At 70.2% G+C, this 57671-nt stretch carries 43 protein-coding genes and 5 pseudogenes (2 of these 48 cut by a window edge); 28 read left to right on the top strand and 20 right to left on the bottom strand.

What is annotated here, in order from left to right; translation table 11 throughout:
• Window positions 1-50, top strand: the 3' end of a protein-coding gene (locus SGFS_RS18715; RefSeq protein WP_286251742.1) for a ferredoxin. It extends 169 nt beyond the left edge of the window; only the last 50 of its 219 coding nucleotides appear in the window; its start codon lies off the left edge, out of view; the stop codon is at window positions 48-50.
• A gap of 71 nt (window positions 51-121) precedes the next feature.
• On the opposite strand, the gene SGFS_RS18710 is transcribed toward SGFS_RS18715, so the two are convergent.
• From SGFS_RS18710 to SGFS_RS18700, 3 genes are read right to left on the bottom strand one after another with little or no spacing between them, the layout of a single operon-like run.
• Window positions 122-1066, bottom strand: coding sequence for an aminoglycoside phosphotransferase family protein (locus SGFS_RS18710; RefSeq protein WP_286251741.1), 945 nt, complete (start codon window positions 1064-1066; stop codon window positions 122-124).
• A 28-nt stretch (window positions 1067-1094) separates the two neighbouring features.
• The gene (locus SGFS_RS18705) at window positions 1095-1553 is read right to left on the bottom strand and encodes a ferritin-like domain-containing protein (RefSeq protein ID WP_286251739.1); all 459 of its coding nucleotides are present in this window, start codon (window positions 1551-1553) and stop codon (window positions 1095-1097) included.
• Window positions 1550-2071, bottom strand: coding sequence for a hypothetical protein (locus tag SGFS_RS18700; protein ID WP_286251736.1), 522 nt, complete (start codon window positions 2069-2071; stop codon window positions 1550-1552). Before SGFS_RS18700 ends, SGFS_RS18705 begins: the two co-directional genes overlap by 4 nt.
• 198 nt (window positions 2072-2269) lie before the next feature.
• On the opposite strand from SGFS_RS18700, the gene rimP reads away from it, so the two are divergent.
• The 10 genes and pseudogenes from rimP (at window position 2270) to SGFS_RS18645 (ending at window position 15223) form a co-directional block, all read left to right on the top strand.
• Entirely contained in the window at window positions 2270-2788 is a 519-nt protein-coding gene (rimP, locus tag SGFS_RS18695; RefSeq protein WP_286251734.1) for a ribosome maturation factor RimP, read from the top strand.
• A 2-nt stretch (window positions 2789-2790) separates the two neighbouring features.
• The gene (gene nusA, locus SGFS_RS18690) at window positions 2791-3801 is read left to right on the top strand and encodes a transcription termination factor NusA (RefSeq protein ID WP_286251732.1); all 1011 of its coding nucleotides are present in this window, start codon (window positions 2791-2793) and stop codon (window positions 3799-3801) included.
• A gap of 90 nt (window positions 3802-3891) precedes the next feature.
• Entirely contained in the window at window positions 3892-4170 is a 279-nt protein-coding gene (locus tag SGFS_RS18685) for a YlxR family protein (protein WP_286251729.1), read from the top strand.
• 146 nt (window positions 4171-4316) lie between these two features.
• Window positions 4317-7460, top strand: coding sequence for a translation initiation factor IF-2 (infB, locus tag SGFS_RS18680; RefSeq protein WP_286251728.1), 3144 nt, complete (start codon window positions 4317-4319; stop codon window positions 7458-7460).
• Window positions 7461-7682: 222 nt separating this feature from the next.
• Window positions 7683-7976 carry a DUF503 domain-containing protein gene (locus SGFS_RS18675; protein ID WP_286251727.1) on the top strand — a complete coding sequence of 98 codons (294 nt, stop codon included), beginning with the start codon at window positions 7683-7685 and terminating at the stop codon, window positions 7974-7976.
• A 61-nt stretch (window positions 7977-8037) separates the two neighbouring features.
• Window positions 8038-8484 carry a 30S ribosome-binding factor RbfA gene (rbfA, locus tag SGFS_RS18670; RefSeq protein WP_286251725.1) on the top strand — a complete coding sequence of 149 codons (447 nt, stop codon included), beginning with the start codon at window positions 8038-8040 and terminating at the stop codon, window positions 8482-8484.
• Entirely contained in the window at window positions 8481-9395 is a 915-nt protein-coding gene (gene truB, locus SGFS_RS18665) for a tRNA pseudouridine(55) synthase TruB (protein WP_286251722.1), read from the top strand. The genes rbfA and truB overlap by 4 nt, the downstream gene beginning before the upstream one ends.
• Window positions 9396-9644: 249 nt before the next feature.
• Window positions 9645-11756, top strand: a pseudogene (locus SGFS_RS51430) (trypsin-like peptidase domain-containing protein); the annotation flags it as partial.
• Between the two features lie 711 nt (window positions 11757-12467).
• Window positions 12468-14121: pseudogene (locus SGFS_RS18650) on the top strand (serine protease); the annotation flags it as partial.
• 151 nt (window positions 14122-14272) lie between these two features.
• A complete protein-coding gene (locus SGFS_RS18645; protein ID WP_286251720.1) occupies window positions 14273-15223 on the top strand; it encodes a bifunctional riboflavin kinase/FAD synthetase in 951 nt (316 codons plus the stop codon).
• Between the two features lie 173 nt (window positions 15224-15396).
• Here SGFS_RS18645 and SGFS_RS18640 read toward each other — a convergent pair whose 3' ends face one another.
• From SGFS_RS18640 to eccE, 8 genes are all read right to left on the bottom strand, one after another.
• Window positions 15397-16398 (bottom strand): ABC transporter ATP-binding protein, encoded by a 1002-nt coding sequence (locus SGFS_RS18640; protein WP_286251718.1) that lies wholly within the window; start codon window positions 16396-16398, stop codon window positions 15397-15399.
• Window positions 16395-17381, bottom strand: a complete 987-nt coding sequence (locus SGFS_RS18635; RefSeq protein ID WP_286251716.1) for an ABC transporter ATP-binding protein — start codon at window positions 17379-17381, stop codon at window positions 16395-16397. The genes SGFS_RS18640 and SGFS_RS18635 overlap by 4 nt, the downstream gene beginning before the upstream one ends.
• Window positions 17382-17415: 34 nt before the next feature.
• Entirely contained in the window at window positions 17416-18417 is a 1002-nt protein-coding gene (locus SGFS_RS18630) for an ABC transporter permease (RefSeq protein ID WP_286251715.1), read from the bottom strand.
• A gap of 63 nt (window positions 18418-18480) precedes the next feature.
• Window positions 18481-19521, bottom strand: a complete 1041-nt coding sequence (locus tag SGFS_RS18625) for an ABC transporter permease (protein ID WP_434027426.1) — start codon at window positions 19519-19521, stop codon at window positions 18481-18483.
• A gap of 15 nt (window positions 19522-19536) precedes the next feature.
• A complete protein-coding gene (locus tag SGFS_RS18620) occupies window positions 19537-21381 on the bottom strand; it encodes an ABC transporter substrate-binding protein (RefSeq protein WP_286251713.1) in 1845 nt (614 codons plus the stop codon).
• A gap of 312 nt (window positions 21382-21693) precedes the next feature.
• Window positions 21694-25248, bottom strand: a complete 3555-nt coding sequence (locus tag SGFS_RS18615; RefSeq protein WP_286251711.1) for an SCO5717 family growth-regulating ATPase — start codon at window positions 25246-25248, stop codon at window positions 21694-21696.
• A gap of 354 nt (window positions 25249-25602) precedes the next feature.
• Window positions 25603-26430, bottom strand: coding sequence for a hypothetical protein (locus SGFS_RS18610; protein ID WP_286251709.1), 828 nt, complete (start codon window positions 26428-26430; stop codon window positions 25603-25605).
• Window positions 26430-27785 (bottom strand): type VII secretion protein EccE, encoded by a 1356-nt coding sequence (eccE, locus tag SGFS_RS18605; RefSeq protein ID WP_286251708.1) that lies wholly within the window; start codon window positions 27783-27785, stop codon window positions 26430-26432. The genes SGFS_RS18610 and eccE overlap by 1 nt, the downstream gene beginning before the upstream one ends.
• A gap of 186 nt (window positions 27786-27971) precedes the next feature.
• Between eccE and eccB the strand changes: the two genes are divergently transcribed.
• From eccB to SGFS_RS18590, 3 genes are all read left to right on the top strand, one after another.
• Window positions 27972-29513, top strand: coding sequence for a type VII secretion protein EccB (eccB, locus tag SGFS_RS18600; protein WP_286251707.1), 1542 nt, complete (start codon window positions 27972-27974; stop codon window positions 29511-29513).
• Between the two features lie 179 nt (window positions 29514-29692).
• Window positions 29693-30880, top strand: a complete 1188-nt coding sequence (mycP, locus tag SGFS_RS18595; protein ID WP_286259969.1) for a type VII secretion-associated serine protease mycosin — start codon at window positions 29693-29695, stop codon at window positions 30878-30880.
• Window positions 30877-32376 carry an outer membrane protein assembly factor BamB family protein gene (locus SGFS_RS18590; RefSeq protein WP_286251706.1) on the top strand — a complete coding sequence of 500 codons (1500 nt, stop codon included), beginning with the start codon at window positions 30877-30879 and terminating at the stop codon, window positions 32374-32376. Before mycP (SGFS_RS18595) ends, SGFS_RS18590 begins: the two co-directional genes overlap by 4 nt.
• Before the next feature lie 52 nt (window positions 32377-32428).
• Here the strand turns inward: SGFS_RS18590 and SGFS_RS18585 are convergent, their stop codons facing one another.
• Complete coding sequence (locus SGFS_RS18585) at window positions 32429-32743, bottom strand: DUF397 domain-containing protein (protein WP_286251705.1); 315 nt, start codon at window positions 32741-32743, stop codon at window positions 32429-32431.
• A gap of 307 nt (window positions 32744-33050) precedes the next feature.
• Between SGFS_RS18585 and SGFS_RS18580 the strand changes: the two genes are divergently transcribed.
• Together SGFS_RS18580 and SGFS_RS18575 are read left to right on the top strand one after the other, a co-directional pair.
• Window positions 33051-33419: a WXG100 family type VII secretion target gene (locus SGFS_RS18580; RefSeq protein WP_286251702.1), complete on the top strand. Its 369-nt coding sequence runs from the start codon at window positions 33051-33053 to the stop codon at window positions 33417-33419.
• A gap of 34 nt (window positions 33420-33453) precedes the next feature.
• Window positions 33454-33765 (top strand): WXG100 family type VII secretion target, encoded by a 312-nt coding sequence (locus SGFS_RS18575; RefSeq protein ID WP_286251700.1) that lies wholly within the window; start codon window positions 33454-33456, stop codon window positions 33763-33765.
• 50 nt (window positions 33766-33815) lie between these two features.
• On the opposite strand, the gene SGFS_RS18570 is transcribed toward SGFS_RS18575, so the two are convergent.
• Genes SGFS_RS18570 through eccCa form a run of 7 tightly spaced genes read right to left on the bottom strand, consistent with a single transcriptional unit; the run spans window position 33816 to window position 44791 of the window.
• Window positions 33816-34481 (bottom strand): hypothetical protein, encoded by a 666-nt coding sequence (locus SGFS_RS18570; RefSeq protein WP_286251696.1) that lies wholly within the window; start codon window positions 34479-34481, stop codon window positions 33816-33818.
• A 6-nt stretch (window positions 34482-34487) separates the two neighbouring features.
• Window positions 34488-36797, bottom strand: coding sequence for a WXG100 family type VII secretion target (locus SGFS_RS18565; RefSeq protein ID WP_286251694.1), 2310 nt, complete (start codon window positions 36795-36797; stop codon window positions 34488-34490).
• Between the two features lie 23 nt (window positions 36798-36820).
• The gene (locus SGFS_RS18560; RefSeq protein ID WP_286251693.1) at window positions 36821-37240 is read right to left on the bottom strand and encodes a hypothetical protein; all 420 of its coding nucleotides are present in this window, start codon (window positions 37238-37240) and stop codon (window positions 36821-36823) included.
• 33 nt (window positions 37241-37273) lie between these two features.
• The gene (gene mycP / locus SGFS_RS18555; protein ID WP_286251690.1) at window positions 37274-38680 is read right to left on the bottom strand and encodes a type VII secretion-associated serine protease mycosin; all 1407 of its coding nucleotides are present in this window, start codon (window positions 38678-38680) and stop codon (window positions 37274-37276) included.
• Window positions 38681-38709: 29 nt separating this feature from the next.
• Window positions 38710-40230: a WXG100 family type VII secretion target gene (locus SGFS_RS18550; RefSeq protein ID WP_286251689.1), complete on the bottom strand. Its 1521-nt coding sequence runs from the start codon at window positions 40228-40230 to the stop codon at window positions 38710-38712.
• Entirely contained in the window at window positions 40230-40769 is a 540-nt protein-coding gene (locus tag SGFS_RS18545) for a hypothetical protein (protein ID WP_286251687.1), read from the bottom strand. The genes SGFS_RS18550 and SGFS_RS18545 overlap by 1 nt, the downstream gene beginning before the upstream one ends.
• 59 nt (window positions 40770-40828) lie before the next feature.
• Window positions 40829-44791, bottom strand: coding sequence for a type VII secretion protein EccCa (eccCa, locus tag SGFS_RS18540; protein ID WP_286251686.1), 3963 nt, complete (start codon window positions 44789-44791; stop codon window positions 40829-40831).
• Window positions 44792-44952: 161 nt separating this feature from the next.
• On the opposite strand from eccCa, the gene eccD reads away from it, so the two are divergent.
• The 7 genes from eccD to SGFS_RS18505 all read left to right on the top strand — a co-directional run bounded on the left by eccD (window position 44953) and on the right by SGFS_RS18505 (window position 53658).
• Window positions 44953-46425: a type VII secretion integral membrane protein EccD gene (gene eccD / locus SGFS_RS18535; RefSeq protein WP_286251684.1), complete on the top strand. Its 1473-nt coding sequence runs from the start codon at window positions 44953-44955 to the stop codon at window positions 46423-46425.
• A 189-nt stretch (window positions 46426-46614) separates the two neighbouring features.
• Window positions 46615-47937, top strand: coding sequence for an outer membrane protein assembly factor BamB family protein (locus SGFS_RS18530; RefSeq protein WP_286251683.1), 1323 nt, complete (start codon window positions 46615-46617; stop codon window positions 47935-47937).
• A gap of 235 nt (window positions 47938-48172) precedes the next feature.
• The gene (rpsO, locus tag SGFS_RS18525) at window positions 48173-48460 is read left to right on the top strand and encodes a 30S ribosomal protein S15 (RefSeq protein WP_030041128.1); all 288 of its coding nucleotides are present in this window, start codon (window positions 48173-48175) and stop codon (window positions 48458-48460) included.
• A 356-nt stretch (window positions 48461-48816) separates the two neighbouring features.
• On the top strand, window positions 48817-51036 hold the full coding sequence (locus SGFS_RS18520; RefSeq protein WP_286251677.1) for a polyribonucleotide nucleotidyltransferase: 2220 nt from the start codon (window positions 48817-48819) through the stop codon (window positions 51034-51036).
• Window positions 51033-52412, top strand: coding sequence for a M16 family metallopeptidase (locus tag SGFS_RS18515; protein ID WP_286251676.1), 1380 nt, complete (start codon window positions 51033-51035; stop codon window positions 52410-52412). The genes SGFS_RS18520 and SGFS_RS18515 overlap by 4 nt, the downstream gene beginning before the upstream one ends.
• 24 nt (window positions 52413-52436) lie before the next feature.
• Complete coding sequence (gene dapB, locus SGFS_RS18510) at window positions 52437-53189, top strand: 4-hydroxy-tetrahydrodipicolinate reductase (RefSeq protein WP_286251674.1); 753 nt, start codon at window positions 52437-52439, stop codon at window positions 53187-53189.
• 16 nt (window positions 53190-53205) lie between these two features.
• Window positions 53206-53658 carry a tetratricopeptide repeat protein gene (locus SGFS_RS18505; RefSeq protein ID WP_286251672.1) on the top strand — a complete coding sequence of 151 codons (453 nt, stop codon included), beginning with the start codon at window positions 53206-53208 and terminating at the stop codon, window positions 53656-53658.
• 64 nt (window positions 53659-53722) lie between these two features.
• On the opposite strand, the gene SGFS_RS18500 is transcribed toward SGFS_RS18505, so the two are convergent.
• Window positions 53723-54277 (bottom strand): hypothetical protein, encoded by a 555-nt coding sequence (locus SGFS_RS18500; protein WP_286251671.1) that lies wholly within the window; start codon window positions 54275-54277, stop codon window positions 53723-53725.
• Window positions 54278-54465: 188 nt separating this feature from the next.
• Between SGFS_RS18500 and SGFS_RS18495 the strand changes: the two are divergent.
• The 5 genes and pseudogenes from SGFS_RS18495 to SGFS_RS18475 form a co-directional block, all read left to right on the top strand.
• Window positions 54466-54756: pseudogene (locus tag SGFS_RS18495) on the top strand (FAD-dependent thymidylate synthase); the annotation flags it as partial.
• A pseudogene (locus tag SGFS_RS18490) lies at window positions 54736-55662 on the top strand (HNH endonuclease); the annotation flags it as partial. The pseudogenes SGFS_RS18495 and SGFS_RS18490, both read left to right, overlap by 21 nt.
• Window positions 55663-55665: 3 nt before the next feature.
• Window positions 55666-56115, top strand: a pseudogene (thyX, locus tag SGFS_RS18485) (FAD-dependent thymidylate synthase); the annotation flags it as partial.
• A gap of 211 nt (window positions 56116-56326) precedes the next feature.
• The gene (gene dapA, locus SGFS_RS18480; RefSeq protein WP_286251669.1) at window positions 56327-57226 is read left to right on the top strand and encodes a 4-hydroxy-tetrahydrodipicolinate synthase; all 900 of its coding nucleotides are present in this window, start codon (window positions 56327-56329) and stop codon (window positions 57224-57226) included.
• A gap of 128 nt (window positions 57227-57354) precedes the next feature.
• Window positions 57355-57671 carry the start of a ribonuclease J gene (locus SGFS_RS18475; protein ID WP_286251667.1) on the top strand. Its footprint extends 1369 nt past the window's final position, so 317 of the gene's 1686 nt are visible here — the first part of the coding sequence; its start codon is at window positions 57355-57357; its stop codon lies off the right edge, out of view.

Here is a 57671-nt window from a genome sequence, read left to right as displayed (position 1 = left end):
CGGCCGACTGCCCCGTACTGGCTCTCAAGCTGATCGGACACGCCCCGTAAGGGACGGCGCGGGGAACCGCGCGACCAGCAACAGACGGCCCGCAGCCATCAAACGGCCCATCCGCCGGAGGCTAGAGCCACCCCGCGAACTCGAGCAACAACTCCGCATCCCCCGTCCGCCCGACCCTCAGCGCCCGAACCCCCGACTCCACCGCCCGGAACAACGTCCACCCCCGCAACCGCTCCTGATCCACATCCAACGACTCGGCCAACCGCTTCACCCGCCGCCGAGTGATCGCGGCCCCCGACGGCGAGGCGATCAGATCCTCCACCCGGTCCCGCACCAGCCGAGCCAGATCGAACGCGCACTCACCCACCACCGGATCCGGCCCCACGGCCAGCCACGGCATCCGCTCCCCGGCGAGCACCTTGCTCTGCCGGAAGGTGCCGTGCAGCAACCGCTCCTCGGCCGCGGAGCCGAGCAGCTCCGCACGCACGGCGAGGGCGGCGTCGACCAGGCCCCGCACCTCCGCGTCCGTATCGGTGTCCGCGGCGGAGCCGGCACGCATCGCCTCGGCCTGCCGCCCGGTCCGCTCGGCGACGGTCTCGAACACATGGGCCTGGGGCGGCTCGACCCACAGCCGCCGCAGCGTGGCCGTCGCCTCCAGCAGCGCCTTCGCCTCCGGCAGCGACCGCACCGACAGATCGGGGCGCAGCCGCTCCAGCAGCAGCACGCCGTGAGTGTCACCCGGGTTGAGCAGCCGCACCGCGCCCCGCCCGTCCCAGTGCGCGAGCGCCGCCCGCTCGCTCTCCGGCCGGGCCCGCTCGGGCGCCAGCTTCAGTACGGCGGGGACGTCGCCCACCTGCCGTACGAGCAGCACCAGACTGCTGCGACCGCCGGGCGCCTGCACCCGCTCCACGGTCAACTCGCGTAGATCCACGGCCTGTTGAGCCAGCTCGGGCAGCTGCTCCAGCCACTCGCCGACACCGTCGCCGCCGCCCGGTTGCCGTGACTCGGCGAGCGCTCGCACCAGCCGCCGCGGCGGTTCGAAAGATTCGAAAGCCATGCGCGCCATGTGCGAGTCGTTCCCTTCCAGGCCGTGATCAGGTGTGCGGTTCCGCCGTCGGGGTGGCGCTACCGGCCGCCCGCTCGGCGAGACCAGGGAAGGCTACGCTTCCTCCCCGCCACCGCACCGCCCGCACCGCCGCTTCCCGCAGCGCCTCGGCCGCCGCAGCCCGCCGCTCGCCCTCCGCCGCCCGTACGAGGTCGGAGTACACCCCGGCCACCCGCTCCTCGAGCTCGACGGCGAGCCGCACGGCGGAGTCGGTGTCCGTCACCGAGAAGGGGAGCGCGTACCCGGCCGCGGCGGCCGCCGGCTTGCCACCGAGGTCCCGTGCGGCCCGCTCCAGCTGGTCCCGCCGGGCCCGATGGGCGTCGTACGCCGCCCGCGCCTCGCTCTGCCGGGTCTCGCCGATCTTCCCGCCGACGACCCCGTACCCGTACACGGCCGCGTGTTCGGCCCCGAGCGCGGCCTGTACCGCCTTCAGCTCTGCGCTGCTCACTTCGCACCCTCCGCCAACAGAAACGCGTGTCCGGCACCGGCCGCCGCCACGGACGCCATCAGCCGCGCCAGCTCACCGGGCACCTCCAGCAACGCCTTCGCCCGCCGGTCGGCGAGCTTCCGCTCGGCGGTGGCCAGTTCGGCGAGCGCGGACTTCTCGTCGGTGGGAACCCGAACCGGAAGTGGCGAGGGCGAGCCCGAGGCGGACGGTGAAGCCGACTCCGACGGAGCGTCAGCGCCCCCGAACGCCTTCGCGTGACGTACGACCTCGGCCCGCAGCGGTGTCAGCGTCGCGGCCAGCGCGGGATGCGCGGCGATCACCGCGGCGTACCGCTCCGCGAGCACCTCGCTGTCGCGGGCCACGCGCGCGCGTGCCCGCTCGGCGGCGGAGGGGCCGGCGGCGGTGGAGCTGTCGTCCTCGGACGAGCAGCCCACGAGCAGAGCCGCCCCGGCGGCCCCGGCGAGCAGACTCCTTCTGCGCAGCCCCGAACGGGTGTGCGACGGCAGGGTGAACGACACGGCAGACGTCCTCAGGGGGATCGTACGAACACAAGAGCGGCGTGATCACCGTACCCGCGCTTCCCCCTCGCGCGCGTCACCACCGCACCCCTTGACTCCAGGTACGTGCGTGGACGGCAACACCCCCGTGGAGCGGATACCCTTTGACCTGACACGCGCCCTACCCACAACAGCACACGCGGCCGAGGAGTCACCCGGATGAGCACCACCCAGAGCGAGAGGCTGCGAGAACTGCTGGAACCGCTCGTACGCTCCCAGGGCCTCGATCTCGAAGAGATCGCAGTGGACTCGGTCGGACGCAGGCGGGTGCTGCGCGTGGTCGTCGACTCGGACGAGGGTGCGGATCTGGACGCGGTCGCCGACGTCAGCCGCGCCCTGTCGGAGAAGCTCGACGAGTCGGACGCGATGGGCCAGGCGGAGTACACCCTGGAGGTCGGTACGCCGGGCGCCGAGCGCGCCCTCACCGAGTTCCGGCACTATCGCAGAGCCGTGGACCGCCTGGTGAGGTTCCAACTGACCGATGCAGCGGGTGCCGGCGAACTGGTCGCCCGCATCCTGACCCTGGACGACGAGGGCCTCGACCTCGAGGTGCCCGGAGTGAAGGGCCGCAAGGCCACCACCCGCAGGCTCGCCTTCGACGAGATCGACAAGGCCCGCGTCCAGGTCGAGTTCAACCGCAAGGACAAGACGGACATGAAGGAAGAGGAGGAGGCGTAGCCGTGGACATCGACATGAGTGCCCTCAGGGGCTTGGTGCGGGAGAAGGAGATCTCCTTCTCCCTGCTCGTCGAGGCGATCGAGGCGGCCCTCCTCATCGCCTACCACCGCACCGAGGGAAGCCGCCGCCACGCGCGCGTGGAGCTCAACCGGGAGACAGGCCATGTGACCGTGTGGGCGAAGGAGGACCCCGAGGACCTGGAGGAGGGGCAGGAGCCGCGCGAGTTCGACGACACCCCGTCGGACTTCGGCCGGATCGCCGCCACCACCGCCAAGCAGGTCATCCTGCAGCGCCTGCGGGACGCGGAGGACGACGCCACGCTCGGCGAGTACGCCGGCCGCGAGGGCGACATCGTCACCGGTGTCGTCCAGCAGGGCCGCGACCCGAAGAACGTGCTCGTCGACATCGGCAAGCTGGAGGCCATCCTGCCCGTGCAGGAGCAGGTCCCCGGCGAGTCGTACCAGCACGGCCTGCGCCTCCGGTCGTACGTCGTTCGGGTGGCGAAGGGTGTGCGCGGCCCGTCCGTGACCCTCTCGCGCACGCACCCCAATCTGGTGAAGAAGCTCTTCGCCCTCGAGGTGCCGGAGATCGCCGACGGGTCCGTCGAGATCTCCGCCATCGCCCGTGAGGCCGGCCACCGTACGAAGATCGCGGTCCGGTCCACCCGTTCGGGTCTGAACGCCAAGGGCGCCTGCATCGGCCCGATGGGCGGCCGTGTGCGCAATGTCATGGCCGAGCTGAACGGCGAGAAGATCGACATCGTCGACTGGTCGGACGACCCGGCGGAGATGGTGGCCAACGCGCTGTCCCCGGCCCGGGTCTCCAAGGTCGAGGTCGTGGACCTCGCGGCCCGCTCCGCGCGGGTGACGGTGCCCGATTACCAGCTGTCGCTGGCGATCGGCAAGGAGGGCCAGAACGCCCGCCTCGCCGCCCGGCTCACCGGCTGGCGGATCGACATCCGTCCGGACATCGAGCAGCCGTCCGAGGACACCGCCCGGCGGACCGGGGAATAGATCCAAGCCGCAGGTGGCTCAGATCACGACAACAACCGTTCGAGTCCTGCCTCAAAGGGGTGAGGTCGGAACGGGGAGGTAGACTTAAGAGTGTCTGGCCGGACGCGAGCCCGTGCATGCCCTGAGCGCACCTGTGTGGGGTGCAGGCAGCGAGCGGCCAAGACCGAGCTGCTGCGCGTCGTGGCGATCGAGGAGGAATGCGTCCCCGATCATCGCGGTACGCTGCCCGGCCGGGGTGCTTACGTACACCCCGCCCTGGTCTGTTTCGATCTGGCGGTTCGCCGCCGGGCGTTCCCACGGGCACTGCGTGCCCCGGGTCCGCTCGACACGGCGGCGTTGCGCCTCCACGTCGAGCAGGCAACACAGTAAGACGCGTCGCACGGAACCCCCGTGCGGCCCTGGTACCCCGCGAGTTGGAAGTAGGTCGAGATTGCGATGAGCACTCGATGAGCACGCGATGAGTACGCCCATGAAGTAGCGACGGTCCGGACGCAACCGGACCTAAAAGGAGCGAAGTGGCTAAGGTCCGGGTATACGAACTCGCCAAGGAGTTCGGGGTCGAGAGCAAGGTCGTCATGGCCAAGCTCCAAGAGCTCGGTGAATTCGTCCGTTCGGCGTCCTCGACGATCGAGGCGCCCGTTGTACGCAAGCTGACTGACGCCCTCCAGCAGGGCAGCGGCGGCGGCAAGCCCGCCCCGCGCAAGGCCGCACCGGCACGTCCGGCGGCCCCCTCTCCCGCGCAGGCCGCCCGTCCGGCCGCCCCACGTCCGGGTCCGGTCGCGCCCAAGCCGCCGGTGGCGCCCGCCGCGCCCGCGGCTGAGCGTCCCGCCGCCCCGGCCCCGGGTCCGCGCCCGACGCCCGGTCCCAAGCCGCCGACGCCGAAGCCCGCTCCGGTGTCCCCGGCGCCGAGCGTGCCCGAGTTCCAGGCGCCCCCGTCGGCCCCGGCGGCCTCGTCCGCCCCGGCCGGTCCGCGTCCGGGCGCCCGTCCGGGCGCCGGCGCGCCCCGTCCTGGCGGTCAGCGTCCGGGCGGTCCCGGCCAGGACCGCGGTCAGGATCGTGGCCAGGCGCCGCGTCCCGGTGGTCAGCGTCCGGGTGGTCCCGGCGCGCCCAAGCCGGGCGGTGCCCGTCCGTCCGGTCCGCGTCCGGGCAACAACCCCTTCACCTCCGGTGGCTCCACCGGCATGGGCCGTCCCCAGGGCGGTCCCCGTCCCGGCGGCGCGCCCCGACCTGCCGGTGGCCACGGTGGCCCCGGCGGCGCTCAGGGCGGCGGTCCGCGTCCGCAGGCCCCCGGTCAGGCTCCCCGTCCGCAGGGCGGCCCCGGTGGCGCTCCGCGTCCCCAGGGTGGTCCGGGCGGTGCCCGTCCGACTCCGGGTGGCATGCCTCGTCCGCAGGCGCCGCGTCCCGGCGGTGGCCCTGGCGGCAACCGTCCGAACCCGGGCATGATGCCGCAGCGTCCGGCGGCCGGCCCGCGTCCCGGCGGCGGTGGCCCCGGTGGCCGCGGCCCTGGTGGCGGCGGTCGTCCCGGTGGTCCCGGTGGTGGCGGCGGCGGTCGTCCCGGTGGCGGCGGCTTCGCCGGTCGTCCCGGTGGCGGCGGTGGCGGTTTCGCCGGTCGTCCGGGTGCTCCCGGTGGCGCTGGTGGCGGTTTCGCCGGTCGTCCCGGTGGTCCCGGTGGCGGCGGCGGTGGCCGTCCCGGCTTCGGCGGTCGTCCCGGTGGTCCGGGTGCCCGTGGTGGCACGCAGGGCGCCTTCGGTCGTCCCGGCGGTCCCGCGCGTCGTGGTCGCAAGTCGAAGCGGCAGAGGCGCCAGGAGTACGAGGCCATGCAGGCCCCGTCGGTCGGCGGCGTGATGCTGCCTCGCGGCAACGGACAGTCCGTCCGCCTGTCGCGCGGTGCGTCCCTCACCGACTTCGCGGAGAAGATCAACGCCAACCCGGCGTCGCTCGTCGCCGTGATGATGAACCTCGGCGAGATGGTCACTGCCACGCAGTCCGTCTCCGACGAGACCCTCCAGCTGCTCGCCGGCGAGATGAACTACGTCATCGAGATCGTCAGCCCGGAGGAGGAGGACCGCGAGCTGCTCGAGTCCTTCGACATCGAGTTCGGCGAGGACGAGGGTGGCGAGGAGTTCCTCGTCGCGCGTCCGCCGGTCGTGACCGTCATGGGTCACGTCGACCACGGTAAGACCCGACTGCTGGACACCATCCGCAAGACGAACGTCGTCGCGGGCGAGGCCGGCGGAATCACGCAGCACATCGGTGCGTACCAGGTCACCACCCAGGTCAACGACGAACAGCGCAAGATCACCTTCATCGACACCCCGGGTCACGAGGCGTTCACCGCCATGCGTGCCCGTGGTGCGAAGTCGACCGACATCGCGATCCTCGTGGTGGCGGCCAACGACGGTGTGATGCCCCAGACGATCGAGGCGTTGAACCACGCCAAGGCGGCCGGTGTGCCGATCGTGGTCGCGGTCAACAAGATCGACGTCGAGGGCGCCGACCCGACCAAGGTGCGCGGTCAGCTCACCGAGTTCGGTCTGGTGGCCGAGGAGTACGGCGGCGACACGATGTTCGTCGACATCTCCGCCAAGCAGGGGCTCAACATCGAGCAGCTGCTGGAGGCCGTGGTCCTGACCGCGGACGCCTCGCTCGACCTGCGGGCCAACCCGGAGCAGGACGCGCAGGGCATCGCGATCGAGTCCCACCTCGACCGCGGCCGCGGTGCCGTCGCGACCGTCCTGGTCCAGCGAGGCACCCTGCGGGTCGGCGACACCATGGTGGTCGGCGACGCGTACGGCCGAGTCCGCGCGATGCTCGACGACAAGGGCGCGAACGTGGAAGAGGCGGGTCCCTCGACCCCGGTCCTCGTCCTCGGTCTCACCAATGTCCCGGGCGCCGGCGACAACTTCCTGGTGGTCGACGAGGACCGTACGGCCCGTCAGATCGCCGAGAAGCGTGCCGCTCGTGAGCGGAACGCCAACTTCGCCCGCCGGGGTGTCCGGTTCTCCCTGGAGAACCTGGACGAGGCCCTCAAGGCCGGCCTGGTGCAGGAACTCAACCTCATCATCAAGGGCGACGCGTCCGGTTCGGTGGAGGCCCTCGAGTCCTCGCTGCTCCAGCTCGACGTCGGCGAAGAGGTCGACATCCGCGTCCTGCACCGCGGCGTGGGTGCGGTCACCGAGTCGGACATCGACCTGGCGACCGGCTCCGACGCGATCGTCATCGGCTTCAACGTCCGCGCTGCGGGCCGCGCGGCGCAGATGGCGGAGCGCGAGGGCGTCGACGTCCGGTACTACTCGGTGATCTACCAGGCCATCGAGGAGATCGAGTCGGCCCTCAAGGGCATGCTCAAGCCGGAGTACGAGGAGGTCGAGCTCGGCACGGCGGAGATCCGCGAGGTCTTCAAGTCGTCCAAGCTGGGCAACATCGCCGGTGTCCTGGTCCGCTCGGGCGAGGTCAAGCGCAACACCAAGGCGCGCCTCGTCCGCGACGGCAAGGTCATCGCGGAGAACCTCACCATCTCCGGTCTGCGTCGCTTCAAGGACGACGTCACCGAGATCCGCGAAGGGTTCGAGGGCGGTATCAACCTCGGCAACTTCAACGACATCAAGGTGGACGACGTCATCGCGACGTACGAGATGCGGGAGAAGCCGCGGGCGTAAGCCTGATGGTTCATGCCGGCCGGGGGTGACCTGTTCACCGCCGGCCGGTGTGGCCGTTCCTGGGGGCCGCGCCCCCAGACCCCCTTCGCACAGTTCCCCGCGTCCCATCAGGGGCGCCGATATCCCGTCGAGTCGCACCGCCCGGTCGATGTACGGTTCTGATGTTCCCGCCCGGACACGGGTGGGCCATCGATCCCGTACCGGCGGGTGAACCGGATACACATGTACGTGGGGACTCTGTCCTTCGATCTCCTGCTCGGCGACGTACGGTCGCTGAAGGAGAAGCGCTCCGTCGTCCGGCCGATCGTGGCCGAGCTCCAGCGCAAGTTCGCGGTGAGTGCGGCGGAGGTCGACCAGATGGATCTGCACCGCCGGGCCACGATCGGGCTGGCGGTGGTGTCAGGTGACACGGGGCATCTGACCGAGGTGCTGGACCGGTGCGAGCGGCTGGTCGCCGGTCGGCCGGAGGTGGAACTGCTGTCGGTGAGACGGCGCCTCCACGGCGAGGACGACTGACCGGTCGCCATGCACCATTCAAGAAACAGCGGTAACGCAGAACGAGCTAGGAGACGGACCAGTGGCCGACAACGCGCGGGCTAAAAGGCTGGCGGACCTCATCCGAGAGGTGGTGGCCCAGAAGCTGCTGCGCGGGATCAAGGACCCGCGGCTCGGCTCACACGTCACCATCACGGACACCCGGGTGACCGGGGACCTGCGGGAGGCGACCGTCTTCTACACGGTGTACGGGGACGACGAGGAGCGGGCGGCCGCCGCCGCGGGACTGGAGAGCGCCAAGGGCATCCTCCGTTCCGAGGTCGGCCGTGCCGCGGGTGTGAAGTTCACGCCGACCCTCACCTTTGTGGCCGACGCCCTCCCGGACACCGCCAAGACCATCGACGACCTCCTCGACAAGGCGCGGGCCTCGGACGCCCAGGTGCGCGAGAGCGCCTCCGGCGCGAAGTACGCCGGTGACGCCGACCCGTACAAGAAGCCGGGCGACGACGAGGACGACGCCGCCGAATGACCGAGCAGCGCCAGAAGAACACCACGCCCGACGGACTTGTCATCGTCGACAAGCCGTCGGGCTTCACTTCGCACGACGTCGTCGCCAAGATGCGCGGCATCGCGCGGACGCGCAGGGTCGGGCACGCGGGGACGCTCGACCCCATGGCCACCGGTGTGCTCGTCCTCGGGGTGGAGAAGGCGACCAAGATGCTCGGTCACCTCGCCCTCACCGAGAAGGAGTACCTGGGGACCATCAGGCTCGGGCAGACGACGCTCACCGATGACGCCGAGGGCGAGATCACGGCGTCGAGCGACGCGTCGAAGGTCACCCGCGACGCCGTCGACGCCGGGATCGCCAAGCTGAGCGGCGACATCATGCAGGTGCCGTCCAAGGTCAGCGCCATCAAGATCGACGGCGTGCGGTCCTACAAGCGGGCCCGGGACGGCGAGGACTTCGAGATCCCCGCCAGGCCCGTCACCGTCTCCTCCTTCGCGGTGTACGACGTCCGGGACGCCGTCGCCGAGGACGGCACCCCCGTGCTCGACCTGGTGGTGTCGGTGGTGTGCTCATCCGGGACGTACATCCGGGCGCTCGCCCGTGACCTGGGCGCGGACCTCGGGGTCGGCGGGCATCTGACCGCGCTGCGCCGCACCCGCGTCGGGCCGTACAAGCTGGACTCGGCCAGGACGCTGGACCAGCTCCAGGAGGAGCTGACCGTGATGCCGATCGCGGAGGCCGCCGCAGCCGCGTTCCCCCGCTGGGACGTGGACGCCAGGCGGGCCCGGCTGCTGCTGAACGGCGTGCGGCTGGACATGCCCGAGGAGTACGCGGACGCCGGTGCCGTGGCCGTCTTCGATCCGGCCGGGCGGCTGCTGGGGCTCGTGGAGAGCCTGAAGGGCAAGGCCAAGAGCCTGGCCGTCTTCGGCTGACACGGGCCCTCCCGCGTAGGGCTTTCGCCGTGGAGCGGCGGTCACGGGGCTTGCTGTTCCCGCCGCTCCACGGTCCCCCCTCGGTTCCCCCACCCAAGGGTGTATCCATCCGCCCTGCCCTATTCACCCCTTCGTGCAGGCGCTCGGAGTGAACCGAGGGAGCGGAAGGGGGCGCGTTTGCCGGGCGATCTGTTCTGCTGATCTTCGTGTGCCTACCGTCGGAACAGAGGTACGACGGGGAGGTCGGTAATGGCAGTTCGTGGCCGTCGGGCAGCGGACGACGGCCGGGTGGCGCGGGACGAGGTCCTGGTGCGGGTCGGCGATCCGGCGGGCCGCCCGCGCGGCACGGGATTCATGGCCGACCACCACGGCACGGTCGTCACCAGCCACGAGGCGGTGGACGGGCTCGCGCGGATCGTGCTGCACAGCGCGGGGGACCGCACCTGCGTGGTCTCCTCCGACGCGGTGACCCCGCTGCCCGCCCTCGACCTGGCGCTCATCCGCACCGAGGGGCTGTGCGTGGACCCGCTGCCCTTCACCGTGCGGGAGTACGTGGAGACCGGGACGTACGTCCGCATCCCGGCCGGCGGCTGGCGCGAGGCGCGGGTGCTGGGCACGGCGGAGGTGACGTACACCGCGACCGACGGCTTCCATCTGCTGGGCGGCGTCCTGGAGTTGGCGATCGGCACGGCCGGGAGCGATGCGCTGCGACTGGGCGGGGGAGCGGCCGGGGGGCCCGTGCTCGACACGGTCACCGGGACCGTGGTGGGCGTGCTGGGCACGGCGCTGGAGGCCCGGCATCGCACGGCCGGGTTCGCCGTACCCCTGCGGGGGCGGGAGGCCGCGGGGCCGCTCGCGGAGCTGCTCGCGCGCAACGCGGCGACCGTGCCGGCGTACGGGGTGGATCTGAACCTGGCGGGGGTGCTGGAGCTCACGGCCACCTCGGTGGGGTCGGACGGGCCGGGCGGACCGCTCGGGCCGGTGGACGCGGGACCGGGGGCCGGCACGGGCTCGGGGCCCGGTGTTTCCTGTGCTGCCGATCCCGTCGAACGGGCCGGTGTCGTCAGGGAGTTCGCGGCCTTCGGCGAGGGTCCGGCCGTCGTCCTCGGCCTTGTCGGGCCGCCCGGCAGCGGGCGTACGACGGAGCTGGCGGCCCTCGCCGCCCGGCGCGCCCGGGGGCCCGAGCCCGCCCCCACGCTGTGGCTGCGCGGCGCGGACCTGCTGGACGGCGACGAGTCCGTGGCGGACGCGGCGCGGCGGGCGTTGGAGCGGGCGGGGCGGATCCTGGCGGCGTCCGACGTTCCGGGGGCCCAGGCGGCTGCCGAGGCGGTCTCGGAGGAGGGGCCGTCGCTTCCCGGGGGCTACGGCGGAGAGCTGGGTGACATCCGGCCCGAGCGGCTCGCGCGGATCGCGCTCGCGGAGGGTCGGCCGCTGCTCCTCCTCCTCGACGGCCCGGAGGAGATGCCACCCACGCTTGCCCACCGGATGACCGAGTGGACGACCGGCACGGCCGAGTGGCTGCGGACGAACGGGGCCCGGCTCGTGGTGGCGTGCCGCGCCGAGTACTGGGAGCAGGCCGGGGACCGCTTCCCGGCGGAGCTGCTGCACGGGACGGTGTTCGAGGGGGAGGGGCGGCAACTGCCGCCCTGCGTACGGCTGGGGGATCTGTCCGAGGCCGAGGCCCGGCGGGCCCGGCTGCGGTACGGGATTCCGGAAGGCGCGCTCGGCGGCGCCGACGCCCGGCATCCGCTCACACTTCGGCTGCTGTCCGAGGTACGGGCGGCGCTGCCGGAAGGGACCACCGGGCGGCCCGGCGAGGATGGCGCCTTCGCCGGGCCGCCCGGCGGGGACGGGGACCGGTACTCCGGGGGTGAGGGGTTCGGGGGCTTTCGGTCAGGGGCTGCTGGCGTCGGCGTGGGAGCCGGTGTGGGCGTGGGTGTCGGCGGGCCTGCGGCCGCCGGGGGCGGTGGCTGTCCCGGGAGGGACGAGGTTCTCTCCGCCTACCTCGACCTGATGTGCCTGCGCGTCGCCGTACGGCTCGCCGCGGGGAACGGGATGCGTGGTACGGCCGTACGACGGCTCGCGGCGCGGGTCGCCGGGCAGGTGCACGAAGCCGCCCGGCGGTGCCTCGGGCCCGGGCAGGGGGAGTTGGACCGGGCCGGGTTCGAGGCGGTGTTCCCGTGGGGGCCGGTGCCGGGGCAGAGGCTCGCCGGCACCACCGGCTGGGCCTCCGCCGTGCTCACGGAAGGACTGCTGGTTCCGGCGGGCAACGGGTACCGCTTCGCCCACGAGGAGCTGGCCGACTGGATCCAGGGTGCCCATCTGGACCTGGACGCGGCTCTGCACGCCTTGGTGCACCGGGGGTGGGGCACGGCGGCGGCCGCCCGCCGGGACCTGGGCGGGGCCGGGGAGACGGGGCGGGACGCGGGGGCGGAGGCCGGGCAGGACCGGGACACGGCTGCGGAGGCCGGGTGGGACCCGGAGGATTCAGCCGGGGTGCGGCTGGATCCGCGGGGGTCGGCGTCGGACGGGCGGGATGCGAGGGCCTCGGCGAGCATCCGGCGCGATCCGCGGGTGTGGGCGGAAGCTGAGCGGCGCTGGGAAGCGACGACGGATGCTGGGTGGGACCCGGAGGCTTCGGCGGGGGTGCGGCTGGATCCGCGGGGGTCGGCGTCGGACGGGCGGGATGCGAGGGCCTCGGCGAGCATCCGGCGCGATCCGCGGGTGTGGGCGGAAGCTGAGCGGCGCTGGGAAGCGACGACGGATGCTGGGTGGGACCCGGAGGCTTCGGCGGGGGTGCGGCTGGATCCGCGGGTGTGGGCGGCGGCCTGGCAGAGCCGGGGAGCGTCCGGTGACCGGTGTGCGCGGCGAGAGGGCGGTGAGCGGCCGGATCGCGCGGCGGCAGGTGAGCGGGGTGAAAGCGGCACGCCCGATGAGCGGGGTGAAAGCGGCGCGGCCGGTGAGCGGCGGGAGCGCGGGACAGCCGGGGACGCGGGGGACCGTACGGCAGCCGGTGATGTGCGTGGGCGTGGCGCGGGCAGTGGTGTGCGGGAGGGCGGGGACGCGCGGGCACGGCGGATGGCTCGGCGGGAGGGGGTGCGGGCGGTTCCCGTGCCTCGGCACCGGATCGGGCCCGTCGTGCAGGCGTTGCTGCTGCTCGGGCGGCAGGAAGGCGCGGCCGAACTGTCGGGCCGGCTGGAGGAGTTGCTCGACGCCGTGGACGCGTTGCTGCCGACGGGGGCCGTCGAGTCGCCCGACGATCCGACCTGGTGGGCCACCCATCTGCTCGCCGATGTGCTGGTGCGCGTGCCGGACGCGAGCCCGTACACCCGGGTCCTGCGCTTCCTCACCGAGCGGATCGGGGCCTGGCGGGGCCAGGGGCGGACCGTGCCGGGGCAGTTCGGGCCGGACTTCTGGGCGTCGCTGCCCCTGCCCGAGGAGGAACGGTTCGACCTGCTACGACGCCTCGTCGTCGCCGACCCGGCCACCGACGACGGGCCCCGCTGCCTCGACGTGGTCTCGCGTCTCCTCGCCGCCGACCCGGCCGCCGTACAACCGCAGCTCACCCGGTGGTTCCACGACGACGGTCCGCTGAGCGCGACGCCCGACGCCACCGTGGCGACGGCCGCGCAGGCACTGCTGTACACACATCGGCGGTGCGCCCCGGACGGCCTCGCCGAGGCGCTCGTCGACAGCGCGCACCGGCGCGGGGACGAGCTGCTCGCCGTACTGGCCGAGGAGGAGCCCTCGGCGGTGTGCCGGGCCGTCGACCGGTGGGCGCACGACGAGCGGCCGGCGCGGCGCGTGGCGGCGCTCGCCTATGGGCTGCGGGCCGCCCCCCCACGCGCGGACCGAGACCGACCGCGGCCTGCTCCGCCACGCCGCCCTCGCGCTGCTCGCCCGCCCCGCCGACGTCACCCTCCACGGCGGCGCGCTCGCCCTCCTCGTACGCGATCCGCGGACCCGCGCCCGGTATCTGCCGCAGGCGCTGGAGCGGTTCGTGGCCGGGGATCCGCAGGTGCCCGCGAGCGCGCTGGTCACCGCGCTCGACACGCACGCGGACCCGGTCCTCGACGCCTTCCGCACCCGGCTGCGGGAGCCCCGCGGCGACGGCGAGGCGCTGCGTACGCTCGCCGAGGTCACGACCCCGGCCCTGGCCCGGCGCGTCACCGGACTCGTACGGGAGGTCGTGGAGCTGCGTCCCGAGCTGGCCGGGCAGGTCGCCGCGTACGTCGACCGGCGGCTGGAGCACGGGCCGGCCGCGCGCGCCGCGCTGTTTCCGCTGGTGACGGGGTTGCTGGAGGGCGGTCCAGTGCAGGTGCGGGCCGCGCTCGCGGCCGTGTTCGCCGAGGCGGGCACGGCCGTGTCCGGTGTGCTGCGGCGCGAGCTGCTGGACCTGCTGATCACGAGCGAGCGGGACCCGTCCGTGCTCGACGCGCTGCTCCGCGCGATCGCCGCGCGGGCGGGGACGCCGGACGGCACGGACGGCTCCGACACCCGGCTGCTCGTGCACCGGATCGGGATGCTCCTCGTCCGTACGCCCGAAGGAGCCACCCGTTTCGACTGGGCGCTCGTCGACCTGGCCCGGCACGTCCCCGGTTTCGCGGGGCTGGTGGCGGGCTGGCTCAGCGGTACGCCGCAGGAGTGGGCGGCGGTCGTCGGGCCGAGCACCCGCCGCATGATCGAGAACCTGGCGGGGGTCGCTGGGGTGCGGGTTCCCGCGTGAACAGGGGGGCGCCTTCGTGCGACGGGTCACAGCCCGGATGCCGATGCGGGCGGAGAGCATCCGGCATGGCACCCTTAGACCTGCGTATGAGGCAACCACGGACACGGGTTCGACAGGTTTCAGACCAGGTTTTCGACGAGGAGCGGTCACAGTGCAGCGCTGGCGTGGCTTGGAGGACATCCCCGAGGACTGGGGGCGCAGCGTCGTCACCATCGGTTCCTACGACGGGGTGCACCGCGGGCACCAGCTGATCCTCCGGCACGCCGTGGACCGCGCCCGTGAGCTGGGCGTCCCCTCCGTCGCCGTGACCTTCGACCCGCACCCCAGCGAGGTCGTGCGCCCCGGCAGCCACCCCCCGCTGCTCGCCCCGCACCACCGCCGTGCCGAACTGATGGCCGAAGTGGGCGTGGACGCGGTACTCGTGCTGCCGTTCACCAGCGACTTCTCCCGGCTGTCGCCCGCCGAGTTCGTCGTCAAGGTCCTGGTCGACAAGCTGCACGCCAAGGCCGTCGTCGAGGGCCCGAACTTCCGCTTCGGCCACAAGGCCGCCGGCAATGTGGAGTTCCTGGCCGACCAGGGCAAGACGTACGACTTCGAGGTCGAGGTCGTCGACCTGTTCGTGACCGGTGAGGCGGGCGGCGGCGAGCCGTTCTCGTCCACCCTGACCCGGCGGCTGGTCGCCGAGGGCGATGTCGAGGGCGCGAACGAGATCCTCGGCCGCCCGCACCGCGTCGAGGGCGTCGTCGTCCGAGGGGCGCAGCGCGGGCGGGAGTTGGGCTTCCCGACGGCCAACGTCGAGACACTGCCGCACACCGCGATCCCGGCCGACGGCGTGTACGCCGGATGGCTGCACGTCGAGGGCGAGGCCATGCCGGCCGCGATCTCCGTCGGCACGAACCCGCAGTTCGACGGCACCGAGCGGACGGTGGAGGCGTACGCCATCGACCGGGTGGGGCTGGATCTCTACGGGCTCCATGTCGCCGTCGACTTCCTCGCCTTCGTGCGGGGGCAGGCGAAGTTCGACTCCCTGGAGGCGTTGCTCGAGGCCATGGCCGAGGACGTCAAGCGGTGCCGGGAGCTGATCGCGGAAGCCGCCGTCTAGGGCGTGTTTCGAAAGTCCCGTCTGCCCCGCGACGCCTGGCACGGCACCTCGCCGCGTTGTCGGGGTCGTCCGCGTACGCCCAGTACGCGGACGACCCTCCGCCTTGCGATGCACCGCACCAGACGCCGCAGGCCCCGCCCTCCGGGCGGACGACGCCACTTTCGAAACACGCCCTAGCGTTCGTCGCGTGCCCGCGCCCAGTGGCACGCCACCTGTGCCGTGCCGCCTCCGCTCAGCACCTCCGGGTCCCGACCCCGGCACGCCTCCGCCACCCCCGCCCGTTCCGCCTCTCCGCTCGTCAGGATCTGGCAGCGGGCGTGGAAGCGGCAGCCGGAGGGGATGCGGGAGGGGTCCGGGGGTTCGCCGGTGAGGACCACCGGGGTGCCCGGGGCGTCGGGGAGGACCGACAGCAGGGCCTGGGTGTAGGGGTGGCGGGGGGCCGTCAGGACCTGCTCGACCGGGCCCGTCTCCACGATCCGGCCCAGGTACATCACGGCGACCCGGTCGGCGATGTTCCAGGCCAGGCCCAGATCGTGTGTCACCACCAGCGCCGACAGGCCGAGTTCGGTGCGCAGACGCAGCAGCAGGGCCAGGATCTCGCCGCGCACCGAGGCGTCGAGGGAGGCCACCGGCTCGTCCGCGACGAGGAGTTCGGGCTCCAGGACCAGCGCCCCCGCGATGACGACACGCTGGCGCTGGCCGCCGGACAGCTCGTGCGGGTAGCGCAGGAAGAACCGCTCGGGCGGCCGCAGCCCGGCCCGGGCGAGGGCGCCCGCCACCGCTGCCCGCTCGTCACCGCCGTACCCGTGGATGCGCAGCCCCTCGGCGACCGCGTCGTACACCGTGTGCCGGGGGTTGAGCGAGCCGCTCGGGTCCTGGAGGACCAGCTGGACGCGTTTGCGGTACGCCTTGAGGGCCCGGGCGGAGTACGTGAGCGGCTGTGCGTCGAAGGTGACCCGGCCCGCGGTCGGGCGGACCAGGCCGAGCAGGGCGCGGGCCAGCGTCGTCTTGCCGCAGCCGGACTCGCCGACCAGCGCGACGATCTCGCCGGTGCCGATGTCGAGGTCCACGCCGTCCACGGCCCGGGCGGTGGGGGCGCCGCCGCGGCCGGGGAAGGCGACGTGCAGGGCGCGTGCGCTGAGCAGCGCGGTGGTGGTCTCGGGGGTGGTCGTCATGAGGTGCCGGGCCTCGCCTTCTCCAGGGGCGCGGGGCCCGTCGTGTGCACGCACGCTGCGCTGCGCCCGGTGCCGGCCGGGCGCAGCGCCTGGTCGTCCGTGGCGCAGATGTCGAGAGCCACCGGGCAGCGCGGGTGGAACGTACAGCCGGGCGGCAGCGCGGACGGGTCCGGCGGGTCGCCCGCGAGGCCGCGGGGCGCGAACCGGGACGCCGGATCGCCGATTTTCGGGAACGCGGCGGACAGGGCCTGCCCGTACGGGTGCCGGGCGTCCTCGTGGACCTGCCGGGCCGGGCCCTCCTCGACGACCCGGCCCGCGTACATCACCGCGAGCCGGTCACAGGTGTCGGCGAGGACCGCCAGGTCGTGGCTGATCATGATCAGGGCCAGGTCCTGGCCGGCGACGAGCCGCTGGACCAGCCGCAGGATCTGGGCCTGGATCATCACGTCGAGGGCGGTGGTCGGCTCGTCGGCGATGATCAGCCGGGGGTCGCAGGCCAGCGCCATGGCGATCATGACGCGCTGGCGCTGACCACCGGAGAGTTCGTGCGGGTAGGCGTCCGCGCGGGCCGCCGGGAGGCCGACCTGCTCCAGCAGTTCCCCGGTACGGGTGCGGGCCCCGGCCGGGGTCGCCCGGTGGTGCAGCAGGATCGGCTCGGCGATCTGGTCGCCGACGCGGTGCACGGCGTTGAGGGAGTGCATCGCGCCCTGGAAGACGATCGAGGCCCCGGCCCAGCGGACCGCCCGTAGCCGGCCCCACTTCATGGCCAGGACGTCCTCGCCGTCGAGCAGGACCTCGCCGGTGATCCGCGTACCGGCCGGCAGCAGCCGCAGCAGGGCGAGCGCCAGCGTGGACTTGCCACAGCCGGACTCGCCCGCGACACCCAGCTTCTGGCCCGCGTCCAGCCGCAGGTCCACGCCCCGGACGGCCTCGGCGCCGCCGGCGTAGGTCACGGACAGGTTCCGTACGTCCAGCAGGGTCACCGCGCCACCTCCGGGCCGCGCACCTCGGGTCGGCTCAACGCGCCACCCCCAGCCTCGGGTTGAGCACGGACTCCACGGCCCGGCCGCACAGCGTGAACGCCAGCGCCACCACCGCGATGGCGAGGCCCGGCGGCACCAGGTACCACCAGTCCCCGGCGCTCACCGCGCCCGCCTCGCGTGCGTCCTGGAGCATCCCGCCCCAGGAGACGACCGTGGGGTCGCCGAGGCCGAGGAAGGCGAGGGTCGCCTCGGCGAGGATGGCCGAGGAGATGATCAGCGTTGTCTGGGCCAGCACCAGCGGCATGACGTTCGGCAGCACATGCCGGGACATGATGTGCCAGTGCCCGCCGCCGAGGGCCGTCGCGCGTTCGATGTACGGCCGGGTCTCCACCGCCAGCGTCTGCGCGCGCACCAGCCGGGCCGTCGTCGGCCAGGTCGTCACGCCGATCGCCACGACGGTCGTGCCGAGCGAACGGGACATCACCGTGGCCAGCGCGATCGCCAGCACCAGCGTCGGCATGACGAGGAACCAGTCGGTGATCCGCATCAGCACCGTCACGTACCAGCCCCGGAAGTGCCCCGCCGTGACCCCGATGAGCGTACCGATCGCCACCGACAGCACGGCGGCCAGCAGTCCGACGAGCAGCGAGACCCGCGCGCCCCACACCAGCAGGCCGAGCACACCGCGGCCGAACTGGTCCGTGCCGAGCGGGAACTCGGCGCTCGGGCTCTGCAGCGGACGGCCCGGCGCGTCGGTCACGCTGCGCGCCTCCTCGCCGACCAGCAGCGGCGCGGCCAGCGCCACCAGCGCGAAGAGGACGAGCACCGCCAGGCCGAACAGTCCGGCCCGGTGCGCGCGGTACTGCCGCCAGAACCGCGCGACGGAGGCCCGGCGGCGCTGCCGGGCGAGGGCGCGCGGGCCGGCGGGAGGGCTTGTGGACGGGCCGCCGGGCAGGTCGGTGGACGAGCCGGTGGTCGGGTCGGTGGTCGGGTCGATGGGCGGCTTGTCAGGCGGGTCGGCGGCGGTCGTCGTCATCGGCCCACCCCGCGGGTCGTGATCCCACGGATCGTCATCGGTCCACCCCGCACGGCGTCGTCGTCATCGGCCCACCCTGGGGTCGAGCAGCGGATAGATCAGGTCGGCCAGCGTGTTCATCACGATCACCGCGGCGGCGAACACGAAGAACAGCCCCTGGACCAGCGGCAGATCGGGCACGCTCAGCGCCTGGTAGAACAGCCCGCCGAGGCCCGGCCAGGAGAACACGGTCTCCACGAGGATCACGCCTGCCACGGTCCGGCCCAGGTTGATGAAGATCAGCGTCACGGTCGGCAGCAGCGCGTTGGGCACGGCGTGCCGGCGCCGTACGAGGTCGTCGCGCAGTCCCTTGGCCCGAGCCGTCGTCAGATAGTCGCCGCCCATCTCGTCCAGCAGCGCCGACCGGGTGACCAGCAGGGTCTGCCCGTACTCCACGGCCACCAGCGTCACCACCGGCAGGACGAGGTGATGGGCGACGTCGACGACGTACGCGAAGCCCTCCTCGGACCCTGACTCCATGCCGCCGGTCGGGAACAGCCCCGGGATCGGGCCCACGCCCACCGCCAGCACGATGATCAGCAGCAGCCCGAGCCAGAACGACGGGATGGAGTACAGGGTCAGCGCCAGTCCGGTGTTGATGCGGTCGCCGAGCCCGCCGTGCCGCCAGGCCGAGCGGGTGCCGAGGAAGATGCCGAGCGCGGTGTAGAGGACGAAGGCGGTGCCGGTGAGCAGGAGCGTGTTCGGCAGCGCCTCGGTGATCTTGTCGAGGACGGGCGCCCGGAACTGGTACGAGGTTCCGAGGTCACCGGTCAGCGCCTTGCCGCAGTAGTCGGCGAACTGCTGCCACAGCGGCAGATCGAGGCCGAACTCCCGCCGGTACGAGGCGAGTTGCTCGGCGGAGACCTGGCGGCCGCCCGTCATGTACTTCACCGGGTCGCCCGGGATCAGCCGGAAGAGGAAGAAGCTGGTGACGAGGACGGCGAGCAGGGAGACGGCCGCACCGCCCACCTTGCCCGCCATGTACCGTGCGTAGCCGCCCGAGGCGCCGCCGGTCCGCGCCGCCGCTTCCGGCACGGGCGCCGCACGCGTCGCGTCAGTGGTCACTGGCAGGTCCTTCGTTCATTCGCGGTCGTCGGCCGTGGCCCGGCGGCGCAGCACGAGGAACACGCCGGCGCCCAGGAGGAGGACGACACCCGCGACGCCGCCGATGACCACGCCCGCCGAGGACGAGCCGTCGGAGGACTCGACCGCGTCCGCCGCCGGGACCGCCGACCACCAGCTCCAGTAGCCGTCCTGGCCGTAGATGTTGCCCGCCTTCTCCGGCATGGTGGTGATCGAGGCGATCTGGTCGGTCCGATAGGCCTCGACCGCGTTCGGGTACGCCATGACGTTCATGTACCCGAGGTCGTACAGCCGTGACTCCATCTCCCGCACGATGTTCGCCCGTTCGGCCGGGTCGTACTCGGCGAGCTGCCGCGCGTACAGCTCGTCGTACTTCTTGTCGCAGATGAAGTTGTCCGTGGCCGCCGACTCGCCGGCCTTCGCGGGCAGCGCGGCGCAGGTGTGGATCGACAGGACGAAGTCCGGGTCCGGGTTCACGGACCAGCCGTCGAACGCCAGGTCGTACTCGCCCGCGTACCAGGGGTCCGAGACGTTGTCGAGGCAGTCCACCGTGAGGCCGATGCCCAGGTCGCCCCACCACTCCTGGAGGTACTTGCTGACCGCCTTGTCGTTCGGGTCGGTGGCGTGGCACAGGATGCGGAGGTTCAGCGGCTTGCCGTCCTTGCCGACGCGCCTGCCGTCCCCGTTCTTCACATACCCGGCCTCGTCCAGGAGTCGGGCCGCCTTCTTCGGGTCGTACGCCAGCTCCTGGCCGGCCGACGGCTTCCAGAAGTACGTCGAGAAGCGCGGGGGGATGTACCCCTCGCCCCGCACCGCGTGCCCCTGGAAGACCTTGTCGACGATGGTCTCGCGGTCGACCGCCATGAACAGGGCGTGCCGTACGCGGAGGTCGAGCAGCGCGCGGTTGCCGTCGCCGAACTTCTTCCCGCCCTTCGTGCGCGCGCCGGGGTTCGTGGCCAGGGCGTAGAAACGGCGGCCGGGGGCGTCGTTGACGTGGATGTTCTTCTCGCCCTTCAGCGACGCGGCCTGCGCGGGCGTCAGGGCGGGGGCGCCGGCCACGAAGGACACCTCGCCCTTGCGCAGCGCGGAGACGGCGGCGTCCTGGTCCTTGTAGTAGCGGAAGACCAGCTCGTCGAACTTGGGCGCCCCGCGCCAGAAGCTCTTGTTGGCCTTCAGCCGGACGTAGCTGTCGGCCTTGTACCCGGTCAGCACGAACGGCCCGTTGCCGACGAGGGGGAAGTCCTTGTCGTTGTTGAACTTCGAGAAGTCGTCGACCTTCTCCCACACGTGCTTCGGCACGATCGGCACGTCCAGCGCGGTCATCGTCGCCTGCGGCTTCTTCAGACGGATGACCAGTTCGGTGGGGCTCGGCGCGGTGACCTTCTCGAAGTTGCCGACGAAGCTGCCGTTCGCGGTCGCCGCGCCCTCGTCGGTCATCATCCTGGTGAACGTCCAGGCCGCGTCCTCGGCCGTGGCCCGCTGCCCGTCCGACCACGTCGAGTCGTCGCGGATGGTGTACGTCCACGTCAGTTTGTCCGGCGACGCCTTCCACGCGGTGGCGAGGCCCGGGACGACGTGGTTGTCCTTGGGGTCGTAGTTGGTCAGGTTCTCGTAGAGGAGCCGGTGAACGCTCGTACTGAGCAAGCGGACCGCCAGGAACGGACTGAGCGAGTCGACGCTCTGCGCGACCGCGACGGTCAGCACGTTCTTGCCGCCGTCTGCCGCTTCAGCCTGTTGGGGCGCCGGGGCGAGCGGGGTCGCGAGTGCCGCGGTGAGGACGAGGGCGGCGACGACTCGGGTGTGGGGGTGGCTACGGAGCTGGTGCTGATCGTTGGTGTCCATTGGGTCGGTGACCTCGCGTCATCGCTCGCACGGGAAGGACGGGTTGATCAGGTTGAGGAGTGTCTACCAGCGGCGCTCCGCACCCGTCAACGGCGCGTGCACCCCTTGTGGCCTGCGGAAACAGGCAGTCGGCGTTTGGTTTTCGGCCATTGGTGGAGACCTCTGACGCGCTCCTGGCCAGCGCGTGACGGCGGATTTCGGGGCGGGAACGCGCGAAGGCCCGCGCCGTGCGGAACGGCGCGGGCCTTCGCGGAATCGGTCGTCCGAGAGGGACCGATCGGGTGAGTGGTGGGGCGTTTGTTCGTTGTGGGTCTACGGCTGCTGCGGGGGCGGGGGAGGCGGGGTCTGGCCCTGGCCGGGATGTGCATACGGGGGCTGGGGCTGAGATTGCGGGGGGTACGGCTGGCCGGGGACGGGTTGGCCGGGCTGACCGTAGGGCTGGCCCGGAACCGGCTGACCGGGGGCCGGGGGCTGGCCCGGGTAGCCGTACGGCTGGCCCGGCTGCGGCTGGCCCTGTTGCGGGTACGGCTGGCCGGGGTGGCCGTAGGGCTGGCCCGGGACGGGCTGACCGGGAACCGGCTGGCCCGGCATGGGCTGGCCGGGCATCGGGGGGGCGGCCACCGGTGGCGGGTTGCCGTCCGAGGTCCACAGGCCGTGCGACTGCTGGTGCCGGGCGATGTCCTCGGCGACCATGGCGGCCAGCGTGAAGTACGCCTCCCGCACCTTCGGCCGCATCATGTCGAGGTCCAACTCCGCACCGGCGGACAGGTGTTCGTCGAAGGGCACGACGACGACGCCGCGGCAGCGCGTCTCGAAGTGGGAGACGATGTCCTCCACCTTGATCATCTTGCCGGTCTCGCGCACGCCCGAGATGACGGTGATGGAACGGGCCACCAGGTCCTGGTACCCGTGCGCCGAGAGCCAGTCCAGCGTCGTGCTGGCGCTGCTCGCCCCGTCCACGGACGGCGTCGAGATGACGATGAGCTGGTCGGCGAGGTCGAGCACCCCGCGCATCGCGCTGTAGAGCAGACCCGTGCCCGAGTCGGTCAGGATGATCGGGTACTGCTTGCCGAGCACGTCGATCGCGCGCCGGTAGTCCTCGTCGTTGAAGGTCGTCGAGACGGCCGGGTCGACGTCGTTGGCGATGATCTCCAGCCCGGAGGCCGCCTGCGAGGTGAACCGCCGGATGTCCATGTACGAGTTGAGGTACGGGATCGCCTGGACCAGGTCACGGATGGTGGCGCCGGTCTCGCGCCGGACCCGGCGGCCGAGCGTGCCCGCGTCCGGGTTGGCGTCGATCGCGAGGATCTTGTCCTGCCGCTCGGTGGCGAGCGTCGAGCCGAGGGCGGTGGTGGTCGTGGTCTTGCCCACGCCGCCCTTGAGGCTGATGACGGCGATGCGGTAGCAGGACAGCACCGGGGTCCTGATCAGCTCCAGCTTCCGCTGCCGCTCGGCCTCCTCCTTCTTGCCGCCGAGCTTGAACAGCCCGCCTCCGGCTCCCGGACGGCCGCTCTTCGCCTTCTGCTTCTTGTTGTTGAGCAGCCGGTCGGACGACAGCTCGACGGCCGCCGTGTAACCGAGCGGCGCGACACCCGGGTTGGTGGGCTGCCGATGGTCGTGCTGGAGGGGCTGCGGCCAGGCGGCGCCGGTTCGGGGGTCGATGGGGGCGGCGGGCGTGGGGTGCGTGCCGGGGGTGGGCTGGGCGAATTGGTCGGCTTGGCCCGTGGGGGTGGGGTGCCCGGGGTGGTTGGGCTGGCCCGGCTGTCCGGGGTGTGGGTGGTTGGGGGTGCCGGGGGTGCCGGGGTGAGCTGGGGGTTGGGGGAAGCCGTAGCCGCTTTGGGGGGTCGGGACGCCGGGAGTTACCGGGGCGCCGGGCGGGGTCTGTGGGCCGGGGGTGCCGGGTACGCCGGGGGTTCCCGGGGCGTTCCCGGGGTGCGGGAAGCCGTAGCCCGCCGGGGGAGCGGGGGGCTGGGGGGCGTTGGGGTTGGGGTTGGGGACGCCCGGGGTGCCGGGGGTGCCTGGAGTGCCGGGCTGGGCCGGGAGCTGGGGGAAGCCGTAACCGCCCTGCTGGCCAGAGGGGTTCGGGGTGCCCGGCGGAGGCTGCATGCCAGGGGTGCCGGGTTGGACCGGGAGCTGCGGGAAGCCGTAACCACCCTGGGCCGGGATCGGGGCGCCGCCGGGCTGCGGAAAGCCGTAGCCGGGGACGGGCTGGGCCGGGGGAGCCGTGGGGATGCCGGGCTGGCCCGGTTGGCCGGGCTGACCGGGCTGTCCCGGGTGGGGGAAGCCGTAACCGGCCGGGGGCGCGGTCGGGGCGGCCCCGGCGGTGGCCTGCGGGTCGGCGGGGTTCGGGGCGGCCGGAGTGCCGGGCGTACCCGGTGCGGTGCCCGGGGGCGTGTTGCCCCAGGGCGCGGGTGCGGGCTGCGGGGCCTGCGGATGGACCGGCTGCTGGGGAACCGCCGGCTGCCCCTGGGGGACCGTCGTCGGATGTGGCTGCGCCACCGCTTCGGGGTCCGCCGGTGCGGCCGCGGGCCACTGCGCCGCCGGAGCGGGCGCGGCGGGCTGGTACGCGGGTGGCAACGGCGGAAGCCCGCCCTGCGGAACCGGCGGAGGAGCCCAGGCGGGCGGCGTCTGCGGTACGCCACCGGCGACACCCGTAGCGGGCACGGCGTCCTGCGGCTCGTCGGCACGTGGGTCGGCACCCTCGGGCACGGCGTCTCCGGCCGGGCCTTCCTGAGCCACGGCGTTCTGCGGCTCGGCCTCCGCCTCTGCGGCGGCAGCCGGGGCCGTGGGATCGCTGGTCTGTGCGCCCTCGGCGGCAACGGCTTCGGCGGCGGGAGTAGCGGGAGTAGCGGGAGTAGCGGGAGCGGCGGGAGCGCCGGCAACGGCGGGAGTGGCGGAAACAGCGGCATCGGCAGGACTCTTGGCACCGGCAGAACCGTCGGAACCGGCAGAACCGCCCGAAACGGCAGAACCGTCCGAAACGGTGGAGTCGGATGCCTCGGCGACTGCCGGAGCCGCACCGACGCCCGCGCTCTCCTGACCGCCCTGACCGCCCTGACCGCCCTGACCGCCCTGACCGTCCTGGACGTCCGCGTCCTCGGCCTCCTCCGCCTCCACCGTGCCAGCCGAGGCGAGATCAGCAGGCTGCACGGCACCCTCGGCGCTCGCACCGGCGGAGGGGTCGACCCGCGCCTCAGCCGGAGCCTGAGCGTCAGCGGGCGCAGCCACCTCCTCCGAAGCGGCACTGTCACCGGACGCGGCAGCGCTCCCCGGCTTCTGGTCGCCCGCCTCAGGCGCGGCGGCAGCCGCTTCACCAGCGGCAGGGACAGCACCCTCGGCCCCAGCAGCACCGGCACCGGCAGCCGAAGTCTCCCCCGGTGCGGCCTGCGCGGCTTGCGCTGCCTGCGCGGCTTGCGCGGTCTGCGCCGCCTGCACAGCGGCCGAGTCCGCGATCTCCCGCTTCAACGCCGTGGCGGAGATCCGCATGGTCGCGCCACTCTCGATGTCTCCGCTGTCCCCGATGTCTCCACCGCCGGACTGAGCCGCGGTGATCGGGGCGGCCGGCGGAGGCCAGGCGGCGGCGGGCGGGAAACCGCCTCCCGGCGCCGCGTTCGACACGTTGACAGGAGGACCGGCCGGCGGCCCGGGCGGAGGCGGCGTGGCCGCTCCGGCACCCGCCCCGCCACCCGCTCCGGCACCGGACCCCTCACCGGAACCCGACCCCGCCGACGCGTTCTGCGTGTACCAGGCAGGCGGCGCGTAGTCGATGGTGAACTCGCCCGTCGTCTCGATGGCGGACTCCGCGTCGGACTGGTCATCGCCGGGCGTGGCCCAGCCCCCGCGGATCCCGTCCCGATCGCTGTTCACAATTCCTCCTGGTGTGGTCGAGCACCCTTGAAGCCGTGCCGGGGCCGACCGTTCTTGTCGCTCGATCTGTGTCGTCGTGTCGTTGTGTGCCATCCGGGTACGCCCACAGGCGCCCCGGTCCCAGCCTAATCACCACAAGCGCCACCACGGCAGGCGCGCCCGCACCTCCGCACCCGCCCACTTGGTCACACCATGCCCGGAAGCGACGCGGGCACCCTCAACAGTGGTGAACAAAACCGCCATTACCGGTGAACGCCCCGAACAGGAGAAGGGGGGAAGCGTCCTGGAAGCGTCCTGAATCCCTCACAAGTACCCCAAAGGGAAACGGGGCGAGGGCCGTCGAAACGCGCCGCCTCAGTCCATCCGTCGAGGCGTACCCAGCAACCCGATCTCCGCGTCGGTCGGTTGCGTCATCACATACTGCCGATCACGGTCGGCACACCACAGGGTGACACCGTCGGCCAGCGTGGGCAGCGAGTCCACATCCCCCCGCGGCAGCGCCATCGCGCGCCCCAACTCCGCAGCCTCGTCCGGCGAGACCCGCTGCACACCGACGAGCCGTGCCTGCCGGATCAACCGAGGAGCCACCGGACTGAGGTACGGCAGCAGTGTCAGCACCGACTGCCAGGGCCCGGCCACGACCCGCCCACGCGGCGGCCGCATCCCGCAGTCGCGCACGACCAGCACGGGACCGCCGGCCGACGCGCCCTGCGGCGGCACCCGTCCCACGTCGTACACCGCCATGCCGTTCTGCCCGCCGCCCATGGCGTGCACCATCTGCATCCAGGCCTGCGCCCGCCCGGTCTCCACGGCGACCCGCGCCCCCGTCGCCGCCGCGCGCAGCGCCAGCACCTGGGCGGTCCACAGGCCACCGATGAGGACGACGTCGTACGGGGTCGGCCGGTTGATGCCCAGTACGGCGGGCTGGCCCTCGGCGTCCACCCCTATGACGACCCCGTCGTCACCGATGGGCAGCGCCAGCGAGTCCACCTGTTCCAGCGACAACGCGTGCCGCCCGTGCCTGGGCCCGACGAGCCCGAACCCGGCCCGGATCCGCTCCCGCACCCGCGCACCGACCCCCGGCCCCGGCTCACCGGAACCGAAGCCACCGGCGCCACCGTGCCCCGTAGCGGGATCCGGCGTACCCGGAACACCCGCCGTACCCGTCGTGGTCACGGCCATCACCGAACACCCCCCAGAGGCAGCGTGGCGAGCACGCCCGGCAGCTGCTCGCGGTCGAGGCGCGCGAGACCGGCCCCGGCCTGCCGGGCCGCGTGCTCCAACGCGCGGCGCGCGGCGACGAGTTCCTCGTCGCCGCGCCCCGTCACCCGCAGATGGCCGGTGAGCGTCACCTCCTGCCGCTCCCCGCGCGCCATGGTCAGACTGAAGGTGGTCGCGAGCGCGGGCACGGCCGTGAGCGAGCCCACCAGTTGCGGCAGCGAGGCCCCCCGGTCGCCGCCCAACTGCGGCCACCTGCGCACCCAGTACGTCGTGTGCCGGCGGTTGTCGCACCGCCAGCTCCGCCCGGACTCCTCGGTCCTGCGCTGCGGAGTGTCCGTACGCCCCGCCTCGGCCGTCACCAGTGGATTGGCACAGGCGGAGGTGGCCACGGCGGCCGTCAGCTCCTCCTCGTCGAGCACGGTCGTCCGGAACCCGGCGCCCGTGAGCCGACTGGCCAGATGGTCCGCGACCCGCACCACGCACTTCTGCGCCCCGAGAAGACCACCGCCACGCGCGGCCACCGCCTCCGGGCACAGCTCGGGGTCGAGCTTCAACGCGATCCAGGTGATCCTGACGGCCGGCGCCCCGGTCTGGGCCTGCAACGGCGCGTAGTTGCTGACGGCCACCGACTGCTGGGGCAGCTGTATCGCGGGCGCGGGCTGGGTGTGCAGGACGACCTGCGCGCTCTCCAGCCGGATCCCGTCCACCTCCAGCGCGTCCCGCACCAGCCCGAGCGGCAACGGCTGCCGGCTCCGCTCCGCCCGCAACGCCGTGGCGTCCGCCTCGACCTGCAACACGGCCGTCACGAACGTCCCGTCCCCGATGATCCCGACCGGCCGCCGGTTCCGCCCGCCGTACGCGTAAGTCCGCAGACTCGGATCGCACTCCACCGCCGGAGCCAGCCCCGGCTCGGTCCCCGGCCGTATCGGAGTACTGGCCGCCCTCCGCTGCCGCGCCTTCAACGCGCGTGCGGTGGCCAGCCATTCGGGCAGCGACCGCCCCCGACGACGTACGACCGCGAGGAGCACGAGCGCTGTGGCCACGACCGCGGCCGGGACGAGCGCGAGGGGATGGACGGCCCAGCCGACCAGCAGCACGGCAGCGGCCGCCTCCACGAGGAACAGCTGCTGCAACCGGAATGCCCCGAAGTGCCCGGAGCCGCCCGTGAGATGAAGAGTGGCCGGACCCGGGGGTGTCGTCGTGAGCGAATCGGACGAGCCGGGAGCGGGGGCCGTCGCGGGCGCGGACGAGGCGTGCGAAGCGGACGCTTCTGTGCGCGACAGCGACCGCGATCGCGTCCGGCTTGCGGAAGCCATTGCTGCAAACCCCCCGTAGTCACCTGAATCGGCCCAGCGGCCCACTCGACAGCGGCCCCGACGCGGAAGGCACCCTACCCGCCCCACACGCGCAAAGGCTCAACAGGCATAGTAGGGGGCCGGTCTGACAACGGAGGGCGGGGGACTCTGGCCCCCGGGGCGCGGTACGGGGAGAAACAGACACTCATGGCATCACGGCGGGACGAACTCAACGCCTACACGTTCGCGAAGCGGCGCACCCTCGCAGCCTTCCTCCAGCCGTCCCCCTGGGGCTCCGAGGAGGGTGCCCCGAAGCCGCTGCGGGCCGTGGTGCCGAGCCTGATCGCGGGCGCCCTGGTGCTCGGAGTCTTCGGCGCCTGGGGCATGTTCCAGCCGTCCGCGCCCAAGGACTGGGCCCAGCCCGGCACCCGGGTCATCGTCGGCAAGCAGTCGACGACGCGTTACGTCGTCCTCAAGACCGGCAAGACCGCACGACTCCACCCCGTCCTCAACCTCGCCTCCGCCCGTCTGCTGATGAACGGCGCCGACTACCAGGTCATCCAGGTCAGCGACAAGATCCTCGACGCGGGCAAGCCGCCCCGGGGCCCGATCCTCGGCATTCCGTACGCCCCCGACCGCCTGCCCACCGCCGACGACGCCGGCAAGGCCAAGCGCTGGGCGGTGTGCGAACAGCCCGGCGGCAAGGGCAGCACCGTCCAGGAGGCGACGTTCGTCCTCGCCGACCGGGACGCGAAGAAGACGGAGGGCGCCGGCCGCCTGACCGACGGCGAGGTGCTCTACGTCAGGACGCGGGCCGGGGACCGGTATCTGGTCGATGCCCGGGGGACCGCGTACCCCGTGGCCGACCAGGCGACCGAACAGGACACCGACAAGCTGGTGGAAGCGCTCGTGGGCAGCACCCGGCAGCCGCAGCTCGTCACCAAGGAGTGGCTCGCGACGCTGCACAAGGGTGACCCGATCGGGTTCCCCGAACTCCCCTCCGGCGTAGGCGACCCGGCCGACGTCCAGGGACAGCTCTCGGAGAGCGAGAACCGCGTCGGCATGGTGCTCGAGACGGAGACGGGCGAGGGCACGAAGTCGTACGTCGTGCTGCCCGGCAAGGTGCAGCCGATCTCGCAGTTCACGGCCTGGCTGCTGATCAACTCCCCGCAGACGGCCGAGCTGAACATGAACAGCCAGGCCGTCAAGGTCGGCCTCCAGGACTTCACCGCCGACAGCCGGACCTTCGCCGGCCAGCCCGGCAAGTGGCCCGCGCGGAAGCCGTCGATGGTCAACTCCGCCTCCGCCGACTCGGGCCGCGACACCGTGTGCAGCGTCCTGCGCGACGTGGACGGGGCCAACGACACGACCCTCAGCACCTGGGCGGGCACCGAGTACCCCGCCGAGATCACCGCGAGCGGCACAGGTACCTACGTCACCCCCGGTACCGGCCTGCTGTACACGCAGAGCCAGGGCACCGACACCGACTCAGGATCGCTCTTCCTCGTGACGGACACCGGCCTGCGGTACGCGGTCCAGGCGAACGGCGACAGCGACAGCGACCGCTCGGACATCGGCACCGACGGCAAGAAGAAGACGACGGACGGCACACCGGAGCCAAGCGAGGCCCAGGTCAAGCTCGGCTACGAGAACGTCAGGCCCGCCAAGGTGCCGCTGGTGTGGTCGGAGTTCCTGGCCAAGGGGCCGCGCCTGGACACCAACAGCGCCCGGCAGCCGCAGGGTTCGTGACCGCGACGGCCTCGACGTCGACAGAAGAGAAGGACGGGAGCGACGTACCGGTGTCGCCGAACAAGACAACCCTGCTGGCAGCGGCGCTGACCCTGACCGTGCTGGCCACGACCCCGACCACAGCCGCCGTACCCGCGGCCCACGCGCGCGCGGAGCGGCCGGAGCATGCCCACGCGCGCCTGCCGTTGAACGACGTCCGCGCGCGCGTGCGGCCCGATGCCCTCCACGCGCGCGTGCGGCTCGACGGCAGCGGCGAGTGCACCTTCCCCGCCAAACAGATCAAGGGCCGCCCCTGGGCCCTGCAGCGCGTCCTGCTCGACGAGCTGTGGCAGGGCACCGACAAGGGCAAGGGCATCCGGGTCGCGGTCATCGACACCGGCGTCGACGACAAGAACCCGCAGCTGTCGAAGGCGGTCGACAAGGCGGCCGGCCGTGACTACCTCGCCAAGGGCAAGGCCGCCGACCCCACCAACGACCGGGTGGGACACGGCACGAAGGTCGCCGGCATCATCGCGGCCCGCCCCCACAAGGGAACGGGCTTCGTGGGCCTCGCGCCCAACGCCACGATCATCCCGATCCGCCAGAACGACGCCGAGAACAGCGGCGACTCGGACTCCATGGCGGCGGCGATCACCTACGCGGTCGACCAGGACGCCGACGTCATCAACATCTCCCAGGACACGACGAAGCCGCTGTCGGCCACATCCAAGCTCGCCACGGCGGTCCGTAACGCCCTCGCCGCGAAGGTCGTCGTGGTCGCCTCCGCCGGCAACGACGGGCTGGACGGCGAGGTGAAGAACACCTACCCGGCGTCCTTCCCCGGCGTCCTCGCCGTGGCCTCCTCGGACCGCAACAACGAACGCGCGCCCTTCTCGCAGGCGGGCGAGTCCGTGGACGTGGCGGCCCCCGGCGTCGACATCGTGTCCACGGTCCCCGACGACGGCCAGTGCACGGACAACGGCACGAGCTTCTCGGCCCCGTTCGTCGCGGGCGTGGCGGCCCTGCTGAAGGAGAAGCACAAGGACTGGACGCCCGCCCAGATCGTCACCCAGATCGAACAGACGGCGGAACGCTCGGTGAACGGCCGCGACAACTTCGTGGGCTGGGGCGTCGTCGACCCGGTCCGCGCGGTCCAGGAATCCGACATCGCCGACCCCCCTTCCTCCCCGACCCCCGACCCCGGTGTGTCCAGGGCCCCGGCCCCCGACACGGCCCGCTTCTCGCTCGCCGAGACCCCCGAGGAACGCGACGAGCGCTACGCCACGTACGCCCTCGGCATCACCGCGGCCCTGGTCACGGTCATCGGCGGCACGGCCGTCGTCCTGCGCGACCGGCGCCGCCGCACCGGAAAGGACACCCTCGCGTGAGCTTCGGCCCGCCCGCCTCCCCGTACACCGAGTCCGCGACCGCGGCGGAGAAGGCACGCAGGCGACGCCGTACGAGGCTGCTGGGAGCGGTGGCCGCGACGGTGGTCGGCGCGCTGGCGGTGACCGCCGCACTGCTGGCGTACACGGCGGACGACACCGCACCCACGGCCGGCAAGCCGTCCACGGCTCCGCAGAGCCCCGACGACATCCGGCAGACGGTCGAGAAACGCCCGGCGACCGAGGCCGGACGCATGGCGTTCCGCTTCTCCGAGGACGACATGAGCCCGAGCGAGCACTACGAGATGCCGGGCATGTGGGCGACGGACAAGATCCTCGCCAAGGGCATCAACCGCACGCTCGTCGGCTTCGAGATCGGCAAGGACGTGGCCGTGGGCGACGAGGTGTGGAGCGTCCGGCTGGACGGCCCGATCTGCGGCACGACGCGTCACGTGACGGTCGACGGCCGTACGGCGGTGGCGTACAGGGCGAGCACCGAGGAGAAGGCCCTGTGCGACCACGTGGCGTTCGTCGACCTCGACACCGGCAAGAAGCTCTGGCAGGCCACCCTCCCCACGACCGGCACACCCTCCTACGCCGAGACCCTGCCGAACGTCACCATGACCCGCGGGACCGTGGCCGTGACCTGGGGCAAAGGCTCGAGCGCATACGACATGGACTCGGGCAAGGTGCTCTGGAAGAGCCCACGTACGGACGACTGCAGGGACACGGGCAGCGCCGGAGACCAGGCCCTGCTGATTCGCGACACCTGCTTCAACAAGACGACCACCGACGACACCTTCCGGATCCGGAAGGTCGACCCACGCACCGGCAAGGTGGAGTGGACCTACGACGTCTCCAAGGGCGTCGGGAACGTCTACCTGGTGTCCAGCGAGCCGGCCGTCCTGGCAGTCGCGGCCGGCGACGTCGATATCACCGACCTGATCACGCTCGACGAGAACGGCAAGTACCGCGCCACGATCCGCCTCGAAGGCGGCAACTACCTGGCGGAGTGCGCAGACCAGATCAACTACAACGCGATCGACTACTGCCCGTCAGTGGTGGTCGGCGACGGCCAGGTCTTCCTGGTGAGCCGTGAGGACGAGAACCAGACCGCCGAGGACAACGCCAACTGGATCATCGGCTTCGACGTGAAGACGGGAAAGACGACCAAGAAGTTCGAGTCGGGCCGCAACCAGCTCCTGTATCCCCTGCGCATGAGCGGCGACCAGCTCCTCGCGGTCCGCGTGAGCACGGACAACATCAGACCGTACGCCCTGGTCAGCCTCGACCCCCGTACGGGTGAGGAGACCCCGTACTACTACTTCGGCCTCCCCACGGAGGCGGTCGTCCTGACGAGCCCGGCGGCAGCCGACTTCGTCGTCCAGAACGGCCGCCTCTTCTTCGGCACCAAGGTGGCGACGGGCCCGGACAACGGCAAGGAGAAGGAGTGGAAGTGGCTGGTGGTGGGAGTGGAGAGCGTACGAAGGGGCGGATGAGCCCCACGGGTCCAGGGCCGGAGCCCCGGACCCACGCTTTGGAACCGGTGCCCTACTGGGCGTCGGCCTCCAGGCCGCCGTTGTGGGGCGCGGGCTCCAGATCGAACTCCCCGTCGCGCGCCCCCAGTACGAAGGCCCGCCACTCCGCATCGGTGTACCGCAGCACGGTGTCCGGGTCCAGCGAGGACCTCATGGCCACCGCGCCCCCGGGCAGATACGCGATCTCGACCCGCTCCTCGTGCTCCTCGGTACCCGGCGCGCTCAGCCACTCGACCCCGGAGATGTCGAGCGCGTACAGCTCGTCCTTCTCACGCTCTTTGCGTTCCTTGAGTTCCTTCTCGACATCCCTGTCCAGCGCATCGGCCATGACGGAACGGTCCCTTCCCGACGTACGAACGAGCTACGGGCTCACATTACTTGGGGCGGGACACCGCGTAGGAGGCAAATAGGAGGCAAAGCAGACAGCGAACGGGCACCGCACGAAGCCCTCTCACCGTCACCTGAACTGCCCCGTTACTGCTTTGCAGTTGGAAGCGTCACTTCGAGTGACTAGAGTGGCCTGAGGTATCACCCGAGTGATACGGCACGGGGGCGGCGTAACGCTGTGACCGCGCGGCGCGCGCCGATCACAGTGAATCTTGCCCGCCTGACATCAAGAGGAGGGTGGAAGACCTGTGAGCGGTAACGGCAAGGGTCTGAGCAAAGAAGACCAGGAACTCATCTCCCTGGCCAACGAGATCCGCAATTTTCACGTCGACGTGAGCACGCGGGTGTCGAAGCTGAACACCGTGGTGGACAACATCCAGGCCGGTTGGCAGGGCATCGCGGGTGCGACGATGAACAGGACCCAGCAAGGGGTGAACGCGAACCTCAGGACCCTCCAGGACAACCTCGTCGACCTGGAGGAAGTGATGAGGATGGCGGTCGGCTCGTTCGAGGACTTCGAGCAGGACCGCATCTCCGCGATCCGCAAGGTGGACGACTCCCAGGAGTCCCAGGCCGCGGTGCAGCCGTACTCCAGCAGCATCACCAGCCTCGCCTGAGCCAGAGCGACCGAGCCACCGAGAAGGACCGACGATGAGCACCAATTCCGACCGCACAGCGATCACATACGCCACGGTTCAAGGGGCGGCGTTCGACGTCCGCGAGACCGCCAAGATCCTGCAGGACGGCCTCGAAACCCTCATGACCAAGGTGAAGAGGGTCGCCGAGACGTGGGAGGGCGAGGCGAAGACCGCCTACCACGACATCCAGACGCAGAACGACAAGCAGATGACAGAAATGACGGACAAGCTCCGCTACATCGCCCAACTCCTGGACGATTCCGTAGTCGGCTACCAGAGCACAGACCTGGACGCCGCCAACCGCCTGCGGCGGCTGGGCGGCTGAGACCAAGGTCGAGGGGAGGCGACGGGAAGGTCCGTTGTCTCCCCTGTCGGCTACTTGAGGCCGGAGACGATCTCAGGTGGGGTGGGGAACTTGATTTCCTCTTCGCAGTCGAGGGAGCTCGTCACCTTTTTCGCCGAAGCGATAAGGATCTTGGCGGCAGAGTTGGAGTTCAGACCGACCCGATCAACGAGTGACGCGCGCAGGACCCTCCGGTCTGTCTTGGAGGGAAAGAGGTCGCTGCGCCGGCAATCGATGATGAGCGCATGGGTGTGGTTGCTCGAATCGTAGACAGCGAGAGTTCCGGGTTGGGCATCACTGGACGGGAAGCTTCCGGATTGCCAAGCAAATTGAACAATCAGTTCGGCTTCCCCTCCTGACTCCCCGTCGACACGACAAGTCTCCTCAGAGCCCACGGCCGTTCCCTCATTGAGTGACCGAACCGCTTCAGCCAGTTGTCTGTCATCCCCCCCGCTCGGCTCAACCCCATCTTTCAGGCTTTTCCCTCGGGCGGTCTCTTCGATATCTGTGACGATCCCCTTCTTGAAGATTCCATCGCAGGCCTCGCTGAGAGATATCAGATTCTGAGATGAAGCATCAGTGGATTCACTGCTGCTGGTGCAGCTCACCGCGAAGAAGGCCAGGCAGGAAACCAGGAAAAATGGTGTCGACTTGACTGGATGGTGAAAGGTCATTGCATCACGCACGTCTTCTTCCAATCGCTCCTAGTCGACGTCGACTTGGTCGGACTCGGTGTCGCCCCAGACGTATCCGGACTGAACGCGCTGCTTGACGCTGTTGTGCCAGGCGGAATCCTCAAGTTCAGGATGAACGGCGATGTATGCCTCAAGTGGACTTGTGACCCTGCTGTATCCCAGTGCGGCGAACTTGTCCTTCGTCATGGCCTCCTCTTTGTCCATCTTGTCGTTGTAGGCGTCTTCCTGGTCTCGAACCTGCTGGTCAATGTCGAGTCCCATGCTTGTCTCAAGAGTGGCGCCCCCACTCTCAATCAAAGTGGGAACCACGAACTGCGCGACAGCTGCGGCACCTGTCGCAGCGGCAGGGCCACCGAAGGGCAACACCGCCAAAGCGACTCCGGTGCCGATGAGCTGGCTTACACCGTGCTTCTTCCACTCGCATGCGTCAGCCAGCGCATCACTGTAATCATCAGTACCCTGTTTGTATGTGCTGTTGATATCGGTGAGCCGAGCCTGGTCCAGCGCCCCATGAACCTTTGAACCCGTCTCGATGGCGAGCGCGAGTGATTCGTTGGGCTCCGGGTGAGATTTGAGGGCTCCGATCGTGTATTCCTGCTGAGCTGCCGAAATGATCTCGTAAGATCCAGCGTATGTGCCGAGCTCGGACAGGAACCCCAATGCGGTGTTGTGAGCCAGGTTGATGTGGCCGTCGCCGCGGTGGTTGAAGGCATCGTCGCGACGGGCTTGGCCGTCTTGAGTGTCGCCGAAGTTGGACATTGACCAATCCAGGTCATCGATATAGCCGGCCCCCATTTTGGCCAAGCTGTTCCCGATGCCGGGTTTGTCTTTGATGAACCCTTCTTCGCCGGAGACGATTCGAGTGACCTGTTCCATGATGTTGGCTGTTGTGTTGTCGCGGTTCAACCCTAGGCCTGGCTGATCGTAAGGAATTCCGAGCGTCGCGGCCTCAAGGGCATGGCCGAGCTCGTCATATCCGTATCCGCGGTTGTTCTTGGCGAAAGGATTGGCGTTTGGCCACTCCCGGTCACTCATGAGGTACTTGAGGTCAGGGTCAACCTTGTCATCCGCATCCCAGCCCTTTGAATAGAAGAGCTCCTTTGCCGCCTCCGGGTTGTGTCCGAGTGCCTCCATGTAGCCGGACACTGGATCCTGGCCGTAGTCGCTTCCAGGGCCAAAGTTCAGGTTGGGAAATTCGTCATTTTCGGCACGCCAAAGATCCTCTGGCTTCTCCTTGTGACTCTTCTCGTAGGAGAAGAGCTCGTGGCCGTAATCGTTGAGGAAGTCCTTGTCGTATGTTCCATAGTGCATGAGGCTGCTCATGACCTGAAAGCCGTACGGGCCTTTTTGCTCCGTTGCGGTACCCCAGGCGGTGTACTCGACCTGCTTGTCGCCAAGGGCGATGACATCCTTCTTCCACTTCTCCATCGCGCTGCTGTCGGAGTGAGAAGCGGTGGCCAGGGTGTAACTCAGGGACTTCTGAATCGCGGCTGATGCCTTGGTCTGTTCGCCGCCTGTCTGCTGGCGATCGGCAATACGCGTCCAGAGTTCAATGGTGCCCTTGCCGCCCAAACCTGTAGCGAACTTCTCGGTGAAGTAAGGATCGCCTTCGTGGCGCTTGAGGAGAGTGTCAATCCTTCGAAGAGTGGCTGGATCAACCGAATCATAGGCACCGGCGAGAGCCAACTCGCTCTTGCTGTCCGTCAGTTTCTTGAGCTCCTTGAGGTCCTTCTCGGCCTGTTCGCGGCCTTTCTTGGCGTCAGCGATGCTGTGGTAATAGTCGGAGTCGAACCCGCTCTCGCGTCCGTTGTGGTCTTGGTTCAGTGCCCAGTGCAAGGCTTCGTCCGCTTCCTGGGCGGCGGCCAAATGTCCCTGGATGCTTGCCCTGTACGCCTGCAGAGTTTCTTGATATCCCTTGTTCAACGCGGCAATGTGTTCGGTAGGGGTGTCCTCTGGCGGGTCGAAGTAGACTTCGCCGGTTGGTTTGATCGAAAGATACTTGTCCGACTCGATGTCGTGCTTGAGGGATTTCAGCTTGGACTGGGCCTGAGTAAAGATTTCGTGGGCGTTGTCGAGAAGCTTGAAGATATCCTGTGCTTCATCGGCTGCGGAATTGATCTGCTGCTCGACCTGTTTAAGTTGCTTTACGGCGGCAGTGGCTGCCTCGCCCTCCCAGTCGGAACCTTCGAGATCCTTTTCCACGGTACTGGCGTAGCGCCCGCTCACAGTCTTGAAGCTTTCGGGTAGCTTCTTCCACCTTGCTACCGCTTCAGAAAGTTCCGAAAAGTTGGCTTCGATCAGTGTCTGATAGTTCAGCATTCCGTCTGATCCCTCTGGGGGTACTACTTGAGGTCGTCTTGCTTTTCGCTGTGACGTGCCTTCTCTTTCGCTTCGCGAGCCGCGAAATCCTGGGCTGTGGCACGCAAAGCTCCGGCGACGCCATTCTGTAGAAGGCCCTCGACGTACTTCATCTGTCCGCGCCACCTGGTCGCGAACACGGAGAACGCTGACGCCGACTTGAATCCCTTCAGGCTGGAGCTGACCTGATCGGTCTCCTTCATCGTGGAGTTATCAGCCTTCACGAAGTCCTCGCGGACGAGATCCGCTTTATTGGCTCGCTCGTTCAGAAGACCTGAAGTGACAACAAGCCTCTTTCCCGGGGGTACGCTTCCTCCGCTGTCGGTGGGAACGGAGTTCAGCTGGATGCTGACCTTGGCTGCCGCCCCCGAACGGGCTGCGGCCCACGCGTCTTCGAATGACATAGTCCCCTCGCTGCCCGGGCGGCTGCTGCTTGGCTAGGCGGAGTGATCCGAGTTGTAGGTATTACCTGGCTGTGGATGACCAGGAGGCGGCTGATGGAAAGCGCCAGATGTGTATGGGCCCTGCGGTGATGCAGGGGAGGGCAGTTGCTGCGGTGGATATGTCGACGGCGGAAGCGCAGCTGTGTGGGCACGGCGTCGGCCACGCGCGCGGATCACGACGACGGCGATCGCGGCGCTGAGGAGAATCGCAGCGCTGATGCCTGCCACGAGCACGACAGATGCGTTGTCTTCACCTGAGGCCGAAGAGCCGGATGCTGCCTCACTGGCCTTGCCCTTTTGATTCTTGCCGGACGCACTACTGGGCTTCGAGTCCTCCGGGGACGGGGAAGCGGAAGCCGCCGCAGCCAGATCGGGCAGCGGGTACTCGTCGGCAGGCCCCGGGTCGCCAGGATTCTTGAGCGCGACGCGTGGGCGGACGACGCCGTAGCCGAACGAGTCGTTGTGGGTCCATCCTTCTTCGTTGCCCTTCATCGTGTTGATCAGCACACGCAGGACCTGGTTGTTCGACCAGTCCGGGTGCTTCGACCAGATGAGTGCAGCGGACGCGGAAGCGATGGCCGTGGCGTCACTGGTTCCCTCGGACTTACAGATCTCAGTGCCGCCCGCGCATGCGTGGTACATGTTCTCGCCGGGGGCTGTGACGTCGATCTGGGGCCCCCACTCCGAGAAGGTGCTCCGCTGAACCTTTTCGTTGATCGCTCCCACTGCCACCACGCCGGGGACGGACGCTGGATAACCGGGCAGATTGGCCTGGTCGCCTTCGTTTCCGGCAGCGGCGAAAATCAACTTTCCCTTTTGGAGGGCATATTTGACGGCGGAGGCGAGGCCTGGTGTATCGGCCTCCTTTTTGAAACTTCCTCCGGAGATGTTGATGATCTGGGCCTCGGAGTCCGCTGCGAATCGGATCGACGTAGCCACTTGTGCGGCGTACTTGGCTCCGGATTGGTAGTTGTCGAAACTGATGCCGTTGTTGAGAGCCAGGCGGATGGGGAGGATCTTGGCGCCCGGTGCGAGGCCGTAAGAGCCATTAAGGCTTCCCCGGCCACCAGTAGCAGCGATGAGCGCGGCCATGCTTGTGCCATGCCCGTCAACATCGGTGTGTTCATCACCGTCCAGGCCTGAATAGTCCTTTCCGTCCAGGACTTGACCTTTGAGATCGGCCAAAGAACTGTCGACGCCGGTGTCGATGACGGCGACCGTGATGCCTCGGCCGGTGCTGACCTTCCACATCTCTTCGGCATGCATGGCGTCCAGGTGCCATTGCTGGGCTCGAACCGACTCGGCATGGGCGGGAGTTGCGGCGATGCCTACGAGCAGTAGGCCGAGAGCAGCCGAGACCATCGAGACGGGCCGCAGCGTTCGCTTACTGCTGGTGAGCATGTGCCTTCCTGGGGGGAGTTGTTCGGGACTCAGTCGACGACCGGTGGAAGGGGACGGCGATTGCCTCGGGCCCAGGTCTCTTCGTCTTCGACGAGGTAGTCGGGACGTTCGCCCTGACGCTGATCTCGGCGGGCATCCGACGTCTGGGCCTGGTGGGAGGCTGCTCCTGCATGACCGGCCGCCGACCCGTGCGTGGAATCGGTGGCGTTGGCGGGACGCAGCAGACCGGAACCGCCAGGGGTGAACGGACGGGAGCCTGAGCGACCGGGCTGGGCTGGACGCCCGCCCACAACTCCGCCGCCCTCGGATGCGAGACGTCGGCCTCCGGTTACGCCGCTCTGGTGGGCGTGAGGGCTGCCGATACCCGGCGTTCCGGGGGCCATGCCACGCCCCATCGCCGTACGGCCCTGCACACCATCGCCACCGATAACAGTCCCCCGTGGAATGCCACCCGTACGGCCGGCCGTGGGAGACACCGGGCGGCCACCGATGACTCCGCTCTCGCGTGGCATGCGAGCCGTACTGCCGTTGGTAGCGCCCTGTCCAGGGATGAGCGGAGGCCGCGGAGTGGAGGGCACGCGGCCGGGAGCGGCCTGTCCTGGTCCGTTAACTCCGCCGTTGAAGGAGTGAGGAATCAGGCTGGGCTGTGTGACAGGCGGGCTCTCGGGGCGGGGTGTGGGTCCGTTGAGGGGAGGCGTGGGCACGCTGCGTGGCGATGAATCGGGAAGTGTGCCCAAGCCGTCGATTTCCGTCGAGACGCGCTGAGAGCGATCACCCTGATCTTGAGTGTGCCTCTGAGTGACCGTTTGGGTGGTGGCATGCGGGCTCGCGCCGCTGCCGGTGGGCATGGAAGCGATGGAACCGGCACCGGAGTTACCTTGGCCACCGAGAGCAGAGACGTACTCACTCTCTCCATCCCATCGGTCACCACCCAGACGCTTCCCCGGCGGTACGAACGTAGGCGGCTCCACACTGTTCACCTGCGCAGCCGAATACTCATAAGCCTGCGCCAGCTTCCGCATCTGCTGAACAGCCTCGTACCGCGCCGAGTCGATCCGCCCCTGCGCGGCCGTCGCGTCCGACTGCGCGGTCTGGGCCAGCTGACGGGCATCCGGATCGTTGCGTGCGCCGGGCTCGCGTGTCACCGACAGCGTCTTCTCCGCCGACTTGAGGTCCGCCTGGGCCGCCGTCGTCTCCGACGTGTCCGGCATCGCCGCCTTCGCCTCGGAGATCGCCTGCGACACCTGGCCCATCCAGCGGGACGCGATCTCGGCGTACTCGCCCAGGTGGAGCGTGGCGCTCGCCGTCTGGCCACCCCAGTCGCGGAAGGCGTCGCCGGCCTCGCCCTGCCACTCCAGAGCCTTGACGTACGTCATCAGGTCGTCGCCGATCTTGGTGATCGTCGACGCGGCCTTGGACAGCTTCGCGGCGAGGTCGTACGCCCCCTCCGCGTTGGCCGAGTCGAGCATCGCCGCGAGCTCGGCGTGGGTCCTGGACTCGAAGTCGGTGTTCCCGGGAGCCGGCGGCTTCCGGCTGGACTGCTCGCTCACTAGAGACCCTCCTCACCTTCGGCGCCCTGCCCGGGAGACGAGTCGTCCGACGAGGGCCCCGACGCCCCCGACGCTCCAGAAGACCGCTCCGCATACGGATCCCGATCGACGTCGTAGTACCTGTCGACCTCCGCGTTGATCACCCGCATCCGCGCCCGAATGTCCTCGTCCAGGTTCTCGTAGCCCACCCTCGACGCGTGCACGGCCAGCCCCACCCCCTCGATCTGCGCGCTCAGCGCCTTCGAGAGGTTCTCCAACTCGTCGTGGACGATGGCGTACGACTCGTAGAGGAACTGTGCTTCCTTGAAATCGGCGGAGCCCAGCTGGGCCCGGGAGAGGCGGTCCTGGCCGACCTTGCCGGGGGCCGCCTCGGACTTGCCTAGCTCGATGAGCAGGTCGTCGACGCGCTTCTTGAAGTCCTTCATGGCGTCGTGCTGGATTTCCAACGCCATTTGCGGGTTCACCCCGTAAAGCGTGTCGAAGGACGTGCCGGTGTCCGGCACGTTCCGCTCGCCGCCCGCACCCCCGTGCGAACTCACGTCAGCCGCCTCCCCGTTCTCCCCGTTCACCTGTGTCGAGCAAGGCTCGATTCATCACTCTAATGGCGTTGCGGAAGCAAGCCCACCTGGATAAGCGGCGTCCCGCGCTTCCGTGACACGAACGTGCCACGCCCCGGTGGCATGGGCCTCGCGCGCACGTTCCCGAGGATGTCGCCCTCCATCGGGTCGCCGGACAGGACCACACCCTGGGCGCCGAGTTCCTTCAGCCGCTGCATGAACGACTCGTACATGGCACGCGAGGCCCCGGCCGCGTTGCGGGCGATGATGAACTTCACGCCCACGTCACGGGCGAAGGGCAGATGCTCGACCAGGGCCGACAGCGGGTTCCCGGAGTTCGTGGCGACCAGCTCGTAGTCGTCGACGACGATGAACAACTGTGGGCCGCTCCACCAGCTGCGGTCGCGCAACTGCTGCGGCGTGATGTCGGGCTTCGGTGCGCGCATCTCCATGAACTGCCGTACGGCGTCCATGTGGACGTCCATCGCGGCCGCCATCGGCGCGTACTCCAGCAGATGTTCCTCGGAGACCGCCTCCAGCATGGTCCTGCGATAGTCCCCGACCACGATCCGGGCCTCCGACGGCGTGTAGCGCTCCGCGATCTGCTTCGCCATCAGGCGCAGCAGGTTCGTCTTGCCCGACTCGCTCTCGCCGAAGATCAGGAAGAAGGGGTCCGTCTCGAAGTCGACGAAGACCGGTTCGAGGTTCGCCTCGTCGATGCCGATCGCGATGCCCTGCTGCGGGAACTCGAAGCCCTTGGGCAGCTGGTCGGCCGGCAGCTTGCGCGGCAGCAGCCGGACCGTCGGAGCCGCCGGCCCCTGCCAGCTGCCCTTGGCCGCCCGCACCAGCTGGGCCGTGGCCTCCGACAGATCCTCGGCGTCCGGCGAGGAGTCGATGCGCGGCAACGCCGTCATGTAGTGCAGCTTCTCCGGGACCTGACCCCGGCCCGGGACACCCGTCGGCACGTTCACCGCGACCTTGCGGTCGAACTCCGAGTCCATGGGGTCGCCCAGGCGCAGTTCGAGCCGGCCAAGGATCTGGTCCTTGAGCGCCGCCCGCACCTCCATGTAGCGGGACGCGGACAGTACGACATGGATGCCGTAGCCGAGGCCGCGGCCCGCGATGTCATGGACGACGCCCTCGAGGACGTCGTAGTCACCCTTGAAGTTGCCCCAGCCGTCGATCAGCAGGAACACATCGCCCCAGGGCTCGCCCGGCAGATCACCCGCCGCGCGGCGCCGCCGATACGTGACGATGGAGTCGATGCCGTTCGCCCGGAAGAACTGCTCGCGGCGGTTGAGGATGCCCGCCACCTCCGCGACCGTACGACGTACACGCTCGGGGTCCAGCCGCGACGCGACCCCACCCACATGCGGCAGGTCCGCCAGCGACGTCAGACCCCCTCCGCCGAAGTCCAGGCAGTAGAACTGCACCTCGTGCGGAGTGTGCGTCAGCGCGAACGAGGTGACCAGGGTGCGCAGCAGCGTGGACTTGCCGGACTGCGGGCCGCCCACGACCATCATGTGGCCCGCCGCGCCCGAGAAGTCGCGGTACAGCACCTCCCGCTTCTGCTCGAACGGCTTGTCGATCAGACCGAGGGGGACCGTCAAACCACCCGGACGCGTGTACTCCGCCGCCTGCAGGCCGCGTTCGGCGGTCGTCGTCAGCGGCGGCAGCAGCTGGTCGAGCGTCGGCGCCTGGTCCAGCGGCGGCAGCCACACCTGGTGGGCGGGGACACCTTGCCCCTCCAGCCGCTGCACGATGACGTCCAGCACGGTGTCGGCCAGCGCGTCGTCCTCCTGCCGCGCCGCCGCGGCCTGCACCTGCGCCGGATCCGGAGCCGCGTACACCACCGGCACCGGCGTCGCCGTGAACAGCGCCGGCCTGCGCTCGATCGGCATCCGGTCCCGCGAGACCTCGGGACCGCCCGCGTGGTACGTGCCCGACACGTACGCCGCCTTGAAGCGGGTCATCTCGTCCGTGCCGAACTTCAGATACCCGGAGCCGGGCACCGACGGCAGGTGGTACGCGTCCGGCACACCCAGCGCCGCACGCGACTCGGCGGCCGAGAACGTCCGCAGACCGATCCGGTACGAGAGATAGGTGTCGAGGCCGCGCAGCCGGCCCTCCTCCAGGCGCTGCGAGGCCAGCAGCAGATGCACACCCAGAGAACGGCCGATACGCCCGATCTGGATGAACATGTCGATGAAGTCGGGCTTCGCCGTGAGCAGTTCGCTGAACTCGTCGATCACGAGGACGAGCGAGGCGAGCGGCTCCAGCGGGGCACCGGCTGCCCGCGCCTTCTCGTAGTCGTGGATGTTGGCGTAGTTGCCCGCCGAACGCAGCAGCTCCTGGCGGCGCTGCAACTCGCCGCGGATCGCGTCGCCCATGCGGTCGACGAGGGTCAGGTCGTCGGCCAGGTTGGTGATGACGGCCGCCACATGCGGCATCTGCGACATGCCGGCGAAGGTGGCGCCGCCCTTGAAGTCCGCGAGGACGAAGTTCAGCGTCTCGGAGGAGTGCGTGACCGCGAGACCGAGCACCAGCGTGCGCAGCAGCTCCGACTTGCCGGAACCGGTCGCGCCCACACACAGCCCGTGCGGGCCCATGCCGTCCTGCGCGGCCTCCTTCAGGTCCAGCATCACGGGCCGGCCGTCCTCACCGACACCGATCGGCACCCGCAGCCGCTCCGGCGTCGACCGGGGCCGCCATGTCCGGCCCACATCCACGGACGCGGCGTCGCCGAGCCCCAGCAGATCCGTGAAGTCCAGGTTGGCGAGCAGAGGTTCGTCGTCGTCCCCGCCGCCCATGCGCAGCGGCGCCAACTGCCGGGCGAGCGCCTCGGCGGCCGGCAGCGAGAGCCCGTCGGGCGTGCCCTCGTACGCGACCCCGTTCCCGGAGTCGAGCCACAGCCTCTCGGGGCGAACGACGACGGAGAGGCCGCCGCGCGGCTGGTCCAGCTCGCCCGGGACCACCTCGATGATGGTCACGCCCTGAAGGCCCTCGGCCGCGGCGAAAGCCGAGGTCGGGGGCACGATGCCGCCATCGAGGACGACCACGAGGTGCGGCTGGTCCAGCAGCGGCTGGCCCTCCCGGCTGAAGCGCGGACGTCCTTCGAGGCGTGCCGACAGCAGCTGTTCCAGCTCGCCCAGGTCGTCGCCGAACAGCCGGCGCGTGCCCGAGCCGTCGAACTGGCCCGGCAGTTGACTGTGCGGCAGCCACTTCGTCCAGTCCCAGCGGCCCACCGCGCCCGGGGCGGCGACCACGGCCAGCATCAGGTCGTCGGGGGAGTGCAGCGTGGTGAGTTGTGCGACCAGGGCGCGGGCCGTGGCCTGTGCGCTCTCCGGCTCGCCGGACACCGTCACGTGGTAGAAGGCCCGCATCGACACCGCCACCGGCAGCCCGTCCAACTGGCCGTGCACCGCGAGGAACCGCTGCATGGCACCGGCGCACAGCGGCTCCAGCTCGTCCACCGGAGCGGTGTCGGGCGCCACCAGCGGAGAGGCCAGCTGCTGCGGACCCAGCCCGATCCGTATCTGCCCGAAGTCCGCGTCCCCGACGCGCCGCTCCCACACCCGGCTGCCCTCGGCGACCACCGACCACAACTGCTCGGGGGAGGGGTGCAGATACAGCTGGGCGTCGCGCTGCTTCAGCCCCGTCCTGCGGACCGTACGCCGGGTCTGCGCGAGATATTTGAGGTAGTCCCTGCGCACATCGGCCATTTGCCCCTGCGTACCCCGACGGTGGCGGACGATCTGCGCGACCACCATCGCGACGGTCGACACGAGCATCACCACACCCATGATCCGCATGAACGGATGGGCGTTCGGGGACGCGAAGTAGAACACCACCGACGAACCCATGCCCAGCGTCGGCAGGATCTGCATCAGCATGCCCTCCTGCTGACCCCGCGGCAGCTCCGGAGGCGCCTCCAGGCGCAGCTCGTCGGAGGGCACTTCGGGCGGCAGGGAACGCGGCGGGCGCTTGATGACGATCTGGCTCACCGGTGCACCAATCCCCCTGTGCGGACGAGCAGTTTCGTACCGGCACCCCCGTGGCGACGGCCGCCCTCCGCTTGCGGGGATCCTACTGGGCACCACTGACGGCCCCTACCGGTAGGGTGACGCCCGCAGCGTACGCATCCGCGAACAGGGGGTCAGTGAAGGTGAGTACGACCGCGGCGACAGGGTTCAGCCGAGTCACCGTCGTGGCACCCGACAGCCGCATCGACGTGGCCCTCCCGGTGGACATCGCCATCGCCGACATCCACCCCGAGATCCTCCGCCTCACGGGCCAGACCCAACCGGTCGGCACCCCGACGGGCTTCCACCTCGTACGCCGCGACGGCACCGTCCTGGACGGCGCCCGCACCCTCGCCGACGAACGCGTGCTCGACGGCGAGGTGCTGAGCCTGCGCCCCTTCGCCGAGTCCCTGCCGCCGGCGGTCCACGACGACGTCTCCGACGCGGTCGCCTCCGCCGTGGTGCGCGACCGCCACCTGTGGAGCGACGACCTGCTGCGCGTGGCCGGGCTGACCGGCGGCGCGCTCCTGCTGCTCCTCGTCGGCTTCGTCCTCTGGTACGCAGACCCGGTGCGCCACGACATGCACGGCCTGCCCGGCATCATCGCGGGCGGCCTCGGCGTCCTCCTCACCACCTATGCGGGCGTACGCGCGCGCGTGTACGCCGATCGCGCCGCGGCCGTGGCCCTCGGTCTCGCGGCGCTGCCCCTGCTCCTCCTCGCGGGCTCGGGAGTCGTCGGCCCGGACACCGGACAGGGCCCGGGCAAGCTCCAGTTCATGCTGGGCTGCGTGGCCGTCCTCATCGCCTCGGTCACCCTCGTCGCCCTGACCCCCAGCGGCGACGCGCCCTTCGTGGCCACCACCTTCGTCGCGGCCGTGGGCACCCTCGCCACCTTCGTGGCGATCGTCGCCGAGGCCTCCGCGACCGACGCCGCCGCGGTCTGCGCCCCGGTCGCCGTCGGCCTGGTCGCCTTCCTGCCCGGCCTGTCCGCCCGCTTCGCCCGGCTGCCCATCGGCTACGCCTCACCGCGCTCCGCCGTGGACGAGGACTTCGACCTGGACCCCTCCTCCCCGGGCCCGGACACCGACCCCCTCGACGCCGAGCGCATCGCGGCCCAGGCCCGGCGAGGCCACGAGATGCTGCTCGGCCTGGTCGGCGGCACCTCCGCCGTCGCCGTCGCCTCCGCAGCCGTACTCGGCTTCTCGGACAACCTCTGGGGTCAGCTGCTGGCCCTCGCCACGGGCCTCGCCATGCTGATCCGCGCCCGGCTGTTCCGCTACACCTCCCAGGTGGCCTGTGCCCTGGTCGCCGGCATCGCCGCGATCGCCCTGCTGCTGGTGGGGCTCGCCCTGAACCCGCCGACCGACGCCCTCACCGAGTTCGTCCTGCACGACGACCGGGGCGCGCTCGACCTCCGCACGATCTGGCTGACCGCGGCCGTCGCCGCCGGAGCCGCGCTGATCACCGCGATCGGCCTGATCGTCCCCCAGAAGGGCCTGTCCCCCTTCTGGGGCCGCTTCCTCGACATCGCCGAGGCGTTCGTCCTCCTCACCCTGATCCCGCTCAGCCTGGCGGTGGTGGGAGTCCTCACGACCGTCCGGTCGCTGGCGGGCTGAGCGGCGCGGACATGAGCCTCGGGCCGGCGCATTCCCCGTACATCGCCTCCGCACTGGAGGCCGAGCGCCGCGCGAGACACCGCAAGCTGCGGATACTCGGCGTGACGGCCGCGGTGATCACCCTGCTCTCGGCCGGAGTCTGGGGGGCTCTCGGGTGCCGACGACGGGGCGTCGTCGGACCAGCGGCCGGTGGCGGAGAAGCAGACCGGCGGCGACATCAGACAGACCGTCGAGACGAAGCCGAAGTCGTCCGAGGGCTCGCTCGCGGTGCGATACGCGATCGACGACCTCGGGATCAAGGCGTACTACACATCGCCCGGCACCTGGGCGACGGACAAGGTGTTCGTGAAGAGCGTCGGCCCCGGCATCACGGCGCTCGGCATCGGCAGCGGCAAGCAGGCCTGGAAGACCAGCCTCCCCGGACCGGTCTGCGGTGCGACACGTCACGTCACCGCGGACAACCGCACCGCCGTGGCGTTCAAGAGCGAACCCATGGTCGGCGACAGCATGTCTGCCCCGGGGAACGCCGAGACCTCCTGTGACAGCCTCGCGTTCATCGACCTCGACACGGGCGAGAAGCTCTGGCAGGGGAAGCTGCTGCTCCCCGGCGACGGCACCACCTTCGACGTCCGCGTCACCATGACCCGGGGAACGGTCGTCGCGGCCCGGTACGGCGGCTCGGTGGCGTTCGACATGGCGAGCGGAAGGCGGCTGTGGTCGACCCGGCCACCGGACCGGACGGCGTGCGAGGACATCGGATACGCCGGCGGGAAGGGCCTGCTCGCCCTCGTCCAGTGCGGGAACTCGGAGACCACGAAGTACAAGGTGCAGAAGGTGGCCCCCCGTACCGGCAAGCGACAGTGGACGTACGAGGTCAGCCCCGGTATCGAGTTCGTCAACCTCGTCTCCGCGGCGCCGCCGGTCATCGCCGTGGCGGCCGGCAAGGAGGAGATCACCGACCTCATCGTCCTCGACGACCGGGGCGCCAAACGCTCCTCGGTCACGGTGAGCTCCTCGCGATTCGTCACCGCGTGTGATCCGGGCGTCGAAAGCCTGATCGAAACGTGCGACGGAGTGGTCGTCGGCGACACCCAGCTCTTCGTCGCCACCAAGCAACGGGGCTACGACGGGGAGACCGCCGAAGGGGAGGCGGCCAACGAGATCGTCGCCTTCGACCTGGCCACCGGAAAGAGCGGGGTCAAGTTCGACGGCAAGGTCGGCCGACCGATCTACCCCCTCCGGATGAGCGCCGACCGGTTGATCACCTACCGGCAGGGCGGCACGTACACGCCCAGCGCCGTGGTCGCCATCGATCCGTCCTCGGGCGAGGAGAGCGTCCTGCTGCTCTTCCCCGCCACCGACGAACTGTTCGACTGGGAGAGCGGGTACACCGGGCTTATTTACGAGCAGGGCCGGTTCTTCATGTTCACCCGGACCGTCCAGGGCCCGACGGACAAGTCCGAGGCGGGCAAGGAGGCACTGGTGGCACTCGGCTACGAGAGCACCGGCTGAGCATCGGCCGGGCACCGGCCAGGCACGAGGAGGCGGTGGCCGACCACCCCGGACAAGCCCGGCTCCCGTACTGGTACGCTGTGTGACGGCCGTCTGTGTACGCACCCCCGGACCACCCCTTCGAGGACCCGGAGACAGTGAACCGACGGATCCCCGCCACCCGAGTCACAGAAGCCCCCCTGAGACGAAGACCAGGGGCGCTCGGTGGCATCAAGAGACTCATGAGGAGTATCGCGTGTCGCTCGACGCCGCTACGAAGAAGCAGATCATCAGCGAGTTCGGTACCAAGGAGGGCGACACCGGCTCCCCCGAGGTCCAGGTCGCGATGCTCTCCCGCCGCATCTCGGACCTGACCGAGCACCTCAAGACCCACAAGCACGACCACCACTCCCGCCGTGGTCTGCTGATTCTGGTCGGCCAGCGCCGCCGCCTGCTGCAGTACCTGGCCAAGAAGGACATCCAGCGCTTCCGCGCGCTGGTCGACCGCCTCGGCATCCGTCGCGGTGCGGCGGGCGCCAAGTAAGACGCCGTGAAGGGGAGCGGTTCCCGGGAAATGGGGGACCGCTCCCTTTGCCGTACGTGGGGAAACGTGCGGAGTGTCAGCACCCCTTTGTAGTGTGGTAGCACAACGCAATACGTACGGCGCAATATGTACGACACGGTGTGAGGTCGCCCAAATAGGGTGACCGCGCACACATGGAACGAGGAGAAGCGCACCTCGCCGCCGCCGGTCCTCGGTAGTGGCCCCCGGGAGAACGTGAGCCCCGGGTGCTTCGATCGAAGACCGGCCCGCACCAGAAGGCGCGCTTCTCCGCCACCGTCCCCCTGCCACACGGGCAGGACCGGGACGAAAGACGATAAGTAACGGAGAAAACGCTAGTGGAGAACGAGACCCACTACGCCGAGGCCGTCATCGACAACGGCTCCTTCGGCACCCGCACCATCCGCTTCGAGACGGGTCGCCTGGCCAAGCAGGCCGCCGGCTCCGCCGTGGCGTACCTGGACGACGACACCATGGTGCTGTCGGCCACCACCGCCTCCAAGAACCCCAAGGACCAGCTCGACTTCTTCCCCCTGACGGTGGACGTCGAGGAGCGGATGTACGCCGCCGGCAAGATCCCCGGCAGCTTCTTCCGCCGTGAGGGCCGCCCCTCCGAGGACGCCATCCTCACCTGCCGCCTGATCGACCGCCCGCTGCGCCCGTCCTTCAAGAAGGGCCTGCGCAACGAGATCCAGGTCGTCGCCACGATCATGGCGCTCAACCCCGACCACCTGTACGACGTCGTCGCGATCAACGCCGCGTCCGCGTCCACGCAGCTGGCCGGTCTGCCCTTCTCCGGCCCGATCGGCGGCGTCCGCGTCGCGCTGATCAACGGCCAGTGGGTGGCCTTCCCGACGCACTCCGAGCTCGAGGACGCCGTCTTCGACATGGTCGTCGCGGGCCGCACCCTCGAGGACGGCGACGTCGCGATCATGATGGTCGAGGCCGAGGCCACCGAGAAGACCATCCAGCTGGTCAAGGGCGGTGCCGAGGCGCCGACCGAGGAGGTCGTCGCCGCCGGTCTGGAAGCCGCGAAGCCCTTCATCAAGGTCCTCTGCAAGGCCCAGGCCGACCTCGCCTCGAAGGCCGCCAAGCCGACCGGCGAGTTCCCGGTCTTCCTCGACTACCAGGACGACGTCCTGGAGGCGCTCACCGCCGCCGTCAAGGACGAGCTCTCCCAGGCCCTCACCATCGCGGGCAAGCAGGAGCGCGAGGCCGAGCTGGACCGCGTCAAGGGTCTGGCCGCCGAGAAGCTGCTCCCGCAGTTCGAGGGCCGCGAGAAGGAGATCTCCGCCGCGTACCGCTCGCTGACCAAGTCCCTGGTCCGTGAGCGCGTCATCAAGGACAAGGTCCGCATCGACGGCCGTGGCGTCACGGACATCCGTACGCTCGCCGCCGAGGTCGAGGCCATCCCGCGCGTGCACGGTTCCGCGGTGTTCGAGCGTGGCGAGACCCAGATCCTGGGCGTCACCACCCTCAACATGCTCCGCATGGAGCAGCAGCTGGACACGCTGTCGCCGGTGACGCGCAAGCGCTACATGCACAACTACAACTTCCCGCCGTACTCCGTCGGCGAGACCGGCCGCGTCGGCTCCCCGAAGCGCCGCGAGATCGGCCACGGCGCCCTCGCCGAGCGCGCCATCGTGCCGGTCCTGCCGACGCGCGAGGAGTTCCCCTACGCGATCCGCCAGGTGTCCGAGGCGCTCAGCTCGAACGGCTCGACGTCCATGGGCTCGGTCTGCGCCTCCACCATGTCGCTGCTGAACGCGGGTGTGCCCCTGAAGGCCCCCGTCGCCGGTATCGCCATGGGTCTGATCTCCCAGGAGATCAACGGCGAGACGCACTACGTCGCCCTCACCGACATCCTCGGTGCGGAGGACGCCTTCGGTGACATGGACTTCAAGGTCGCCGGCACCAAGGAGTTCGTCACCGCCCTCCAGCTGGACACCAAGCTGGACGGCATCCCGGCCTCCGTCCTGGCCGCGGCCCTCAAGCAGGCCCGTGACGCCCGCCTCCACATCCTCGACGTGATGATGGAAGCGATCGACACGCCGGACGAGATGTCCCCGAACGCCCCGCGGATCATCACGGTCAAGATCCCGGTGGACAAGATCGGTGAGGTCATCGGCCCCAAGGGCAAGATGATCAACCAGATCCAGGAGGACACCGGCGCCGAGATCACGATCGAGGACGACGGCACCATCTACATCGGTGCCCAGGTCGGCTCGCAGGCCGAGGCCGCCCGCGCCACGATCAACGGCATCGCCAACCCGACCATGCCGGAGGTCGGCGAGCGCTACCTGGGCACGGTCGTGAAGACGACCACCTTCGGCGCGTTCGTGTCGCTGCTGCCGGGCAAGGACGGTCTGCTGCACATCTCGCAGATCCGCAAGCTCGCCGGCGGCAAGCGCGTGGAGAACGTCGAGGACGTGCTCGGGGTGGGCGCCAAGGTCCAGGTCGAGATCGCCGAGATCGACTCGCGCGGCAAGCTCTCCCTGATCCCGGTCATCGAGGGTGAAGGCGACGACGACGAGAAGAAGGACGACGCCGACAAGTGACGTCGCGTAGCTCCAAGGCGACGGCCCGCACCTCCTCGGAGGCGCGGGCCGTCGCCCGTACCCAAACCCTGATCAAGGGCACAGGCGGCATCGGTACGGTCCGCAAGACCACCCTCCCGGGCGGTCTGCGCATCGTCACCGAGACGCTCCCCTCCGTGCGCTCCGCCACCTTCGGTATCTGGGCCCACGTCGGCTCCCGTGACGAGACGCCGTCCCTGAACGGCGCCACCCACTATCTGGAGCACCTCCTCTTCAAGGGGACCGGTAGCAGGTCCGCCCTGGACATCTCCTCCGCGATCGACGCGGTCGGCGGCGAGATGAACGCGTTCACGGCGAAGGAGTACACCTGCTACTACGCACGTGTGCTCGACAGCGACCTCCCCCTGGCCATCGACGTCGTCTGCGACATGCTCACCGGCTCGCTCATCCGCGAAGAGGACGTCGACGTCGAGCGCGGCGCCATCCTCGAAGAGATCGCGATGACGGAGGACGACCCGGGCGACTGCGTGCACGACCTGTTCGCGCACACCATGTTCGGCGACACCCCCCTCGGCCGCCCGGTCCTCGGCACGGTCGACACGGTCAACGCCCTCACGGCCGACCGCATCCGCCGCTTCTACAAGAAGCACTACGACCCCACGCACCTGGTGGTCGCCGCCGCGGGCAACGTCGACCACAACAAGGTCGTACGCCAGGTCCGGGCCGCCTTCGAGAAGGCGGGCGCCCTCACCCGCGCCGACGCCACCCCCATCGACCCGCGCGACGGCCGCCGCAGCCTCCGTACGGCCGGCCGTGTCGAGCTGATCGGCCGCAAGACCGAACAGGCGCACGTCGTCCTGGGCATGCCCGGCCTCGCCCGCACGGACGAGCGCCGCTGGGCCCTCGGCGTGCTCAACACCGCGCTCGGCGGCGGCATGTCCTCCCGCCTCTTCCAGGAGGTCCGGGAGAAGCGCGGCCTGGCGTACAGCGTGTACTCGTACACGTCCGGCTTCGCCGACTGCGGCCTCTTCGGCGTCTACGCCGGCTGCCGCCCGTCCCAGGTCCACGACGTGCTGAAGATCTGCCGCGACGAACTCGACCGGGTCGCCGAGAACGGGCTGCCGGACGACGAGATCGAGCGTGCCATCGGCCAGCTCCGCGGCTCCACGGTCCTCGGTCTGGAGGACACCGGCGCGATCATGAACCGCATCGGCAAGAGCGAGCTGTGCTGGGGCGAGCAGATGTCCGTCGACGAGATGCTGACCCGCATAGCCATGGTGACCCCGGACGAGATCCGCGCCGTGGCCGGCGAGATCCTGGGACAGCGCCCCTCCCTGTCGGTGATCGGCCCGCTCAAGGACAAACAGGCGTCCCGTCTGCACGAAGCCGTCGCCTAACACCCTCAGTTAAGGAACCAAGCAATGAGCAAGCTGCGCGTGGCGGTCCTCGGTGCCCGGGGCCGTATCGGAGCCGAGGCGGTACGGGCCGTCGAGGCCGCCGAGGACATGGAACTGGTCGCGGCCCTGAGCCGGGGCGACAAGCTGGAGACCCTGGCGGAGACCGGCGCACAGGTCGCCGTCGAACTGACCACTCCCGCCTCGGTCATGGGCAACCTCGACTTCTGCGTACGCCACGGCATCCACGCGGTCGTCGGGACCACGGGCTGGACCGACGAACGCCTCGCGCAGCTGAAGGGCTGGCTGGACGGCTCCCCGGAGACCGGCGTGCTCATCGCGCCCAACTTCTCCATCGGGGCCGTGCTGACCATGAAGTTCGCCCAGATCGCGGCGCCCTGGTTCGAGTCCGTCGAGGTCGTCGAACTGCACCACCCGAACAAGGTCGACGCCCCCAGCGGCACCGCCACGCGCACCGCCCAGCTCATCGCCGAGGCCCGCCGCGCGGCCGGCACCGCCCCCGCCCCGGACGCCACGGTCACGGCCCTGGACGGCGCGCGCGGCGCCGACGTCGACGGCGTCCCGGTCCACGCCGTACGTCTGCGGGGCCTGCTCGCCCACCAGGAGGTCCTCCTCGGCGGCGAGGGCGAGACCCTGACGGTCCGCCACGACTCCCTGCACCACAGCAGCTTCATGCCGGGCATCCTGCTCGGCGCCCGCCGCGTGGTGACCACCCCGGGCCTCACCTTCGGCCTCGAACACTTCCTCGACCTGGGCTGATCGGCCGGGAATCGTCATGCGCGCGAAGATCACATACGCCGTCACGGCAGCCGTCCTGGTCGTCTACTTCGTCCTGGTCGGCAGCCGCGGAGTCATGCTCATAGAGACCGGTACGCCGATCACCATCGCCTTCGGCGTAGCGGTGCTCGTCCTTCCGGTGATCGGTATCTGGTTCCTGTGGAAGAACACCCAGTTCGTCCGCAAGGCCAACCAGCTCGCCGCCGAACTCGACGCCGAAGGCGGCCTCCCCGTCGACGGGTTGAAGCGCACCGCGGGCGGCCGTATCGACCGCGACTCGGCGGACGAGGTCTTCGCCCGGCGCAAGGCCGAGACCGAGGACGCCCCCGACGACTGGCGCAGCTGGTTCCGCCTCGCCATCGCCTACCACGACGCCCGCGACACACCCCGGGCCCGCAAGGCGATGCAGCGCGCGATCGCCCTCCACGACGGAAGGCCCGTCCAGGCCTGAGCCGTACGGCGAAGGGGCCGGTCCGCACCAGCGGACCGGCCCCTTCGCGTCGTCACTGTCCGGCTCAGCCCCGCCCGTACTCCGAGGCCCACGCCTCGATCGCGTCCGCCGCCCGGTCGAAGGCCTCCGTACGGGCCAGGAAGTCCGCGTTGTGCGTGGTCATCAACGGCGATCCGGCACCGGCCGCACGGTCCGCGCGCACGAGGAGCAGCGCCTGCCCCTGGACGGTCCGGGGCAGCCCGAGCCAGCGCACCGGCTGCTGCACGGTCCGCGCGGACACCACGTGCTCCCAACGAGCCGTACGCGTCGTGAAGAAGCCCACCTGGCGTACGCCCCGGGCGCTCACCCAGGTGCCGACGCGCAACAGCCGCAGGGCGCAGGCGATGACGAACAGGGCCGCCCCGAAGAAGACCGCGCCGGCCGTCGGCGTCTCCGCCGCCGCGATGACGACCGCCGCCACCAGCACGTACGAGGCGAGCAGCAGTAGCAGCGCGGCCGCGCCCACCCGCCACGGCCCGGGCCTGTAGGGGCGCCGCCAGCGGTCGCGGTCCTCGAACGGCAGCGCTTCGTCCACTGCCTGGTCGAAGTCGCGATCGGCGGTCAGGAAGGGCAGGGGCACGGCTGATCCTCACTCGGTCCACGCACAGCTTTCGCCGGGTGAGGCTATCGATCCGGGTGTCCGCTCACCACCTTTGGGGGTCTCTCAGGGGCACAAGAGGTGCAACTCGGGCCATCCGACCTCTTGTCAGCGCCGGGCCGTAGAGTGGGCGCCGCCCGAGAGCAGCAATGGGAAGGACCTTCCGAGCCGTGACCGACACCCCCGCCGACGACCTCAAGCCCAGCTTCCTCAGCGATGTCACCGTCGAGTTGGTGAAGCACAGCGCGGCCGACTCGGACGTGCTGTGGGCCGCCCGCGTCTCCACCGCCGGCGAGCAGTCCCTGGACGAGCTGAAGAAGGACCCGGAGCGCTCCAAGGGCCTGATCAACTACCTGATGCGGGACCGGCACGGCAGCCCCTTCGAGCACAACTCGATGACGTTCTTCATCAGCGCCCCGATCTTCGTCTTCCGCGAGTTCATGCGCCACCGGGTCGGCTGGTGCATCGCCGGTGACACCGAGATCACCCTGGAGAGCGAGGCCGGCAATCTCCGTCGACGCACGATCGCCGACCTGTACGAGCTGTGGCACCTCGGCGTCGAAGACAGGCTTCCGCATTCCGCCGGTGGGGTGACCTGGAGCAGCAGGGCCGGAAAGTGGATGGCCCAGGTCGGGCGCGGCGAGCAGAACCACTACCTCGGCCTGTACGAGAACCGTGAGGCAGCCGAGTCGGCCGTGGCGGAGTTCCGGGAACTCGACCCCGGCACCCGCCTCCGGAAGCTCGAACCGGTCCGTCGCAACCACGTGCGCTGCTACGACGAGGAGACCCTGCTCTCCCAGCGGGCCAGGATCGTCGACGTCATCCAGTCCGGGGTGAAGTCACTCATCAAGATCACCACAGAATCCGGGAAGACACTTCGCTGCACGGTCGATCACGCGGTGTTCACGCCCGACGGCTGGTGCAAGGCGGGTGAACTCGCCGTCGGGGACGCGGTCATGGCAGCGGAGACGGCCTCTCGTCCCTCGCAGGCTCCGGTCCCGCCCGGCCTGCGGCGCGGTATCGGCGTGTGGACCTCCATGCAGCGAGAGCGGCTGATCAAGGAGATCGACACCTGCCACCTCTGCGGCCAGGACTTCCCGCGCGCGGAACTCGCACTGGACCACGTGGTTCCGGTGGCCGGCGACCTGACCCGGGCCCTCGACGACAAGAACCTCGCCCCCGCGTGTGAGCCCTGCCATGCGATCAAGAGCGCCGGCGAGCAGGCCCTGGCCCAACGCGACGGCAAGATCGCCAAAGCCGTTCCGGACCGGATCGTCGCCATCGAGCAGGACGGCGAGGAGATGACGTACGACCTCTCCGTGGAAGGTCCCTGGCACAACTTCCTCGCCAACGGGATCGTCGTGCACAACTCGTACAACGAGGAGTCGGGTCGCTACCGGGAACTCCAGCCCCACTTCTACGTCCCCGACGAGTCCCGCAAGCTCGTCCAGGAGGGCCGCCCCGGCAAGTACGTCTTCGTGGAGGGCACCCAGGGCCAGCAGGAACTGGTCGGCCGTGTCATGGAGGACTCGTACGTCCACGCGTACGAGGCGTACCAGGAGATGCTCGCCGCCGGTGTGGCCCGCGAGGTCGCCCGCGCGGTCCTGCCGGTCGGCCTCTTCTCCTCGATGTACGCCACCTGCAACGCCCGCTCGCTGATGCACTTCCTCGGCCTGCGCACACAGCACGAGCTGGCGAAGGTCCCGTCCTTCCCGCAGCGGGAGATCGAGATGGTCGGCGAGAAGATGGAGGCCGAGTGGGCCAAGCTCATGCCGCTGACGCACGCCGCCTTCAATGCGAACGGCCGGGTGGCTCCGTAGCGGACCGCCGACTTTCGGCCAGGCACAGATGTGCGGGTCAGCCGAGTGAAGTGTCCGTATTGCAGCATTTCGCGAAGTTCATCTAGCCTGATCAAACGGACCCGGCACTGCTTGAACCCCCGAGCAGGCAGTGCCGGGCTCCGCATTTGTCCTGACTTTTCCCGGCCCCCTAGGGCAGACCGTGCCCTGAGCAGCGAGTAGCGTGTTACCCATGGCTCCGACCTCGACTCCGCAGACCCCCTTCGGGCGGGTCCTCACCGCCATGGTCACGCCCTTCACGGCGGACGGCGCACTCGACCTCGACGGCGCGCAGCGGCTCGCCACCCATCTGGTGGACGCAGGCAACGACGGCCTGATCATCAACGGCACCACGGGCGAGTCCCCCACCACCAGTGACGCGGAGAAATCGGACCTGGTACGAGCCGTACTCGAAGCCGTCGGCGACCGTGCCCACGTCGTCGCCGGCGTCGGCACGAACGACACCCACCACAGCATCGAGCTGGCCCGCACGGCCCAGCAGCTCGGCGCCCACGGCCTCCTCGTCGTCACGCCGTACTACAACAAGCCCCCGCAGGAGGGCCTGTACCGCCACTTCACGGCCGTCGCGGACGCCACCGACCTGCCGGTGATGCTCTACGACATTCCGGGCCGCAGCGGCGTCCCGATCGCCACGGAGACGATCGTCCGCCTCGCCGAGCACCCGCGCATCGTGGCCAACAAGGACGCCAAGGGCGACCTCGGCCGCGCCAGCTGGGCCATCGCGCGCTCGGGCCTCGCCTGGTACTCCGGCGACGACATGCTGAACCTCCCGCTGCTCTCCGTCGGCGCGGTCGGTTTCGTCTCGGTCGTCGGCCATGTCGTCACCCCCGAGCTGCGCGCCCTCGTCGAGGCGTACGTCTCCGGTGACGTCCAGAAGGCCACCGAGATCCACCAGAAGCTGCTCCCCGTCTTCACCGGTATGTTCCGCACCCAGGGCGTGATGACCACCAAGGCGGCGCTCGCCCTCCAGGGTCTGCCCGCCGGACCCCTGCGCGCCCCCATGGTCGAGCTTTCGCCCGAGGAGACAGCCCAGCTCAAGATCGATCTTGCTGCCGGCGGGGTACAGCTCTAACACCGGACTTCACAACTGAATAGGCAGGACGAAGGTGCCTGTTGTCCACATCCATAACTGCTTTTGCACGAACGTCATGCGCGCCACGTGCCACGGAGGCACGTGGCGCGCGTGGTGAGGAGAGTCTTTTGAGTCATCCGCATCCTGAACTCGGCCCGCCGCCGCCGCTCCCCGAAGGTGGCCTCCGGGTCACCCCGCTCGGCGGCCTCGGTGAGATCGGCCGCAACATGACCGTCTTCGAATACGGCGGTCGCCTGCTGATCGTCGACTGCGGAGTGCTCTTCCCCGAGGAGGAGCAGCCCGGAATCGACCTGATCCTGCCGGACTTCTCGTCCGTCCGGGACCGCCTCGACGACATCGAGGGCATCGTCCTCACGCATGGCCACGAGGACCACATCGGAGCGGTCCCGTACCTGCTCCGGGAGAAGCCCGACATCCCGCTGAT

The organism is Streptomyces graminofaciens, assembly GCF_030294945.1.
Classification (GTDB): domain Bacteria; phylum Actinomycetota; class Actinomycetes; order Streptomycetales; family Streptomycetaceae; genus Streptomyces; species Streptomyces graminofaciens.
The sequence above is the reverse complement of the archived record's forward strand: the minus strand, read 5'-3'. Positions and strand labels throughout refer to the sequence as shown.

Bases quoted from the DNA above. Each gene is read 5' to 3' on its own strand.
- SGFS_RS18585 (WP_286251705.1), bottom strand. From the start codon at position 32,743: ATGGCCGATGCGCTGGACAGGGATGTCGAGAAGGAACTCAAGGAACGC.
- mycP (WP_286251690.1), bottom strand. From the start codon at position 38,680: ATGCTCACCAGCAGTAAGCGAACGCTGCGGCCCGTCTCGATGGTCTCG.
- SGFS_RS18620 (WP_286251713.1), bottom strand. From the start codon at position 21,381: ATGGACACCAACGATCAGCACCAGCTCCGTAGCCACCCCCACACCCGA.
- rimP (WP_286251734.1), top strand. From the start codon at position 2,270: ATGAGCACCACCCAGAGCGAGAGGCTGCGAGAACTGCTGGAACCGCTC.
- SGFS_RS18710 (WP_286251741.1), bottom strand. From the start codon at position 1,066: ATGGCGCGCATGGCTTTCGAATCTTTCGAACCGCCGCGGCGGCTGGTG.
- eccE (WP_286251708.1), bottom strand. From the start codon at position 27,785: ATGGCTTCCGCAAGCCGGACGCGATCGCGGTCGCTGTCGCGCACAGAA.
- SGFS_RS18505 (WP_286251672.1), top strand. From the start codon at position 53,206: ATGCGCGCGAAGATCACATACGCCGTCACGGCAGCCGTCCTGGTCGTC.
- SGFS_RS18610 (WP_286251709.1), bottom strand. From the start codon at position 26,430: ATGGCCGTGACCACGACGGGTACGGCGGGTGTTCCGGGTACGCCGGAT.
- SGFS_RS18565 (WP_286251694.1), bottom strand. From the start codon at position 36,797: ATGCTGAACTATCAGACACTGATCGAAGCCAACTTTTCGGAACTTTCT.
- SGFS_RS18675 (WP_286251727.1), top strand. From the start codon at position 7,683: ATGTACGTGGGGACTCTGTCCTTCGATCTCCTGCTCGGCGACGTACGG.
- eccB (WP_286251707.1), top strand. From the start codon at position 27,972: ATGGCATCACGGCGGGACGAACTCAACGCCTACACGTTCGCGAAGCGG.
- dapB (WP_286251674.1), top strand. From the start codon at position 52,437: ATGAGCAAGCTGCGCGTGGCGGTCCTCGGTGCCCGGGGCCGTATCGGA.
- SGFS_RS18560 (WP_286251693.1), bottom strand. From the start codon at position 37,240: ATGTCATTCGAAGACGCGTGGGCCGCAGCCCGTTCGGGGGCGGCAGCC.
- dapA (WP_286251669.1), top strand. From the start codon at position 56,327: ATGGCTCCGACCTCGACTCCGCAGACCCCCTTCGGGCGGGTCCTCACC.
- SGFS_RS18630 (WP_286251715.1), bottom strand. From the start codon at position 18,417: ATGACGACGACCGCCGCCGACCCGCCTGACAAGCCGCCCATCGACCCG.
- SGFS_RS18640 (WP_286251718.1), bottom strand. From the start codon at position 16,398: ATGACGACCACCCCCGAGACCACCACCGCGCTGCTCAGCGCACGCGCC.
- SGFS_RS18575 (WP_286251700.1), top strand. From the start codon at position 33,454: ATGAGCACCAATTCCGACCGCACAGCGATCACATACGCCACGGTTCAA.
- truB (WP_286251722.1), top strand. From the start codon at position 8,481: ATGACCGAGCAGCGCCAGAAGAACACCACGCCCGACGGACTTGTCATC.